The organism is Halomonas litopenaei, from assembly GCF_017303055.1.
GTDB classification, from domain to species: domain Bacteria; phylum Pseudomonadota; class Gammaproteobacteria; order Pseudomonadales; family Halomonadaceae; genus Halomonas; species Halomonas litopenaei_A.
The window spans coordinates 288,357-344,335 of the sequence record NZ_JAEKJT010000006.1; the positions used below are offsets into that span (position 1 = coordinate 288,357).

Consider the following 55,979-nt stretch of genomic DNA (forward strand, 5'->3'; position numbering starts at 1 on the left):
GCCAACCCGGTGGCCCGCCAGATGGCACACTGCCTGCGCCAGGCAGGCCTTGGGGTACTGCTGACCGACTCAAGCTGGGATGCCGTGCAAGCGGCGCGCGCCGAAAAGCTGTCCGCCTATTACGGTGATCCGCTGTCGGAACACGCCTCCCAGCACATGGAGCTGACCGGCATCGGCTACCTCGTGCCGCTGTCTCCCTACCGCGAGCTCAACGACCTGGCGGCACTGCACTTCGAGCACCTGCTCGGCCAGGGCCAGGTGTTTCGCCTGGCTGTCAACCTGGGCCGCCAGGCCAGACGCCAGCATGCCACTGCCATTGAACACGTGCCCTACCTGTTCGGCAGGGAGATGACCTTTGCCCAGCTATCCAGCCTGGTTGAGCGAGGCGCCCGCTTCGAGGTCGAGAAACTGACGGAAACCCCACGCCATCGTCAGGTGCTGAGGCCTTCGGGCGAGAAGGCGGCGCCCCCCATCGGCACACCCGGTACCCGCACAGCGCCTCTCATCTGCATCGGCTCGTCGGGGCGACCGAGGATTGCCAGTGCGGATGCACCGCTCAGCCCGCGCAAGGGCGATCATGTCATCCGGCTGGTCATGCCCGGTGGAGACATCACCTGAGCCAGCCGCCTCTTGCATGAGGCCACCTTCCGCCCGAAGACGTCTCTCGCCTGAAAACGCCCCTTACCTGAAAACGCCCCTCACCTGAAAACAACTTGGGCCGGTCAAACGACCGGCCCAAGTCATATGGGAAGACATGCGGGACACCTGCTGGTGGGGCAAATACCCCAGCAGACCGAGCCTAGTGCGCTCGGGCGAGCGTCAGAAGAATAGCCGCCTCAGCGCCTCCCCAGGCTCCTCCTCACGCATGAAGGCCTCGCCCACGAGGAAGCCGTTGACGTCATGCTCACGCATGCGCAGCACGTCATGGCGATCGTGAATCCCCGACTCGGTGATGACGGTGACATTCGGCGGAATCCGCGGCAGCAGGTCCAGGGTCGTCTCGAGCCGCGTGTTGAAGGTGTGCAGGTCGCGGTTGTTGATCCCCACCAACGCCAGGTTAAGTGCCAGCGCCCGCTCGAGTTCATGGGCGTCATGGACTTCCACCAGCACGTCCATGCCCAGCTCACCGGCCTGCTGGTGAAGGTCCTGCATCTTCACGTCGTCCAGCGCAGCAACGATCAGCAGGATACAGTCGGCTCCGATGGCCCTGGCCTCGCTGACCTGATAGCCATGCACAATGAAATCCTTGCGGATCACCGGCAGGTCGCAAGCAGCCCTGGCCGCCACCAGGTAGTCCTCGTGTCCCTGGAAGAAGTCTGCATCGGTCAGCACGGAGAGACATGCAGCGCCTCCACGAGCGTACTGCTCGGCAATCTCGGCGGGACGAAAGTCCTCGCGGATCAGTCCCTTCGATGGCGATGCCTTCTTGATCTCGGCAATCACCGCGGGATCGCCTTCACGGATGCGCTCTGCCAGCGCGCGCACGAACCCCCGCGGCGCATCCTGCTCGCGAGCCCGCTCGAGCAGCGCCTGCTCACTCACCTGTTGGCGCCTGCTGGCAACTTCTTCATCCTTGCGCTCGAGAATCTTCTCGAGGATCGTCGGGGTGGCATTGGCCATGTTGTGATTCTCCTTGCGGCCCCTGCGGGCATGCCATTACGGCGTCAAAACAGTCGTCACTGACGTCCAAGCCGTCGCGGTCACTGCGCGAAGACTCGCGTGAAGTGCGCCAGCTCCTTCATTTTTTCCAGCGCCAGTCGCGTCCCTTGGGCATCCTGGGCCATCAGTACCCCTTCCTTGAGGGAGTCCGCCACGTCGGCGGCGTACAAGGCAGCACCGGCATTGAGCGCGACAATGTCAGCGGCGGGCCCTTCACCGGTCAGCGCCTTTTCCACCAGGCGCAGGCTATCCTCGGCGCTACTGACCTTCAGCGAATCCAGGGACTGTCGTTCGATGCCCACGTCTTCCGGGGTCAGGGTGTAGCGATGAATCTCACCATCCTTGAGCTCGGCAATCCGGGTCGGCGCGGCCAGAGAGATTTCATCCAGTCCATCCTCGGCGTGGGCCACCAGAACGTGGTGGCTACCCAGCTTCCTCAGTACGTCGACCATCAGCTCGAGCAGATCCGGATGGTATACCCCCAACAACTGATTGGGCGCCCCAGCCGGATTGGTCAGCGGACCCAGGATATTGAACAGCGTGCGCACCCCCATCTCACGACGCGGCCCGATCGCATGACGCATGGCCGGGTGGTGGTTCGGCGCGAACATGAAGCCAACACCCACTTCCTCGATACAGCGGCCCACTTGCTCAGCATCCAGATCAAGGCCAATGCCCGCCACCTGAAACAGGTCTGCGCTGCCGGAGGACGAGGACACGCCGCGATTGCCGTGTTTGGCCACATGGGCCCCGGCAGCGGCCGCCACAAAACTGGACGCGGTGGAGACGTTGAACAGGTTTGCCCCATCCCCGCCGGTACCGACGATGTCCACCACGTTTTCGCAGGACAAGCGGACCGGGGTCATCAGATCGCGCATCACCTGGGCGCAGCCAGTGATCTCTTCAGCGGTCTCCCCTTTCATGGCCATGCCCATCAGAAAGGCGGCGACCTGAGCGTCGGTCGCTTCGCCGGTCATGATGGTATTCATCACTGCGTAAGCCTGCTCGCGGCCGAGATTTTCCCGGCGCATCACCGCCGCGATGGCATTGGTCATCTGCATGCTAGTCTCCTGATCGGTTCAGTGGCGCTCAAGGAAGTTGGCCAGCATTTCGTGGCCTTGTCGGGACAGGATCGACTCTGGGTGGAACTGGACGCCTTCGATGGGCAGCTCCTTGTGACGCAAGCCCATGATCAAGCCTGGCGTCACGTCGTCCGTATCGGTCCAGGCGGTCACTTCCAGGCACTCGGGCAAGCTTTCTCTCTCGACCACCAGGGAGTGATAACGCGTGACCGACAGGGGGTCATCCAGTCCCTTGAACACGCCCTGGCCAGAGTGGCGAATGTCAGAGGTCTTGCCATGCATGACTTGGGGCGCTCGCACCACCTTGCCACCGAACACCTGGCCAATGGCCTGATGTCCCAGGCAGACACCCAGCAGCGGAAGCTTGCCGGCGAAGTGGCGAATCAGGTCCAGCGAGATACCCGCCTCGTTGGGGGTACAGGGTCCCGGCGACACCACAATATGACTCGGTGCCATGGCCTCGATCTCATCCAGGCTGATGGTGTCATTACGCCGCGTCACCACCTCGGCTCCCAGCTCCCCCAGGTACTGCACGATGTTGTAGGTGAAGCTATCGTAGTTATCGAGCATCAAGATCATGTTGGCTCCAGAATCAAAATTTGGCTTCACCCATCGAGACGAACCACACAAAAATGCCGCCTCATGGGCGGCACTTCTGCTGTCACGACATCCCGTTGGCTGGCACGGGGTCTTCCGCCCTCTTCAGTTGAAGGGGCGCCACCACTGCTGGCGATCACGGGATGTTGTCGGATTCATATTCATCATGGGCTTATAGTGTGTGTCGACCTCAGGACTGTCAAGCCTGGCGCGTCTGCCACTCGCCTTCAGCGGCTGCGCCCACCCGGCTTGTCGAGACCCTGCTCGGCCATGGCGACGGCGCGGAACAGGGCACGGCCCTTGTTCAGCGTCTCGTCCCACTCCGACTGGGGGACCGAGTCCGCCACCACGCCTGCGCCGCACTGCACGTGCAGCTGGCCATCCTTGATCACGGCCGTGCGAATGGCGATGGCGGTATCCATGTTGCCGTGCCAGGACAGGTAGCCCACAGCTCCGGAGTAGACGCCGCGCTTCACCGGCTCGACCTCGTCGATGATCTCCATGGCACGAATCTTCGGCGCGCCGGACAAGGTACCCGCTGGGAAGGTGGCACGCAGGACATCCATGGCACTGTAGCCAGGCTTCAACTTGCCGGTCACGTTGGAGACGATGTGCATGACGTGCGAGTAACGCTCGATGGCCATCTGGTCGGTCACTTCGACGCTACCGGTCTCGGAGATGCGGCCCACGTCATTGCGCCCCAGATCGATCAGCATCAGATGCTCGGCGACTTCCTTGGGGTCTGCCAGCAGGTCCTCTTCCAGCGCCTTGTCCTCGGCCTCGGTCTTGCCGCGCACACGGGTCCCGGCGATCGGGCGCACGGTCACCATGCCATCTTCCAGCCGCGTCAGGATCTCCGGCGAGGCGCCCACCACATGGTGATCATCAAGATTGAAGAAGAACATGTAGGGCGACGGATTCAGGCTTCTGAGGGCACGATACAGATCCAGCGGCTCTGCCTCGAAGTCGATGGACATACGCTGGGACGGCACGCACTGCATCACGTCTCCGGCCAGCACATAGTCCTTGATCTTCTCCACGGCGGCCTTGAACCCTTCTTCCGTGAACCCAGAGGTAAAGTGCCCCTCCTCGACCTGCGGTCGAGCCTGGCCGGGCAGCCGGGAAGGCAGCGCCAGCGGGCTGCGCAGTGACTCCTCTAGCGCTTCCAGTCGTGACAGCGCGGCGCTATAGGCGGAAGGCGTCGCCGGGTCAGCGTGGGTCCACAGGGTCAAGCGTCCATAAAGGTTGTCGAACACGACCAGCTCATCGCACACCATCAGCAGAATATCCGGCACGCCGATGGGATCATCCTTCTCGACGCCGGCGAGGCGGGGTTCGATGTAACGGATGGTGTCGTAGCCGAAATAGCCCACCAGACCACCGTCAAAGATCGGCTGGTCATCCAGCACCGGCACCTTGAAGCGGCTCTGGAACTCTTCGATCCAGGCTAGCGGATCTTCGGCCTCGGTGAGCCCGGACGCTTCACCATCGACGATGTGCTTGACCAGATGGCCGCGCACTTCGATGCGCTCACGACAGGGCAGGCCAATGATCGAGTAACGCCCCCACTTTTCGCCGCCAGTGACGGATTCGAGCAGGAAGGTCCAGGGCTGATCGGCCAGTTTCAGGTAGGTGGACAACGGCGTGTCCAGATCGGCCATCAGCTCACGGGTAACGGGAATACGGTTGTAGCCAGCGTCGGCCAGCTCAGCAAAACGCTCGGGGGTCATCATGCCCAGGTCCTCAATGAAAAAGTGGGTGACAGAGGGTCCAGCGTCACCATCGCCAACCGCAACGCGCCGGTGTCGCCGACATCGAGCAGTGCGGGAGGGTCATCAAGGAAGAAAAAGGCTGGGCCATGGGCAATCCATCGCAGCAAGTCAGGGGGTGAAAAGGCAACACGACTACGCCTCGGCGAGGTCGTCCTGGCTATAGCCAGAGCCTATCGGCATAACGCCATGACATAGCGTCATGCCGAAAAACCCTAAACGAGTTGCTCAAGCGATTCAACTATCAGATCGGGCTCGCTGAGGCTGACAGGTTCGCCGTGATTATAGCCATAGGGCACCGCAATGGTCCGATACCCAGCGGCCTTGCCGGCCTGAATATCATGGCGTGAATCGCCCACCATCACACACTGCGAAGGACTGACGTCGAATTGCTGGCACAGGTGCCTGAGCGGCATGGGGTCCGGCTTCTTACGAGGGAGAGTGTCGCCTCCCAGGCACACCGTGAAGTAGCCGTCGATCGACAGGTGCTCGAGAATGGGACCAATGAACGCTTCGGGCTTGTTGGTGACGAGGCACAGGATCAAGCCTCGGCGAAACAGCTGAGACAAGGCGGTCTCGACCCCCGGATAGAGGCGGGTATGCACGCAGGGGTGCCGGTGATAGTGCTCGAGGAAGCGCTCGTGGGCGGTCTTGCACAACACCTCACTGGGGGCCTCGCCCAAGGCATCTGTCAGCGCCCGCTCCAGCAACGACCACGACCCATTGCCCACCCAGTCTCTCACGCGCGCCTCACCCGCCATGGGCAGGTCCACGTCGAGCAACGCGGCATCGACCGCCGCGGCCAGGTCAGGCACTGAGTCGATAAGGGTGCCATCCAGGTCAAAGGCCACCAACTGTGACCCATCCAGGGCCTCGCCCACAGGCATTTTCCAACCGTCGTTCACCATGTCCCTGCACTATCCCCTGCTCTATGCCCTGCACCGTCCCCTGCACGATCCCCTTCACTATGCAGAAAACGGAATGTACATGCGAGGCGCACATTCTGGCGCAACCACCGTGGTCAGCCAAGCACTTATCTGCCTATGATGGCGCTCCCCTCCCCTTTTATGGAGCTCTGCAATGAGCAAACCCACCATTGTTGTTGTCGGCGGTGGCGCCGGCGGCCTGGAACTCGTCACCCGCCTGGGCAGACGCCTGGGCAAGAAAGGCAAGGCGGACGTGGTGCTGGTGGACCGCAATTCCACGCACATCTGGAAGCCTCTGCTGCACGAGGTCGCCACCGGCGTGCTCGACTCCGGCCAGGACGAGATTTCCTACCAGGCCCATTCCGCCAGCAACGGCTACCGTTTCCAGCGCGGTACGTTGTGCGATCTCGACCGAGACACCAGAACCCTGACCCTGGCAGCCATCATTGACGACGATGGACACGAGATCCTGCCTGCCAGGCGCCTGTCCTATGACTACATGGTCATGGCCGTTGGCAGCGTCAGCAATGACTTCGGTACCGAGGGCGTCGCCGACCATTGCCATTTTCTCGACAGCCCGGCCCAGGCAGAAGGCTTCCGTCAGGCACTGCTCAATACCTTCATGCGTTACAGCACCCGGATGACCAACGATGAACCGCCCTGCATCACCGTCGGTATCATCGGTGCCGGGGCCACCGGGGTCGAGCTCGCCGCTGAGCTGCATGATGCATCACGCATGCTCAAGAGCTACGGATTCACCGAGCTCGGCCGTGAGCATCTGCGGGTACATGTGATCGAGGCGGCACCCAAGATCCTGCCGGCCCTGCCGGACCGCATCAGTCAGGCCGTGCACAAGGAGCTGGAAAAACTGGGCGTCAAGGTCCATGTGGATACCCGCGTGACCAAGGTCGACGAACATGCGATCACCACCTCGGATGATGAGCGCATCGACATCGACCTCGGCGTATGGGCCGCCGGCATCAAGGCACCCGCCTTTCTTTCGGAGCTGGGCCTGCAGACAGAGCGCAACCATCGCATCAAGGTGGCCGCGACCATGCAGAGCATTGATGACCCGCACATCTTCGCCTTCGGTGACTGTGCCAGCTGTCCCCAGCCAGACGGCAAGGTGGTACCGCCACGGGCTCAGGCCGCCCACCAGCAAGCCAGCGTCCTGTACAAGAACCTGTGCGCCGTGATCGACGACAAGCCACTGAAGGAATTCGTGTTCCGTGACAGAGGGTCGCTGATCTCCCTGGCACACTTCGATGCCATCGGCAGCCTCATGCGGGCCGCTTCCGCTCGCAGCCTGTTTATCGAAGGCAACCTGGCACGTTTCTTCTATGCGTCGCTGTACCGGATGCACCAGCGCACCATTCATGGCTCCATCAAGACCGCCATGATGGTGGTGGTCGATGGCCTCAACCGGTTCTTGAAACCACGCCTCAAGCTGCACTGATCCTGGGCCTTGGTGTGCCAGGCGCCATGCCTGGCGCACTCCAGAAAAAAGGCTGCCTGGGAAGGCAGCCTTTTTTTGGCAACAGGTCAATAAACGGCGAGTTTAGCCGTTGGCCTGGCTCTCTTCCTTGGCGTGATGATAGAGATGCACATCGCGCTGGGGGAACGGAATACTGATGCCCTCGCGATCAAAGCGGCGCTTGATCTCCTCGGTCATTTCCCAGTAGACGCTCCAGTAATCGGAAGCCTGGACCCAGGGACGCACAATCCAGGTAATGGAGGAATCCCCCATCGCATTCATGCGGATATTGGGCTTGGGCTCACTCAACACGCGGGGATCGTCGGCCACCACGCTTTCCAGCACACGGCGAACGGTATCGATATTGTCGTCGTAGCCGACACCCACCGCCAGGTCTACACGACGTGTGGCATGGGCCGAGTAGTTGACCACGGCACCACTCATCATCTGGCCATTGGGGACGATGATCTTGCGATTGTCAGGGGTGCTGAGCTCGGTGCTGATGATCTGCACATCTTCCACCGTGCCGCTGACGCCGCCTGCCTCCACGTAGTCACCGATGCGGTAGGGGCGGAAGATGATCACCATCACACCCGCGGCGAAGTTGGCCAATGACCCCTGCAATGCCAGGCCGACCGCCAGGCCTGCTGCACCGATCACCGCAATCAGTGACGCCGTCTGAATACCAATGCGGCTGATCGCTGCCAGCACCACAAAGATCAGCAGCAAGGCGTACAGGATGTTGCCAAGGAACTTGATCAGCAGCGGCTCGACGTTCGCCCGCTCCATGCCCTTGATAACAACGCGGTGTACCGCCTTGGCCACCCAACGGCCAATGATAAAGATCGCCGCAGCGGCGACCAGGTTGATCAGAAATTGCAGCCCTGTGGTGGAGGCAAATGCCACCAGAGCATCCACATTGAGCTTATCCAGAACGTCCATATCCCTCTCCTTGCTTGGCATTTTCTTCGTTATGGGGGTGGCTGCTGGGCCTGTTCCGCCGGCAGGACGGGCAAACCGCTGTCCCGCCGGGCCGTCAGCCACTGTCGTTTGCTGCGCACCGTCATGCGCTTTACGGCAGCTTCCAGGCGGCTCGCCTCACTGCGCGAACCCACCACCTCGTGATGGCGAAGGGTCAGGGGGCCCTTGCCTCGCAGCGCCTTGGCTCCCTTGCCGCTGCGATGTTGCTCCAGTCGCCTGGGGACATCCGTGGTGATGCCGGTGTAAAGGGCACCAGCGGCCGTCTCCACCACGTACAGGTACCAGCGTGCGGACGTCTGCGGCAGGTCGGCCTGGTTGCCTGCTTCGTCCCCGCTCGAGTCACGCTGCGTCGGGTCGAGCTGGGCTGGGTCAGTCCCGTCAGGATCAGCCCCGTCAGAGCCAGCCCACCCTGAGCCAGAATAGTCCGCTTCAGCGCTCAACGCGCACCGGCCAGCTGTGCCCGGAAATCGGCGAGGACACTGTCGTAGCCGTGAGGGTCGTCGCTACGCTGGGCGCCAAAGATCGCCGAGCCAGCCACAAAGGTATCGGCACCGGCGCGGGCGATCTCGGCAATATTGTCGACCTTGACGCCGCCATCGACCTCCAGGCGAATGTTACGACCACTGGCATCAATCCGCTGACGCGCTTGGCGCAGCTTGTCGAGTGTCGCGGGAATGAAGGACTGGCCGCCGAAGCCGGGGTTGACGCTCATCAACAGCACCATGTCGACCTTGTCCATCACATAATCAAGGTAGGACAACGGCGTCGCCGGGTTGAACACCAGGCCAGCCTTGCAACCACCGTCACGTATCAGCTGCAGCGACCGATCGATGTGCTCCGAGGCTTCCGGGTGGAAGGTGATGTAGGTGGCACCGGCGTCGATAAAGTCGCCAATCAGGCGATCCACCGGCTTGACCATCAGGTGTGCATCGATCGGGGCAGTGACGCCATGCTTGCGCAGGGCCTCACAGACCATGGGGCCAATGGTCAGATTGGGCACATAGTGATTGTCCATGACATCGAAATGGACAATATCGGCGCCGGAGGCAAGCACATTGTCCACCTCCTCCCCCAGCCGGGCGAAATCGGCGGACAGAATGGAAGGCGCAATCAGAAAATCGTTCATGACATCCCTGCTGGCAAGAGACAAAAAGCGAGCGGCGCCGCACAGCGGTCAAGGGTGCCGCCACCTGACGAAAATCGCATTCTAGCAGCTGGGCCGTGGCAGGGCAGCGTTAACCAATGACATCCTTCGCCGCAACAGCGCCGTCATGGCTTGCAACCTATTCACATCTTATCGCCTTATATAGCCAAACGTTTTAAGCAGAAGGATTGTCATTACCAAAATTTAGGTTTAGCCTGCGTATCGTTCCCGGAGTTCCTGCAACGCTCTTGCATCCCCGGGCACGGCACTGGCGCAACCCTCGCGCACCCTCTCGCAGTCCTCGCCAAGCATTATCGAACGGCTCTCGAAGGACTCGCGACATTCTCTGACGTCAAGGAAGCCTGACATGAAGCTGTCCCCGATCCTTCGCCGTACCGCCCTGTCCCTCGCCCTGGCTACAGGCCTTGGTGGCACCATGGCCTCGCCGGTAATGGCCGAGGACAAGGAGCTGCTCAACTCTTCCTATGACATCGCGCGCGAGCTGTTTGCCGCCATCAACCCAGCCTTCCAGGAACACTGGCAGGCCGAGCACGACGACACCCTGACGATCAAGCAGTCCCACGGCGGCTCATCCGCTCAGGCACGTGCCATCCTGCAGGGTCTCAAGGCCGATGTCGTGACCTACAACCAGGTCACCGACGTTCAGGTCCTGGCGGATGCAGGCCTGGTCGCGGAAGACTGGCAGAGCCAGCTGCCCAACAACGCATCCCCCTACTACTCGACCACCGCCTTCCTGGTCCGCAAGGGCAACCCCAAGGGCATCGAGACCTGGGAAGATCTGGCAGCCGAGGGCGTCGAGCTGGTGTTCCCCAACCCCAAGACCTCCGGCAACGGCCGCTACACCTATCTGGCTGCCTGGGGTTCGGCCGAACGTAACTTCGACGGTGACGAAGAGCAGGTTCGCCAGTTCATGAGCGACTTCCTCGGCAACGTCAAGGTGTTCGATACCGGCGGCCGCGGCGCGACCACCAGCTTTATCGAGCGCGGCATTGGTGACGTGCTGATCAGCTTCGAGTCTGAGGTCAACAACATCCGTGACGAATACGGCAGCGACGAATACGACGTGATCGTCCCGCCTGTCAGCATCCTGGCAGAATTCCCGGTGGCCGTGGTCGAGGAGAACGCCGAGCGCAACGGCAACCTGGACCTGGCCCGTGCCTACCTGGAATACCTCTACACCGAGGAGGCCCAGCGCCAGCTGGCTGGCTTCAACTACCGAGTGCATGACGAGGCGGTGAAGGAAGAGTTCGCAGACCGTTTCCCTGCCACCGAGCTGTTCGAGGTCAAGGACGTGTTTGGCGGCTGGGACAATGCCATGGACACCCACTTCAAGAGCGGCGGCGAGCTGGACCAGCTGCAGCGCCGTTAAACGTCAAGGTTAACCATTGCCCCCATGCTGAAGGCCATTTCCCTGCCCTTAGCCCGCAAAGCCCGGCGCCATGTGCTGCCGGGCTTCGGCCTGTCATTGGGCATCAGCCTGACCTTTGTCTCGCTGGTGCTGCTGCTGCCGTTGACCGGCCTGGTGGGCCAGTTGAAGGGGCTGTCCCTTTCCGAATACTGGTTCATCATCACCGAACCACGGGTCGTGGCCAGCTACGTCACCACCATCGGCGGCGCCTTCGTCGCGGCACTGATCAATGCCGTCTTTGGCCTGCTCATGGCCTGGGTGCTGGTGCGCTATGACTTCCCCGGCAAGCGTCTGTTGGACGCGCTGATGGACCTGCCCTTTGCCCTGCCCACCGCAGTGGCCGGCATCACCCTGGCGACGCTCTACTCCTCCAAGGGCTGGATGGGCCAGTTGCTGGAGCCGCTGGGCTGGCAGGTGTCCTACACCTGGGTCGGCATCGCCCTGGCCATGGCGTTTACCAGTATCCCCTTCGTGGTGCGGACCGTGCAGCCAGTGCTCGAGGATCTGCCCAGCGAAATCGACGAGGCCGCCATGAGCCTGGGAGCAAGAGATGGCGTCGCCTTTCGTCGGGTGATCCTGCCGCACCTGTGGCCCGCCCTGGTGACCGGCACCGGCCTTGCCTTTGTGCGCTCGCTCGGCGAATTCGGCGCCGTTATCTTTATCGCCGGCAACATGCCTTACGAGACGGAAATCACCTCGCTGATGATCTTCGTCAAGCTGCAGGAATATGACTACGTCGGTGCCTCCGCGATTGCCTCCGTGGTGCTGCTGACCTCGCTGCTGCTGCTGCTGGCGATCAACCTGTGGCAAGGCCGCTTTATCCGCCGCCTGCATGGAGGACGTGGCTGATGCAACGTATCGGTGATGCGCCATGGCTCAGACGCAGCCTCATTGCGGTGGCCGTGGGCCTGTCGGCACTGTTCCTGCTGCTGCCCCTGGTCGCCATCTTTGCCCAGGCACTGGCCGAGGGGGTCGGTCCCTTCATCGCCAACCTGACAGACCAGTACACCCTGGCAGCGATCGGCCTGACGCTGTTCGTCACCCTGCTGACGATTCCGATCAACCTCGTCTTCGGGGTGATGCTGGCCTGGCTGGTCACCCGGTTTGCCTTCCCGGGACGCCGTTTGCTGCAGACACTGATCGACATTCCCTTTGCCATCTCCCCCGTGGTGGCTGGCCTGGTCTACTTGCTGCTGTACGGTCGCAACGGCTGGATCGGCGGGTGGCTGGATGCCCACGACATTCAGCTGATGTTTGCCTGGCCTGGCATCCTGATGGTCACCATCTTTGTCACCTGCCCCTTCGTCGCGCGGGAACTGATTCCGCTGATGCAGGCACAGGGTTCCCGTGAGGAGGAAGCCGCCGTCACACTGGGCGCCAGAGGCTTCACCCTGTTCCGCCGGGTGACCCTGCCCAACATTCGCTGGGCGTTGCTCTACGGCGTGATTCTGACCAATGCCAGGGCGGTCGGTGAATTCGGTGCGGTATCGGTGGTGTCTGGCGCCATCCGCGGTGAAACCAACACCCTGCCGCTTCACGTAGAGCTGTTGTACCAGGATTACAACACGGTAGGCGCCTTCGCCAGCGCCGCCCTGCTAGCCCTGATTGCCCTTCTCACCCTGGCCGCCAAGGCCATGCTTGAATGGCGCGCCACGCGCCGGGAGGCCCTGACATGAGCATTCATCTGCGCCACATCCAGAAGCACTTTGGACGCTCCCAGGCGCTGTCTCCTATCGACCTGGAGATCCGCAGCGGTGAGCTGATCGGCCTGCTCGGCCCGTCTGGCTCCGGCAAGACCACGTTGCTTCGGATCATTGCCGGCCTCGAGACCCCCGATGACCATCGAGACTGCCGCATCCTGTTCGGCGAGCGCGATGTCACCCAGGTCCATGTGCGCGATCGCCGCATCGGCTTCGTGTTCCAGCACTACGCGCTGTTCCGCCACATGAGCGTTTTCGACAACGTCGCCTTCGGCCTGACCGTTCTGCCCCGCGCCGAGCGCCCCTCCAGTGCCGAGATTCGCTCCCGGGTGATGCAGCTGCTGGAGATGGTCCAGCTGTCGCACCTGGCAGAGCGGTTTCCCGCGCAGCTGTCCGGTGGCCAGCAGCAGCGTGTCTCTCTGGCTCGCGCCCTGGCGCTCAAGCCGGAAGTCCTGCTGCTGGACGAACCCTTCGGTGCGCTGGATGCCAAAGTTCGTCAGGAGTTGCGCCGCTGGCTGAGGCACCTGCACGATGAGCTCGGCTTTACCAGCGTCTTCGTGACCCATGACCAGGAAGAAGCGCTGGAGTTGTCCGACCGCGTGGTGGTGATGAGCAATGGGCGTATCGAGCAGGTCGACACGCCGGATACGCTCTATCGGGCGCCCCGCAATCGTTTCGTGTTCGAATTCCTCGGCGACGTCAATCATCTGGAGGGAGTCGTCCAGGACGGCGTGCTGACCTGCGGTGATGCCCGCCTGGCGGTCGACCTCGAGGACGGACGCCAGGAATTGCTGCTGCGCCCCCACGAGGTTCAGGTGGCCCTGCAGGCACAGGCGGATGCCCACCTGCCTGCCAGCGTGATGTCGATAGTGCCGGTGGGTGCAGAAGTCCGTGTAGAGCTCAGTGCCGATTGGATGAGCGAGCCGTGGATGGCCACACTAAGCCACCAGGACGCCGAGCGCCTGTCCCTCAAGCGCGGCATGCGCGTGCACGCCCTGCCCAGACGCTGGCATCACTATCCCGACGCCCAGGAGGCCCCTGGCACCCAGGTGCGCCCGCAGCAGGTTAGCGCCTGACGCCATCAGGCGCCTTAAAGGAACTTTTCCCTGCGCTTGCCCTTCTGATAGGCGTATCATCGCGCAGCCCGGACACACGCTGCTGCTGCAGCGGCGTGACCGGCCGACGCGTTTTTGCGACTTTCAGATACCATGACAAGGAGTTCACCCCTATGCTTCGTCGCCTGTTGAAGGGCGCAGCTGGCATGGCCATGCTGCTTGCCCTCGCCGCCTGCTCCAGCCCCCACCAGCTTCAGCCTGATCCCCAGCGCAGCGTGGCCGTTCCCGCGTCCGGCTCTGGCCAGGCAGTCACCGTAATTGCCGCCGATGACCGTCCTTCCGACGTGCTCGGCACGCGAACCGGCAGCGCCAGCTCGACGGCGACCATCACCGTCAGCCCCCATGAGATCGTGCCGCGGCTGCAAGCCGAGGCGGAGCGCGCCGTGCGCGACATGGGCTTCGCCCCTACCGCTGAACCGGCCCCGGGACGTCCCACCCTGACCCTGACGCTGAAGCAGCTCAGCTACCAGCGCGGCCAGAGCCAGCCACTGGTAGACGAAGCTCGCCTGGAGAGCGTGATCGAAGCGGTGGCCACCAACGATGGTCAAACCTACACCGGCACCTACACCTCACGACGCGTGCAGAGCTACGCGGTAAAACCTGACAAGGCGACTAATCAGCGCATGGTCACGGACCTGCTGTCCGACGGACTCAATCGCGCCTTCGCCGACCCCCAACTGGGCCAGCTGCTGGCTCGCTAAGCCCTCCTGTCATTGCCGGTTACCGGTCCAGGCTTGCCGGTCCAGTGGCCGGCAAGCGCCTTCGTTGTGCGCTAGCGTAACGACCTACCGATGCTGCGCTGGCTCGTCGGTGACAGGCCCCCGCCGCACCAGCGCCCACACCGACTCCTGAAACCCGTTATCCTCACGCTCACCATCTTCCAGGTGGGTGACGATGAAATTCGGGTCGAACAGGCGACGAATCTCCTCATCGCTGACGTTGTAGGGCGGCCCGTCCTCGCCATCTCGTCGCAGGCTGACCAGCAACCCTCGTGCTCCAGGCGGAATCAACTGCGCCAGGTGGAAGGCGTAGCGCTGACGCGTCGCCTCGGGTAAGGCGATCAGGGCGGCCCGGTCGTAGAAGGCACCAATCTCCGCCGCCTGGGCGATGTGAAAGTGGAAGAAATCGCCGCACCAGAGCTCGATGCTGCCCTGGCGCTGGATGGAAAATCCGTCCTGCTGATAGCGCGACACCTCACCCGGTCCTTCCTCCACAAACTGGGCCAGGGCGGCTTCGGCCAGCTCGATGCCCAGCACCGGGTGCTGATGCTCGGCTAACCAGCGCATGTCGAGGCTCTTTCCGCACAAAGGCACCAGTACCTTGGTACCCGGTGTCGCGCCGAGAAGCGGCCAGTGCCGTACCAGCGCCGGGTGCACGCTATCGCGATGAAAGCCGATCCGGCCTTCCTCCCAGCGCTTCAGCCAGTGTTGTTGCATGGGCGGTCTCGCTTAGAACCAACGATCGCGCTTGCGGCGACGACGGGGCAGGTGCGGAACGATCAAACCGACGATCAGGCCAGCACCGGCGACACCGCCACCGTACATAAAGTAGCGCATCAGCAGGTCTTCCTTGCGGGTCTCCAGACGCGCTTCTAGATCCCGATTGACTTCGCTGATCTCGTCAAAGGAGCTCTCCAGCTCGTGATTGCGCGCCTCCAGCTCAGTAATGCGCTGCTCACGCACCTTAAGCGTCTCTGTCATGGTACTGGTGCGTTCTTCCCAGCTTTCATTAATGCCGTCGAGCTCTGCCGTCAGCTCTTCCACTCGCGATTCGAGTTGAGGCAGCTGGTCGCTGGCACTGGGCGTTTCCTGCAGCTCGCTGCTGGGCACCCACACCACATCGCCACTGGAACTGCGCACCTGTGAATAGTCACCGGAGGTGTCGAGCAGACTGACTGGCTGGCCCGCCGTCAGCGTGCCAACGATGCGGTAGCCATCGGTGGGGCCGCTGCGCACATAGGTGGTCAGTTCATCCGTGACCCACCTGGCGTTGCCATCGTCCTGGGCCATCACCGGCAAGGCACTGCTGGCGAGCGCAAGGCCAAGGGTCACTGTCTTGAGAAATTGCGTTTTCATGCCGTCTTTCCTGACTAATCTGGGCTCGGTTACGACGCTTGTGGCGCTGCACTGGCATCCTGCCAGCTCACCAGCGCGCAATGAGAATAGGGTCGCTCGCTGTGCGGCGCGGCCGGCGTGCCGGCGCGTGCCATGCTTGCCAAGGAGGCTCTCAAGGGCTTTCTTGGCAACTCGACACAGGACAGCGACGAGGTGAAAAACGTTCCACAACAGCTGTGGACAACTGTCGGGAAAACCGCTGGACATCGCCGCGCCCGGGGCGCGTCGCCTGGGTTTGACTCAAAACGGTCACAAAATAATCACCCGCCTGTCTGGCTCGCAGGCAAGACTACCACATCGCAGGGCTCTCGCCTCCCGTGAGCAGCCCCTGCCACAGCGCGGCCCAAGCCGTGCCGGCAGACAGGGGCCCACTGGCCCCATCCCCGGTCGGTGCGTATAATATGCCCCCATGCGCCACGGCCGTTCGGCCGCCAGTCTCGCGCCCGATTACCCACATTCACGTAACCAGGCCTGCCTGATGCACTTCGGGCCGGGAGCCCGACCACCGTTATGACGAAGAAGCTCTTCATCAAGACCCACGGCTGCCAGATGAACGAGTATGACTCCGCCCGCATGGCGGACCTGCTCGGCGAATCTCATCAGATGGAGCTGACCGACAACGAGCAAGACGCAGACGTGATCCTGCTCAACACCTGCTCGATTCGCGAGAAGGCCCAGGAAAAGGTCTTCCACCAGCTCGGCCGCTGGAAAAAACTCAAGCAGTCGAACCCCGACCTGGTCATCGGCGTCGGCGGCTGTGTGGCGAGCCAGGAAGGCGATGCCATCCGCAAGCGTGCTCCCCACGTGGATATGGTGTTTGGTCCGCAGACCCTGCACCGCGTGCCGGGCATGCTGGATGCCAGCCGCGCCAATCAGATCTCGGTGGTGGACGTCACCTTCCCCGAGATCGAGAAGTTCGATCACCTGCCCAAGCCAAGCTCCGATGGTGCCAGTGCCTTCGTCTCGGTGATGGAGGGATGCTCCAAGTACTGCACCTTCTGCGTGGTGCCCTACACCCGCGGCGAAGAGGTCTCGCGGCCCTTCGAGGCCGTCATGGATGAGGTCTTCCACCTGGCCGACCAGGGCGTTCGCGAAATCAACCTGCTGGGGCAGAACGTCAATGCCTACCGTGGCATCAACGACGATGGCGACGAGATTGACCTGGCCGAGCTGATTGCCTGCGTGGCGGCAGTGGATGGCATCGACCGCATCCGCTTCACCACCTCCCACCCGGTGGAGTTCAGTGACAGCCTGATCGAGGCATACGCCGACATCCCGGAACTAGTCAGCCACCTGCACCTGCCGGTGCAAGCAGGCTCCGACCGTGTGTTGGCGGCCATGAAGCGCGGTCACACGGTCGAGGAGTACGTCGACAAGATGGAGCGCATTCGCGCGCTGCGTCCCGACATCAGCTTCTCCTCCGACTTCATCATCGGCTTCCCCGGTGAAACCGAAGAAGACTTCGAAGCGACCATGGACCTGATTCACCGGATCGGCTTCGACGTCTCATTCAGCTTCGTCTATTCCGCGCGACCGGGCACTCCGGCAGCGGCGCTGGAGGACGACACGCCAGAAGAGGTCAAGAAGCAGCGCCTGGCCATCCTGCAGGAGCGTATCAACCAGCAGGCCATGCAGATCAGTCGTCGCATGGTAGGCACTACCCAGCGCGTGCTGGTATCCGGTTTCTCGCCGCGTGACCCGGGACAGCTGTCCGGCCGCACCGAGAACAACCGTGTCGTCAACTTCCGCGCGGCCAATCCGACCGAGTTGATTGGCTACTTTGTCGACGTGGAAATCACCGAAGCGCTGCCCAATTCACTGCGCGGCGAACTCGCCTCTGGCGAGCGCTACTGATACGCAGCCGACCCGAGGTGGCTGTCCAACACGCATCGACACCGCCTCGGATCATTGCCCTGGCCTACGCCGGGGCAGTAAGCTGACGGAACTGTTAACACCCTCTAGTCATCAACCACGGATTTTTCTCGCCTTGAGCCAGCCATCGACCCAGGCCAATCGCATCATCACGCTCAACCTTGAACCCAACGAGCCGCGCCGTCTCGCCAATCTGTGCGGCCAGCGCGACGAGCACCTGAAGCTGATCGAAAGCCGGCTCGGCGTCACCCTGCGCAACCGCGGCAACATGTTCCAGCTGGCGGGCCCCGGCCCCCGGGTCAAGGCAGCCTCCAACCTAGTGGAGCATCTCTACCGCGAGACCGCGTCTACCGAACTGACCCCTGACAGCGTTCACCTGTTCCTGCAGGAATCCGGTATCGAAGCCCTTGAGGAAGAGACCGAAGAGGAGATCGGCGACGGCGAAGTGCTGATCCGTACGCCGCGTACGCTGATCAAGCCTCGCGGCTTGAACCAGCAGGGCTACGTCACCAGCATCCGCCAGCACGACATCAACTTCGGCATCGGCCCGGCGGGCACCGGCAAGACGTATCTTGCCGTGGCGGCCGCGGTAGAGGCCCTCAATCAGCAGCAGGTGCGCCGCATCCTGCTGGTACGCCCAGCCGTGGAAGCCGGCGAGAAACTCGGCTTCCTGCCTGGCGACCTGGCCCAGAAGATCGATCCTTACCTGCGTCCGCTGTACGACGCCCTGTATGAAATGATCGGCTTTGAGCAGGTTGCCAAGCTGATCGAGCGCCAGGTGATCGAGATCGCCCCGCTGGCCTACATGCGTGGACGAACCCTCAACAACGCCTTCATCATCCTCGACGAGAGCCAGAACACCACTCGCGAACAGATGAAGATGTTCCTCACCCGTATCGGCTTTGGCTCGACCGCGGTGATCACCGGTGACGTGACCCAGGTCGACCTGCCGCGCGGGCAGAGCTCAGGCCTGATTCAGGTGCTCGACGTGCTGAAGGACACCGCCGGCATTGGCGTGACACACTTCGCCGCCAAGGATGTGGTCCGCCACCCGATGGTCCAGCGCATCATCGAGGCCTATGACCTGTTCGAAGCCAACCAGGAAGCCGAGGAGCGCGCGCGCCGCGAGGCCCGCGCCGAAGAACGCCGCCAGGAACGTGCCGATCGCCTCCAGTTCAGCAATGGCAGCAACGGAGACGCCAACTGATGAGCGCCTGCGTCGATCGCCAGATCGCCAGCCACGCCGAAGCGCTGCCCGACTCGGCCCAGCTTCAACGCTGGGTCGATGCCGTGCTGGAACACTTTCCCGGCCGTGAAGATGCCGAACTGACGATACGCCTGGTCGATAGCGACGAAAGCCAGGCCCTCAATCGCGACTATCGTGGCAAGGATGCCCCGACCAACGTTCTGTCCTTTCCTTTCGAGGCCCCGCCCGGCCTCGACCTGCCGCTGCTGGGAGACCTGGTGGTCTGTCACCCGGTGGTCGAGCGCGAAGCGATGGAGCAGGACAAGCGGCTGATCGATCACTACGCTCATATGGTCGTCCATGGCACCTTGCATTTGCTCGGCCACGACCATATCGAGGACGATGAAGCCGAGGTCATGGAAAACCTCGAGCGCAGTATCCTTGCCGGCCTGGGTATTTCTGATCCCTACGCCCCGCCGGCCCCATCTCCAGATCCCGATAGCGAGGACGAGAGAGCCGACGCATGAGCGAAGACCGATCGAGTAGCCAGGCCAACAAGTCCTGGTTCGACAAACTCTTCAGCGCGCTGTCCAACGACAGCGACGAGCCCAGTTCGCGGGAAGAACTCCGTGAATTCCTGCGCCAGGCAGGCAGCCGTCTACGGCTGGAACAGGACGCCATGACCATCATCGAGGGCGCCCTGAACATCAGCGATCAGCAGGTCAGGGAGGTGCTGATTCCGCGCTCTCAGGTCACTGCGCTTGAGCTCGAACAACCGCTGGAAGACTACCTGCCCATCATTCTGGAAACCGGCCACTCGCGCTATCCGGTCATCGGCGAGAACCTCGATGAGGTCAAGGGCATCCTGCTGGTCAAGGATCTGCTGCCCCTGCTGCAGAACAACAGCGAGGAACGCCCCTTTCAGCTTGAGGAAGTGCTGCGTCCGGCCATGTTCGTCCCGGAGTCGAAGCGGCTCAACAGCCTGCTCAAGGAATTCCGCGATACCCACAATCACATGGCCATCGTGGTGGATGAATACGGCGGCACCGCGGGTATCGTCACCATCGAGGACATCCTCGAGGAAATCGTCGGCGACATCGAAGACGAACACGATACCGACGAGGAAGAGGACATTCGTCAGCTGGGTGAGGATCGCTACGCCGTCAGAGCCCTGACCCCCATCGAAGACTTCAACGAGCGCTTCGATACCCGCTTTTCCGATGACGAATTCGACACCCTTGGCGGCCTGGTCATGCAACGCTTCGGCCACCTTCCGGCTCGCGGTGAACATACCCAGATCGGCGGTTGGCGCTTCACCGTGCTCAACGCCGACAACCGACGCATTCGCTTGCTGGAAGTCGAGCCCGCCAACGCCGAAAGCGAATGATCCCCGATGCCCCGCAAGGGGCATCGCCCCTCTCCTATCTTTCGTGACCCAAGGATGGACGTTCCATGCTCGAGCGACTGTTCGGTGGCCGACTCGGTTACCTTGCTGCCCTGCTTGCCGGTGGCCTGACCACCCTGGCGGCTGCCCCCTTTGGTTGGTGGTGGCTGGCCCTCCTTTCCCCCGCGCTGGTCTACGCCGGCCTTTACCTCACGTCGCCGCGTCAGGCGCTGCTGCGCGGCTGGAGCTATGGCCTGGGGCTATTTGGCAGCGGCGCCTCCTGGGTCTATGTGTCCATCCACGACTATGGCTACACCAGCGCTCCACTGGCCTTCTTTCTGACCGCGCTGTTCGTTGCCAGCATGGCCCTGTTCGTCGCCATACCTCTGGGCCTGTTCCGGCGCCTGATGCCAGCACGCCCTACCGTCGTCGCGGGGCTTGCGGGCTTTATCGGCTTCTGGGTGCTGATGGAGTGGATTCGCACTTGGCTATTCACCGGCTTTCCCTGGCTGCTGCTGGGCAGTACCCAGGTCGACTCGCCGCTGTCGACGCTGGCTCCCCTGGGCGGCGTCTATCTGCTGTCGCTAGCCGTTGCCGCCAGTGGTGCCCTGTTGGTAGAGCTGCTGCAAAGGCGTTATCTGGCAGCACTGTCACTGGTCCTGATCTGGGCCGTGGCCGTCGTCCTGCCAAGCCACTGGACCACACCTGCTGGCGAGCCGCTCAAGGTCAGCCTGTTGCAGGGTAACCTGCCCCAGGAGATCAAGTGGCTGCCTGAAGGTCAGCGTCAAGCCGTCAACACCTATCTCGGCATGACGGGAGAACTGGAGGCCAGCCGTCCAGCCGAGCCGGATATCGTCATCTGGCCGGAGGCTGCCCTGCCGATGTTCGAAGACCAGGCAGAACCCATCATGGCCCGCGCACAGGCTGCCCTGGCACCCGACACGGCACTGCTGACGGGCATCCTGCAGCGGGATGAAGACGGCCGCTTCTACAACGCCGTATCTGCCTACGGCAACGCCAGCGGCGGCTATCGCAAGGCGCATCTTGTGCCCTTCGGTGAATATCTGCCGTTGGAGAGTGTGCTGCGCGGCGCCATCGCCTTCTTCGACCTGCCGATGCCGGCCATGACACCGGGTCCCGATCGCCAGGACCCGATGGTGGCCGCGGGGCATACCATCGGCAACGCGATCTGCTACGAAATCATCTATGCCGACCTGGTAGCCCAGCGAGCTCGCCACGCCGAACTGCTGCTGACCGTGTCCAACGATAGCTGGTTTGGCAACTCCATCGGCCCGCACCAGCATCTGGAGATGGCCCGCCTGCGAGCCCTGGAGAACGGCCGCTACGTGATCCGTGCCACCAGCAACGGGATTACGGCGATCATCGACGACCAGGGCGAGATCCTCGACCAGCTGCCACAATTCACCACCGCCAGGCTGGACGGCGAGGTGCAACCGATGCAAGGCCTGACGCCTTTCACGCGCACCGGCAGCTGGCCCACCTGGGCCCTGGCCGCCCTGCTGCTGCTGGTCGGGATCGGCTGGCGCCGCCGCACCGCCTAACGAAAGGGTGATGCGCAGCTGACCGGTGGCATCAGCCGCTAAAGGCCTATCGCCCCAACAAGCGCCAATCGCTACCAAAGACCGGCAGACAAAGCACCCGCAAACAAAACGCCGCAAGGGCCAAGGCCCTTGCGGCGTTGTCGTGACAGCCCTCGTCAGAGCGCGTCTCAGGAGGACGGTTCGTCTTCGGGAGACTCGCCCAGTACCTCCGGAATCGAGATCTTCACGAAACGTCCTGGCGCAGGTTCCAGCAAGGCCAGCTCTCCCCCTCCGGGCTGACGGGCCTCGACCATCTTGTCTGCATCCACATAGCCACCGTCCAACATCCACTGCTGCCAATGCGGCCACCAGGATCCTTCGTGGGCCTCGGCGCCAGCCAGCCAGTCGTCATGGTTGTCGGGCAGTTCGCTGTTGGTCCAGTAACCGTACTTGTTCTTGTGGGGCGGGTTGACGATCCCGGCAATATGCCCGGAGCCACCAAGCACGAAGGTGACGGGCCCCTTGGGCAGCAAGGCCCCGTAGTAGCTGCTGTTCCACTTGGCGATGTGGTCTTCACGGGTGGCGACGAAGTAGCTGGGGGTCGATACCTTGCGCAGATCAATCTTGACGTCGTCCAGCTCGATCCCGCCCGGCTCAACCAGCAGGTTTTCCTGGTACAGGTGGCGCAGATACCAGCCGTGAGTGCCCGCCGGAAGATTGGTACCGTCCGTGTTCCAGTACAGCAGATCAAAGGCGGCAGGGTCCTCGCCCTTGAGGTAGTTGTTGACGTAGAACGACCAGAACAGGTCATTCTCGCGCAGCAGGTTGAAGGAATACGCCATCACCCGGCCATCAAGATAACCGTCCTGCTCGAGCTTGGCTTCAATCCCTTGCAGCACCGGCTCGCTGAGGAACACGCCGATTTCCCCAGGATCACGAAAGTCCTGCAGCGTCGCCATGTAGGTGACCGACTTGGCCTTGCGCCCGCGCCGGGTGCTGGTCAGGTACGCCATGGTCGACGCGGTCAGGGTGCCGCCAATGCAGTAGGAGAGGAAATTGGCCGACTTCTCTCCGGTAGCCTGCTCGATGCCATCCAGCGCCGCGATGGGCCCCAGCTGCATGTAGTCCGCCCAGGTCAGGTCGCGCTGCTCGGGGCCTGGGTTGCGCCAGGAAATCAGGAAGACGGTATGCCCTTGGTCCACCAGCCACTTGACCAGCGAGTTTTCCGGGCGCAGGTCCAGCACGTAATACTTGTTGATCCAGGGAGGAACGATCAGCAGCGGTGTCTTGAACACCTTTTCCGTGGTGGGCGCATACTGAATCAGCTGGATCAGCTCGTTTTCCATGACCACGGCGCCTTCGGACACCGCGATGTTGCGGCCGACCTCAAAGGCACTGCGATCGGTCATGGTCACGTTCAGACCTTCGGCAGAGTTGGCCAGGTCTTCGCGCAGTCGCGCCAGACCATCCACCAGATTCTGACCGCGGGTTTCCAGGGTCTTGCGCATGACCTCCGGGTTGGTCGAGACGAAGTTGGTCGGTGACATGGCATTGACCATCTGGCGAGCGTAGAACGACAGATTGCGCTTCTCGCCAGGGGTCAGATCGTCCAGCCGGTCCACCAGGTTCTCCACAGTGCTGGAGAACAGCAGATACTGCTGCATGATGGCGTTATAGGCCGGGTCGCTGGTCCAGGCCTCATCCTTGAACCGGCGATCCCCCCGCGAGGGAGTCACCAAGGGCTCCAGGGCGCCGCCGCTGGCGGCAGACATGGCTTGCTGCCACAGCGCCAGCTGATCCTGCATCAACTTCGTCTGGGTCTCCCATAGCAAGGTGGGATTACGCATCAGCGACTCCGCACCCGCCTGGAAGCTGTTGCGAATATCTTCCATCACCGAGTCGGCTGCATCACTCGGTACCATGCGTGAAAGAAAGTCCTCCATCAGTGCCTGGTACTCTGCGCTCAGCACTGACAACTGGCTGCCCCACTCTTCAGGGTTGTCCATTACCTGCTCACCTGCCGCCATGGCGACCTCCTCTCCACTGCCCCGCACACAGGATGGCTCACCGTTCGCCGGCCGGCATCGCGGTATCCACCCTCATCTTGTCATGGTTGTTTGATGCGTAAGGGCAAGGGCCCACCGGACCCCTGCCCTTTGCTGGCTGTCGCTTGACCGACCGCCAGGGTGACACCGCGATCAGGACGTGCGCTTGCGACTCGAGGTCGCCCTGGCGGTGCCTGTCGACTTGGTAGATGCAGTAGCACTGGAGGCTGCCTGCGACGCTTGCTGGGCGGTCTTTTCCGCCGCTTCGGTAACCTGCTGGGTGGCCTTTTCCACGGCAGACGTCGCCTGGTCCCGTGCCTGGGTGGCCTGTTCGGCAAGCTGCTGGCCGGACTCGGCGAACAACGTCTCCAGTTCTGTCTTGAATTCAAGGCTGAGCTGGCTCATGGCGCGGGCATCTTCCAGCATCTGCGCCGACAGCTCGTTGAGCATCTCGGCCTGACGGGTGGAGAAGTCGCGCAGCCCCTCGGCATCGTTGATCTCGGTGGCATCACGCATGCGCTCGGTGCCCATCTGGCTATAGCGCTTCATCGATTCCATCTGGTACTGGGACATCTTTTCCATGTTGTCCAGCATCAGGGAATTAAGCTTGCGCATCGGCTCGAAGAACTGACGAGTCTGCTCGCTGAAGTTGTCGAACATCTTGTCTTGCATGACCAAACCTCCTGGAAGTCCTGTCGATGAACCCTGTCCAAACAGCCTGTTCATTCAGCATTTCGTGTCAATGACGCCGTCGCGTCAGCGCACCGGATGTTCTTCATGCAGGCTCTTCATGCGGACTCCTCATGGGGGCATTGCGCCCCTTTGAAGTCACATGACGCCTGTCGTTCCAGGCGACCGCCATGGCTCTGCATGGCAACTGCAGGCCAGCCTGACGTTGCTCCTGGCGCGCGCCATCAGCATCATTGTTGCAACGCAACAAAGGTCAGTCTGGCACACACAGGATGACAGTGCCATGACATCCCCTCGAGCTGCGCGAATATGCATGGGACACTCGTCACCGGCATCGCCGCGCCTGTTGCCATGGCCAAGCCGTCAGCCCTTGTCCTTGCTGCCGGACCTGGCACTGGCACTGCCTGTCCGACGAGACGCACTGCTCGACCGAGCGGTGCTGCTGGATCGCGACGCCGATCCCGACTCCTGCTCCGAGTCGCTCGAGGAGCTCGATGTACTGCGCGCACTCTGAGCCGCCTGAGTCAGCATATCCATCATCATTTTCTGATAGTTGCCAAAGCTGGCCAGACCCTGGGACAAGCCCTGTTGCAGAGCAGGTTGCTGCAGGAAGGGCTGCATCAGACTCATGGGGTCATAGCCCTCGACACCGGATTCCATCTGCCGCTGAATGCGATCAAGCAGGTCCTGCTGGAAGGCCTCGATATTGGGAAGCCCCAGTGCCTGACGGAATTCTTCTGGCGTCAGATCGAACTCGACGTTGATTTTCATGCTGGCCTCTTACTCCCTGGTCGATATGTCGACGTTGCGTCGGCGCTAGGGGAATATCACATCAGCGATATCGACGGCGACTGTCCTGACCAGCGCCACCCTGCGCAGCAAGCACAAGACGCAATAAGCAAAAGATGCCTTGCTTCGTCATCTTCCTTTCACGCCATCTTGAGTGTAGCAGTCCTGTCACGCTCCGCGATTCAGCGTAACCGTGGGGTGCTGACGGAAACCTCGCTATTCTGTGCGCGATGGCGCAACAGGTGGTCCACCAGCGTCAACGCCATCATCGCTTCGGCAATCGGCGTCGCACGAATGCCGACGCAGGGGTCATGACGTCCCTTGGTCACCACCTCTACCGGATTGCCGTCCACATCGATGGAGCGTCCTGGAATGGTGATGCTCGAGGTCGGCTTGAGCGCGAGATGAGCGATCAAGGTCTGACCACTGGAAATCCCCCCCAGCACACCGCCCGCATGATTGGACAGGAAGCCTTCCGGGGTCATCTCGTCGCGATGCTCACTGCCACGCTGTGACACGCTGGCAAAGCCATCACCGATTTCTACGCCCTTCACCGCATTGATGCTCATCAAGCCGTGGGCCAGGTCAGCATCGAGACGGTCGAACACCGGCTCGCCCAAGCCAGGCGGCAGGCCTTCCGCGGTCACGGTGATCTTGGCACCGACCGAGTCCTGATCACGACGCAGCTGGTCCATGTAGGCCTCGAGCTCCGGCACGCGCTCTGGGTCAGGGCAGAAGAACGGATTATCGTTTACCGAGGCCCAGTCGCGAAATTCGATGGCCAGCTCACCCAGCTGACTCATGTAGCCCCTCACCACAATGCCCTGACTGGCCAGGTACTTCTTGGCAATCGCGCCAGCAGCGACGCGCATCGCGGTCTCGCGGGCGCTGGAGCGACCGCCACCGCGATAGTCGCGCACGCCGTACTTGTGGTGATAGGTGTAGTCCGCGTGGGCGGGCCGGAACTGGTCCTTGATCTTGGAGTAGTCCTTCGAGCGCTGATCGGTATTCTCGATCAACAGACCGATCGATGTGCCGGTGGTCTTGCCCTCGAACACGCCGGACAGGATCTTGACCTGGTCCGGCTCGCGCCGCTGGGTGGTATGACGGGACGTGCCGGGACGCCGGCGGTCGAGGTCCGCCTGCAGGTCGGCTTCACTCAGCTCGATGCCAGGAGGACAACCATCGACGATGGCGCCCAGCGCGATCCCGTGGCTCTCGCCGAAAGTGGTGACGGTAAACAGTTTGCCGAAGGTATTGCCGGACATGGGCGCTCCTCTGTGTGTATCGCGAAAGTGTTAGGCGAACTCAGGCAAAGGACGCCGCATGGGCGTCGAGTTCATCGGCGGTCAAGGCAAACACGCCCTGACCGCCGCGCTCGAAGTCGAGCCACAGGAACGGCACCTCGGGGAAGGCCGCTTCAAGGTGATGGTCAGAATTGCCCACCTCGACAATCAGCACGCCCTGGTCCGTCAGGTGTGCTCTCGCCTCGCGCAGGATGCGCCGGACGATATCCAGCCCGTCGCTGCCGGCACCCAGTGCCAGCGCGGGTTCATGGCGAAACTCTTCAGGCATGGTGGTCAGGTCCCGCAGATCCACATAGGGCGGATTCGATACGATCAGGTCGTAGCGCTGCCCCTCCAGGCCATCGAAGACATCGCTTTGCACCGCGCGCACCCGACGCCCTACATCATGGCGATTGATGTTCGCCCGCGCCACGGCCAAGGCATCCTGGCTGATATCCGACAGATCGACCTCTGCAGTGGGCAGATATTCGGCACTGGCGATACCGATGCAGCCAGAGCCGGTACACAGGTCCAGAATGCGTCGCGGCGGCTCTTCCGGGAACCACGCCTGGTAGCCGCTCTCGATCAGTTCAGCGATGGGCGAGCGCGGAATCAGCACGCGTTCATCCACGGCAAAGGTCAGCCCGGCGAAAAATGCCTCGCCCAGCAGATAGGGCAGCGGCCGGCGATCGGTAATACGCGCGCGGACCAATGCCACGATGCGCTCGCGCTCCATCGGCAGCAAGCGGGCCTCCTGCACGCTGGGATCAACGTCCCAGGGTAGATGCAGCGCGCCCAGCACCAGCGCTACTGCCTCATCCCAGGCGCTATCGGTGCCGTGGCTGTAGGTCAATCCGGCCAGATGAAACTCACTGGTGGCCCAGCGCAGGCAGTCGCGCAGGGTGATCAGACCATCGGCAAGTTCGCCGTCGGCGAGCACCAGCGTGGAGGAAGCGTCGCGCCCTTGGGCAGGAAGGCGCGTGGATGAGGGGGCAGAAGAAGAATCAGCCAAGGGGGAATCCTGTCGAGCGGGTTCGCGATGGGGCTATCCGGCCTTGCAGCACGCGCTGCAACAGGCAATCGGCGTAGCGAAATGGACTGTCCGGCATTGTATCCGCGCCAGCGGTTCACTGCCACGACGAGCGCGGTATACTGACCGCCCCATTCACGCACTTGAGGCCCCGATGAGCCACCGCCAGCCACCGCCCGACGACGACATCAACGCGTTTCGCCAGGCCCTGGAACAGGCGGGAGTCCGTCGCATCCGGCACAATCGCGCTGATACCGGCAAGCCGCGCACCACATCGCATCCACAGCGGGACCAGGCCGCCGCCGCGAGACGCGCGGCCGCGGTCAGTGCCGGGGATGACGTGGCGACGGGGCGCACCTCCGACGGTCGGGTAGAGCCGGTACGTCCTTCCGAGTATCTCGATTTCGCATTGCCTGACCTGCCCTACCGGACGCGCAGCCAGCTGAAGCGCGGATTGATCCAGTGGGAGGGTGGGCTCGACCTGCACGGCTACAGCCTGGAAGAAGCCCGGGCTGAACTTGAGAGCTTTCTGCGCGATTCCGTCGCCAGCGGCCATCGCTGCGTGATTGTCGTCCATGGCAAGGCCTGGGGCGCCACCGCGGATTACCCGGTGATCAAGAGCCACGTCAATGCCTGGCTCAGGGAGTGGCCAAGCGTGCTGGCGTTCTGCTCCGCCACCGATGCCGAGGGCGGCACCGGCGCGGTGTACGTGCTCCTGCGCAGACGTGGCCACACCCCGTAGGAAAACGCCGCATAAATTGCTGCGCTCGACATCTCGACGGCTGGCGTTACTCAAGATCCTCATTTAACCGCTCGTAAACTCCGGACTTTCCGTTCCGGCAGTAGCCGACCTGCCATCGCTCGCTACATTTCTGCGGCGCTTCCTTGGGGCACACCGCATCACTGCCTGCGCTGGCGATCCGCCGCCACGTAATCGCCAGTGATGCGCTTAGCGACGCACCTCGGCATGCTCCACCAGGCCACAGGTCTCGATACGATCCAGCGCCTGGCAGGTCAGGTGACGTCCCAGCCGAATCAGGTCTCTGGCCCGGTGGAACTCAAACGACCCACACACCGTCTTGGGCACCTCCACCAGAATATCGGGCGGGTATCCCGCTTCCTTGTAGCGCGCCAGGGCCGCCTGGGTGATATCGAATGAGGTGAGGATGGTGGCCAGGCGTCCCCAGTCCTTGGGACCCAGCGCCGCCGTGCCCCGCTCGGCGCGATCCGCCTCGGCCTCGGTATTGGCGCTGTCCAGCAGCCGACGTACCAGCGGCGTCCCTTTCGCCTCGTGTCTTCGATCCCCCTTGCGTCGTTCGTCCTTCGAGGGGGAAGACGCAGGGGACGCCGACCCAGCACGTGACTCGTCACAGCTGGGACAATGGGTCGGCAACAGTTCTTCCAGGGTGACCAGCTGCGGACTGTTGGCCGTGACGTTGACGGCCATTACCAGGTCCGCGTGTACCGAGACATTGGAAATGATCGGCAAGGGATTCAGCAGGCCGCCATCCACCAGCAGGCGTGGCCCGTCCTCCACCGGGGTAAACACCCCCGGGATGGCAATGGAGGCGCGGATAGCCTTCAGCAACGAACCGCGCTGAAACCATACCTCGCGCTGGCGCACCAGGTCGGTGGCCACCGCAGTGAACGGTATCGGCAGATCTTCAATGGCCACATCACCGATGAAGGACTCGATCTTGCTCATGACCTTCTTGCCCTGCATGGCGCCCATGGAAGTGAAAGACATGTCGAGCAGTCGCAGCACCCCGAACGAGCCCAGCTCCTCCACCCACTGCCGATAGTCCTCCAGCTTGCCCGCGGCAAAGATCCCCCCGACCAGAGCGCCCATGGAACACCCCGAGATAGCGACGATCTCGTACTCGCGCGCGGCCAGCTCCTGCAGAACACCGATGTGGGCGTAGCCTCTGGCTCCGCCGCTGCCCAGGGTCAGAGCGATGCGCTTGCCGGGCAAGCCCGGCGGACAGTCGTGGCGATAGGTCGTCATGGCGTGGCCCTCCTGCCGCTTGATGTCGGCGGGTCGTCCCCGAGTCCACGGCAAGGTCGAGGGCTGGGCAATGACCGTCCTGCCGACGCACGATGATCTGACAGGCTCTGGCGAATACGGCTGCCTCGAACCTGTCTATCAGATTAGTCCACCCCTGCGTGGAAACACTTACACCGCTGATCACGGCGCAGCCGCTTCGAGGCCGGCATCTGGTACGAGCGGCTGACGCCCCACGCCATGCCCATGCCGGAGCTTGCCGGGCCAGCTAGGATGAAGCGGCGGGACCCCCGGGGTCGCCTAAGGCACTGACGATGGTGTCTGCCACCGCCTGCACATGGCTGGGCGAAGCATGCAGATGATGCCCGCCCTCAAGCACGTGCCGTGTCAGCTGGCGAACCCGTGCCCGCGCCGCAATGCCGCGGGGGCTGTCGCCGAGGATACCGTCGCGTCCCTCGATCAGCAGTACCTCGCAGGCAATAGCCTCAAGCAGGTGGGCGACCTGCTCGTCGGTCAGCCTGACGGGAGAGGGTCGCAGCAAGCGTGGATCAGTGCGCAGCTGCAGCTGCCCATCGTCCGCTGGTGCCAGATTGCGCGCCACAATGTCACGAACCGTCTCGGCATCCACGGGCGTCGCACCACCGACGACACGTGCCTCCACCGCGCTGTCGAGATCCGCATAGCGGGGGGAGCGGGACCGCCGGCGACGGTGCGCCTTGAGCGACCGTCCGAGTTGCTGGGCGGTCTCTTGCGGTGCGGTCGTGAGAGCTCCCAGGCCGTCGATCAATACCAGGCGTTCGACCCGCTCGGGCAACGCAGCGGCCAGCAGACAGGCGACCCCTGCCCCCAGCGAATGCGCCAGCAGCGGTGCGCGCTCCAGCCCCAGATCGTCCATGGCGTCCAGCAGGTCATGGCAGTAGTCCCAGATGGCGTAATCGAGACTCCCGGCCAGTGGCCGTGACAACCCGTGGCCCGCCATATCGATGGCCACGATGCGTATGCCAAGGCGACGTGCCAGCAGCGGCGCGAGACGACTGAAGCTGGCCGCGTTGTCGAGCCACCCGTGCAGCGCCAGCCAGGTGGGCGCCCCCTCTTCCCCCCAGACCAGCGCAGCCAAACGCCCTTCAGCCAGGCGCCCTTCAGCCAAACCCAGAGCAGCGCCTGTCGAGGTCATGGCGGTTGCCGTCGTCGGAATCCGGGTCATTTACGCGCCCCCTCTGGTGCCAGCAGGCGATCGATCATGGACAGCAAGGCCTCTCGCGTCGCATCCGGCTGCTCCATGGGGAACATATGCGTCCCCGGCACCGTCTCCAGCACGATACCGCGGCGACTAAGCCGCCTGCAGCGCGACGGCGTCAGCAGATCCGACGACGCTCCCGCCAACACTCCGATAGGCACCGACACCTCGCGGGGCAGACGATCCAGGTGGTGAGGAAGGTGACGAAATATCTCGACCTCGATATCCGGGTCATAGCTCAGTACGGCACTACCGTCTTCCAATACCGTCGTGCCTGCCTCGATATAGTCGTCCAGGGCTTCCGGCGTAAAGGCCCGAAACAGCCCCTTGCGCCGCAGTTGGGCACGCATGGCATCGCGGCTTTCCCAGCGCGCGCGCCGCCCTTTGCTCTTGCCCGCCGGGGTCACCCGATCCACCATGCCTAGCCATTTGCTGAGGCGCATGGCCATTGCGTCCAACCCCAGCATCAGCGGCGGGTCGAGCATCACCACTGCCTGGAACCGCTCAGGAGCCTGACGCGCTGCCATGGCGGTGATGACGCCGCCCATGGAATGCCCCACGCCGATAAAGGGGCCCGGCAGATCACGCGTGCTGTCCAGATATTCGTCGCGCAAGGCCAGCCAGTTGTGACCAACAGGAAAGTCAGGATGATGCCCCAGCCGGTCCAGTGGCTGGATGACAAAACGCTCCTTCAGTGGAGCCAACAGACTGCGATAGCTGCCCCCGGGAAACCCGTTGGCGTGGGCAAACAGCAAGGTCGGGCGGTGTGACTCGGTCATTGTCCTTCGCTCATCATCATAGGGGCAGCGGCAATCCGGCCGCCGGTAGCGTCAGCAGGCTAACGAGTTTACCCTATGGCGAGTCAGCGCCGTGCTCAAGTGGCTTGCCGGCAGTGGGACGTAGGCCTTCGGTCGCCACCGTGGAGTCTTGTCCTCTTAGCACCTGTCTCATGGCAACCACCGGCGCTTCTGAAGCCTCGTCATTCGCTTTCATCAGCCAGGTATTTCACGTGTCCTCCAAGCCCCGTCGTGATACGCGTCAGCGCAACCGCATTTTCTTCCTCACCGTCGCCATCGCAGTGATCATTGGGCTTTGGTTGGCCCGGTAACTCATCGGTGACGACACCAGAAGCCCGCATGCCAGTCTCATTGCAATGGGCTGCAATCGTCAGACTATCCGCAGGGCGGCTGCGGCCACGCTCACTCCAGCATGTCTGCCAAACGAGCACGCAGGCGATCGCGGGCAAAATCCACAAAGCTACGCACCTTCGCTGGCGCACGCCGGCCCTCGACATGCACCAGATGAATCGGCCAAGGAGCGGGCTCGTGATCCTGCAGCACCACGCGCAGACGGCCCGAGGCCAGCTCATCCGCGATCTGATACGACAGCACACGCGTCAGCCCCCAGCCGTGACACGCTGCCTCGATCCCCGCAGCCACGCTACTCAGACGTAGCCGAGGACTTATCCTCACGGTGTCCTTTTCGTCACGTCCAAAGCGCCATTCGACGATTGGACTCAAGGCAGAGACCGCGGCAATGCGATGATCCTTTAGCTCTTGAGGCTTTTGAGGCTCGCCCCAGCGCTCTAGATAATCAGGTGCTGCACAGATCACTCGTCGCACGTCCCCCAACCTGACTGCGACCAGTTCTGATGACGGAAGAGGACCGATACGTAGTGCCACATCAAAGCCCTCTTCCACCATGTTGACCACTCGGTCGAGCATCACGACATCCACTGACACATCCGGATAGGCGTCGAGAAAGTCCACCAGCATGGGCGTCATATATCGCCGGCCGAACTCATTGGGACAGGTGAGTCGCAACTCGCCGAGCGGACGAATGGCCGCGCCGGAAGCGGCATCGTCAGCGGCCTGCAGCTGCGCCAGCACGTGACGGGCATCCTCCAGATAGGCGCGACCTACTTCTGTCAATCGCACTCGACGGGTGGTGCGGATCAGTAACCGCGTACCTAGACGAGCCTCAAGGGCATTCACCCCTCGCGTCACCGAGGGCGCACTCATGCCAAGTCGGCGAGCGGCTTCCGCGAAGCTCTCGGCTTCTGCCACCGCAATGAAGACCTTTAGGCTTTGCAGCCGATCCATTCGCCGATTACCTCCATTTCATAAAATAGTGCCTTTCTTTTTTGCCATATTAATTCATAAAACGAAGGGAGATAAGCTCATCAAGCAGTGAGGCCCGCCACAGTGGCCGTCCAATGCTCGTCATTACCGAGGCTTAAGCTCACACTTCCACAGCAGGCACCCATCATGTCGCACCCCATCACCCTATACCGCACGCCAAAGTCTGGTCACTGCCACCGGGTAGAGCTAATGCTCTCTTTGCTCGGGTTGCCCTATCGGACAGTCGATCTTGATATGGCCAATCGCGCGCACAAAGCACCCGAATTCCTGGCGATCAGCCCCTTCGGTCTCGTCCCGGCCATCGACGACAACGGCTATACACTCTCGGACAGCAACGCCATTCTCGTTTATCTGGTCAAGAACTATGCAGCGGACAGCGACTGGCTTCCCGCCTCACCCAAGGACGCGGCCGAAGTGCAGCGTTGGCTGACCATTGCTGCCGACAACCTGTTTGCAGGCCCCTGCGCCGCTCGCCTCGTCAAGGTATTCGATGTCCCGCTGGATCACTCGGCAGCAGTAGAAAAGGCTCACGACCTGCTAGGTATCCTGGACACTCACCTATCCACTCGAGCATGGCTCGCCACTGGGCGACCGACGCTCGCAGACGTAGCGCTCTTCAGCTATATCGCCCATGCCCCAGAAGGCGGCGTCGACTTGAGGCCTTATCCGAGCGTGCATACGTGGCTGCAGCGCGTGCGCGCACTGCCTGGCTTCGTGGCCATGGCATCGTCACCGGTGGTGGCGCCAGAGCTGCGCCCGGCCTAACCGTCATATTTCAGAGCTCATCGACGACCCTAAATACAGTTCCATCAATCAGTTCCCCTCCAAGATCCTGCGAGGATATCCATGACGCAAGTGCCCACCACTCCCTTTCATCAGGGCGAACGCGAGGCCCAGCATCGTGCGGGTGTCGGCGACGTTGCCAGTTGGGCAGGCGGTTTTATTCGAGACTTTCTGCCCGACCAGCATCGAGATTTCCACACTGCTCTGCCCTTTCTGGTCATGGCAGGTAGCGACCTGAACGGTCGTACCTGGGTCACTGTGCTGGAGGGGGCCGACGGATTTCTGCACTCTCCCACGCCCTATCAGCTGAGCCTCCGTACCGAGCCAGAGCCGAGTGATCCGCTAGCCGAGCGCTTATTCTCAGGCGGTGATGTGGGAGTGCTGGGCATCGATCTCGCCAGCCGACGCAGGAATCGCTTCAACGGGCGAATTTCACGGTCCTCCGATGGCTACGTCATCGACGTTCAGCAGTCCTTTGGCAACTGCCCCCAGTACATTCAACAGCGCACACTATCGCGTACCCAAGCCGACGCGCCGGGCACGCTCAAGCGCTTCAGCCAGCTGACACGCGACCACATTCACTGGATTGAACGCGCCGACACGATGTTTATGGGGTCTGGCCATCACCATCACTCCGAAGCACATCACAACGGCTTCGACGCTTCGCATCGTGGGGGCGCGCCGGGCTTCGTCAAGGTAGAGAGCGAGCAAGAGCTGGTCATTCCGGACTATGCGGGTAACAACTTCTTCAACACCATCGGCAATCTGCTCAAGGATCCACGGGTGGGTCTGGTCTTCGTGGACTTCAACCAAGGCAGCCTGCTGCACATCAGTGGCACCGCACGAATCGACTGGAGCCCGGGGGCGTCCTCCGACCCACAAGCCAGACGATTTATACACGTCACTATCGAACGCATACTGGAACGCCGCCATGTGCTGTCACTTCGCTGGCAGCGAGATCTTCAACACACACGAGACCTCACGATCAAGCGCAAGGTACGCGAGAGCAAGGACGTCACCTCCTTCTACCTCGCACCTGTCGACGAACATCCCCTAGTACCGGCCACCGCAGGCCAGCACCTCAACGTGGACATGCAGGTTCCAGGACAGCTTGGCACCACCTCGCGTAGCTACTCGCTGTCAGGTGATCCTGCCGATAGCCAACACTACCGTCTCAGTATCAAGCGCGAGGCCTACGGCCTGGTATCACGCTACCTGCACGACGTCATTGGCGAAGGAGCAATCATCAAGGCAGGCAGGCCCTCCGGCGACTTCGTGTTGCCTGACAAAGAGACACCGGTGGCATTGATCAGTGCGGGTATTGGTCTCACCCCTATGGTCGCCATGCTTCACGCGGCGGCCAGACAAGGACGCCCCGCCTGGTACCTTCACGGAGCTCGCCGAGGCAATCAACATCCCCTGCGCCAGGAAGTCAACGAACTGGTGGCTCGTCATGCCCACTTACACCAGCGCATCTTCTACAGTCAGCCGGCCCCGGAAGATCGCCTCGGACATGACTTCCACGTTGCTGGACGCCTCAGCGCCACTGCCGTGCTCGAGACCGCTGGTCATCCCGAAACACACTATCTTGTGTGCGGCCCCTCTGCTTTCGTAGCGAACTTGACCGATGATCTCATCAGCTACGGCGTCCCCGCCGCTCGCCTCCATAGCGAGTCCTTTTAACCTCTCAGGGTGCCTGGTGTAGCGGGGGGCTCGCCTCCCTCTCGCTTCCCTCTCGCTTCCCTCTCGCCCCCCTCTCGCCTCCCCCTCTCCTCCATCTCGCGCTAAACACCACACCAAGCATCGCGCTATCCGTCTTTGCCCCTCATGTGTACTTCGACCGTCTCGGCCCTGCTTCGCAACCTCTTTTTGTTATGTTATAACTTTGCACCCACGACTTGGGCGCGACGAGCTGTGGTAGCTCGAATCCACACCGTGGCGTCAACGCCTGGCGGTCGGTACAGATGATCAGCCAGTGATCACGACGCAAGCCAAGCCAACGCGTGCTGCCAACACACCGTGATTCACCCCTATCGCTGGAGAACACCGCGATGTCGTCTCCTGAAGAGACCCGTCTTCTGGCCATGTCGGACGACGACTACATGAATGAAGAGCAGCTCGCATTTTTCCGCCAGCGGCTGCTGTCGGAGAGGGCCCAGATCGAGGCCCACCTGAGGGAAATACGGACCAATATGGCGTCCCACGAGCGGGATAGCGACGAACTTGACCAGGCCGCCTTTGAAGAGGAGCTGAGGCTGCAGCTGCGTCAGGCCGATCGCGAAACCCGCCTGATCGCCAATATCGACTCAGCCATTCGTCGGATCGATGCCGGAGACTACGGCTACTGCATCGAAACCGGCGAACCCATCGGCATCCCCAGGCTGCTGCTGCGCCCTACCGCCAAGCTGACCCTTGAGGCCAAGGAACGCCAGGAGCAACGGGAACACCACTATCGCAAGATGCGAGGAGAAAGCGCATGACCCCCTCAGCCGCCCCCCTTCCGGTGACCGTTCTGTCCGGCTTTCTCGGCGCCGGCAAGACCACCCTGCTCAACCATATCCTGGCCAATCGCGAAGGTCGCCGAGTGGCGGTCATCGTCAATGACATGAGTGAGGTCAATATCGACGCGGCCCTGGTCAGGGGTGCACCAGACCAGGCAGGCGAGGTCACTCTCAACCGGGCCGAAGAACAGCTGGTAGAGATGAGCAACGGCTGCATCTGCTGCACGCTGCGCGAGGATCTGCTGATCGAAGTACGACGACTGGCCGAGGAAGGGCGCTTCGACACGCTGGTGATCGAGTCCACCGGCATTTCCGAACCACTCCCCGTCGCCGAAACGTTCACCTTCGCCGACGAGCAAGGTCGTAGCCTGTCCGAGGTCGCCCGCCTGGATACTCTGGTGACCGTGGTCGATGGCGCCAACTTCCTCAGCCAGTATCGCGAGGCCCAATCCCTGGCAGAGGCCGGGGAAAGCCTGGGAGAAGACGACGAGCGCAATGTGGCCGACCTGCTGGTCGACCAGATCGAATTCTGCGATGTGCTGCTGATCAGCAAGACTGACCTTCTTAGCCAGGCCGAACTTGAAGAGCTGACGAGCGTGCTGCGCGCCCTCAACCCCGAGGCCGAATTGCTGCCCATCGCCCATGGCAAGGTATCCCTGGACAAGGTGCTGGATACCGGGCGCTTCAGCTTCGAGCGGGCCCAGCAAGCGCCGGGATGGCTCAAGGAACTGCGCGGCGAGCACGTGCCAGAGACCGAGGAATACGGCATCTCCAGCTTTGCCTACCACGCACGACGTCCTTTCCATCCACAGCGCTTCTTCGAGCTGCTGCACAGCAACTGGTTTGGCGGCAAGCTATTGCGCTCCAAGGGGTTCTTCTGGCTGGCCACGCGGCCGACCTTTGCCGGCCAGTGGAGCCAGGCTGGGGGTATCGCCCACTACGGCTTTGCCGGCATGTTCTGGAAGGCGATCCCTGAGATCAACTGGCCCGAAGACCCCGACTATCGCGCCTCCATCATGGAACGCTGGGAAGAGCCCTTCGGCGACATGCGACAGGAGCTGGTCTTCATCGGCCAGAACCTCGACGAAGCGCGTATCCGCCAAGCGCTGGATGACTGCCTGATCAGCGAGTCATTGCTGCTGGAGGGCAAGGACGCCTGGGCAACGCTGCCCGACCCCTTCCCCGCCTGGAAGTAAACCATGCAGAATGCCGAACCTATCCCGGTGACCGTGCTGACCGGCTTTCTTGGCAGCGGCAAGACGACACTGCTCAATCATCTGGTGCGCCAGCCGGCCATGAGCGATGCGCTGGTGGTGATCAACGAGTTCGGTGACATCGGCCTGGATCACCGGCTGGTGGCAGAGGGCGATGAGCACACCATCGTCGAAATGAGCAGTGGCTGTCTGTGCTGCACGATTCGCGGCGACCTCAGTCGCAGCGTGCAGCAAGCCGTGGAGCAGCTGAACCAACGCGAGGCGCGCCCGGTGTCCCGAATGATCATCGAGACTACCGGGCTTGCCGATCCTGCGCCGATTCTCCAGACCTTGATGACCGATCACTGGCTGGCCCAGCGCTTCCGTCTGGACGGCGTTGTTTGCCTGGTCGATGCAGCCAATGGTCTCTCTACCCTTCATGCCCATGGCGAGTCACAGCGCCAGGCTGCGGTCGCTGACTGCCTGCTGCTGACCAAGACCGATCTGGTGGGTGGGACACGCCTGAACGATCTATCGAGGCAGCTGGCCGAGATCAACCCTGCCGCCGAGCAGATCGAGGTCCTTAATGGCGAAATCGATGCTGCACGCCTCACCGCCCGGCGTCTGCCAGCGTCGGCCAAGGATGCGCCGCAGGCTCAGGGCTGGCTCGGGGCCGGCGCCTATCTACAGGTCAGCTCGTTCTCCAGCGTCTCTGTCGGGACTGGCGCCAGCGTCTCTATCGGGACTGGCGCCTGCGGCGCGCCGACGCCCATGCTCAGCGTCTCCAACGACGCTCCCGTAAGCCGCCACGGCGAGCAGATTCGCTCGTTCTGCTTCACTGTCGAGACGCCGATTGCAGCCGAAGTGCTGGAGGACTGGCTGGACCTTCTGCTGAGCCTGCTGGGCGACAGAATGCTGCGGATCAAGGCCATCGTTAACGTGGCCAACCGAGACCAGCCGCTGGCGCTGCATGGCGTCCAGCATATCTTTCACCCTCCCGTCCCGTTGCCGCCAGACGCCTGTCCGGACGGCGTGTCTCGCTTTGTATTCATCACCAGTGGTGTGGCCGCCGATACGGTGACGCAGCTGTTCACCTACTTCGATAGCTAGCCCAGCTGCACCACCCGCAGATGCACGAGGCCATGGCCCACGCCACCTAGTCACACATTGAGTTTTCTATGACATCGCACCCTCTGGAAGATATCGCCGCCGCCCCTGCAACTCACTCAGTTCCCCTGGACTGGGTCGGCATGGAGGGCATCGCCCTGCCACTGCAGGTCGCCGGCAAGACCATTGCGGGCCGCGCATCGGCCGGTGTCAGCCTTGACGATCCCGCGGTTCGCGGCATCCACATGTCACGCCTGTACCTGGCACTGGCTGAGCTTGAGGACGTGCCGCTGACGTTGCCCCGCGTCAACGACGTCCTCAACAACTTTCTGGACAGCCACCAGCAGCTCTCGCAGCAGGCCTATCTGGACCTGGAGGGCGAGGCCTTGCTGCGACGCCCCGCCTTGATCAGCCCGCTGTCAGGGTGGAAGACCTATCCCTTCGCGCTGCGCATGCGACGTAGCGCCAGTGACCAGATCAGCGCCGTGCTCGACGTCAGCATCGGTTATTCATCGACCTGCCCCTGCTCGGCGGCGCTGGCACGCCAGTTGATTCAGCAGGCGTTCGATGAAGACTTCACCGATACCCCCGTCACCCGAGAGGCGGTACACGCCTGGCTCGGCAGTGAGCAAGGCATCCTGGCCACCCCTCATAGCCAGCGCAGTCAGGCGCACCTGTCGCTGCGCCTGTCGACAGAGCTTACGGAACTGCCGCTGGAGACCATCGTCGATCGGGTGGAAAAGGCCCTCGGCACTGCCCTGCAGACCGCCGTCAAACGGGTTGACGAGCAGGCCTTTGCCCTCGCTAACGGACAGAACCTGATGTTCTGCGAGGATGCCGCTCGTCGCGTGCACCAGGTCCTGCGGGACCAGCCCGGTATCGACGGTTTTTATCTGAAGGTGGTGCACGCAGAAAGCCTGCATGCCCATGACGCCGTGGCTCGTAGCCAGTGGAATTGGCGAGAGCAAGCGTGATGTCCTCTGGGGCCAGTCCTATGCCACCCACAGGCCACCCCCATGCCTTCTCAGCCTCCTCCTGGGTCACCGCGCTGGCGCGATCTGAACCCGGGCTTCTCTACCGCCACGACGTTTCATCGTGAGAACCGACATGAATGACAGCGCCCCCGCGGCCGCCCCGCACGTCACCATCACACTGCCGGATGAGCGCGAGCTCACACTGCCTTCGCCTACCACCGTCGCAGATATCGCCGCCGCTATCGGTCCGGGGCTTGCTCGGCAAACCCTGGCCGGGCGCGTCAACGACGTGCTAGTGGATGCCTGCGACCCCATCGACCGGGATGCCCGGGTCCAGGTGATCACCCCCAGCGATCCCGAAGGGCTCGATATCCTGCGCCACTCCTGCGCGCACCTGCTGGGGCACGCGGTCAAACAGCTCTACCCAGACGCCCAGATGGTGATCGGGCCAGTCATCGAAGACGGCTTCTACTATGACATCGCCCACGAACGGCCCTTCACCCCTGATGACCTGCAAGCCATCGCTGAACGCATGACGTCACTGATCGCGCAGAACTACGACGTCATCAAGCGCCGCCTGCCCCGCGACCAGGCCATAGAGATCTTTCGCGAGCGCGGCGAAAGCTACAAGCTTCACCTAATCGAGGAGATGCCGCAGGAAGCCACCCTGGGCCTCTACTTCCACCAGGAATACGTGGACATGTGCCGTGGCCCCCATGTTCCCAATACCCGGTTTCTCAAGCACTTCGCGCTGACCAAGCTGTCGGGTGCCTACTGGCGCGGTGACGCTCGCAACGCCCAACTACAGCGGATTTACGGCACCGCCTGGGCGGACCGCAAGGCACTCAAGGCCTATGTCCAGCGTCTTGAGGAAGCCGATCGTCGTGATCATCGGCGCCTGGGACGCCAGCTCGGGCTTTTCCACTTCCAGGAAGAAGCGCCCGGTGCGGTGTTCTGGCACCCAGGCGGATGGCAGGTGCTGCAGACATTGATCGCCTACATGCGTCGCCGCCAGGCCAGTAGCGGCTATGTCGAGGTCAACACACCCGACATGATGGACCGCAGTCTGTGGGAAACCTCCGGGCACTGGCAGAACTATCAGGACCACATGTTCACCACCCAGACCGAGGACGGACGAGATCTTGCGCTGAAGCCGATGAACTGCCCCGGCAGCGTGCTGCTCTATCGCCACGGACTGAAGAGCTACCGTGACCTGCCCATTCGCATGGGTGAATTCGGCAAGGTACACCGGTACGAGCCATCCGGTGCCTTGCATGGCCTGCTGCGGGTGCGCCACTTCACCCAGGACGACGCCCACATTTACTGCACGCCGGAGCAGATAAACGAGGAGTGTCAGCAGGTGGTCGCGCTGGTGCTGGATATCTATCGGGAGTTCGGCTTCGATGACGTCCACATCAAGCTGTCGACCCGCCCCGACAACCGCATGGGCAGCGATGCTGTCTGGGATCGCCTTGAACAAGCATTGACGACAGCACTCGACGCCATGGCGCTGGACTACACCCTCAACCCGGGCGAAGGAGCCTTCTACGGACCGAAGCTGGAGTTCGTGCTGCGCGATGCCATCGGCCGCGACTGGCAGTGCGGAACCCTGCAGGTCGACATGAACCTGCCCGAGCGATTTGGCATCGACTACGTGGATGAGCAGGGCCAACGACAGCGGCCCGTCATGCTCCATCGAGCCCTGTTTGGCTCGCTCGAGCGCTTCATCGGCATCCTGATCGAACATCACGCGGGCAAGCTTCCCGCCTGGCTGATGCCACAGCAGGCCGTGGTCATGTCGATTACCGAGGCCCAGCGGGACTACGCTGAGCTGCTGGCAGATGCCTTGAAGGGAGCAGGGATACGGGCGAATGCCGACGTGCGCAACGAGAAGATCGGCTACAAGATCCGGGAGCAGACCTTGAGCCGGATCCCGTACCTGCTGATTGTCGGCAATCGCGAAGCCGCCGAGGGCAAGGTCACGGTGCGCCTGCGTGACGGCAGCGACCTTGGCAGCATGCCGGTGCAAGAAGCCATTGCCCTGCTCGAAGAACAATGTCAGGCTCCCGACCACAACGCTCAGCGCCGCGAACAGGCACTGCGCCTCGAGCGCCTGGCTTGCGCCACGCTCCCCCAGGAGGCCTGAGCATCATGCTTGCAATGGGCGCGACGCGCGACGTCGTGCCCTTGCGTTATATATGCAGGAGCCAACATGCCACTTCTCGACAGCTTTACCGTTGACCACACCATCATGAATGCCCCGGCAGTGCGCGTGGCCAAGACCATGCGCTCGCCCTCGGGCGACACCATCACGGTGTTCGACCTGCGCTTCAACCGGCCGAACGAGAGCATGATGGGGGAAAAGGGCATTCATACCCTGGAGCACCTGTTTGCCGGCTTCATGCGCCAGCACCTGAACGGCGACAGCGTCGAGATCATCGATATTTCGCCGATGGGCTGCCGCACCGGTTTCTACATGAGCCTGCTGGGCAGCCCCAGCGAGCAAGCCGTCGCCGATGCCTGGCAGGCGGCCATGAAGGACGTGCTCAACGTGAAGCGCATGGAAGATATTCCTGAGCTCAACGAGCACCAGTGCGGCACCTACCTGATGCATTCCCTCGAAGAGGCTCAGGAGATCGCGCGCACCATCATCGACCAGGGCATCGGCGTCAACCGCAATGACGACCTGGCCTTGAGCCCCGAGCAACTCAAGACCCTGGGCAACGACGTTTAAGCACCCAGCGCACATGCTGCAGCGCACGCTTGGTCAACCACCAAGCGTGCGCTGCAGTGTGAGAGCCGCCGTCTGAAAGCCGTCGTCACTCGGGACCCACGGCCCTAGACCGGGAATAGCAAAGACGCCCCACCACGCTGGTCACAACGAATATCAGCGCAGCAAGACTGACAATGGTGGGCCCTGTCGGCGTATCCAGCCAATAGGCGGCCTGGAGCCCGCCAGTGGTCGAACAGGCGCCAATGCTCGCCGCCGCCAGCGCCATGGCTTCCGGGGTACGACACAGCGGGCGCGCGGCCGCAGCCGGAATGATCAGCAGCGCCGCAATCAGCAGCACTCCCACCACCTTCAGTGCCACCGCGACCACCACCGCCAGCGACAGCGTCAGCACCAGCTGCTCCCGCCGCGGGTCGATACCACTGGCCCTGGCGAGGTCTTCATCCAGCGTGGCGGTCAACAGCGCCGACCAGCGCCATCCCACCAGGCTAACCACCAGAATCGCGCCAGCGGCGATGATCATCAGGTCGCTCTTGCCCACCGCAAGGATATCGCCGAACAGATACGCCATCAGGTCGATGCGCACACCCGACACAAAGGACACCGCGACCAGTCCAAAGGCCAACGCCGAATGCGCCATGACGCCGAGCAGGGTGTCCATGGCGTAGCCCCGTCCACTCAGCTGAGAGACCACCACCGCCATCAGCAGCGAGACGGCCAGTACGCCCGCCAACATGGAGGTGGACAGCAGCAACGACAGAGCCACCCCAAGAATCGCAGCATGCGCCGTCGCGTCGCCGAAATACGCCATCCGTCGCCAGACAACAAAGCACCCGAGCGGCGCAGCCGCCAGGGCGACTCCCAGACCGGCCAACACGGCTCGCACAAGAAAATCGTCAAACATCAGCGAGACGCCTCCATCAGCCTGTCATTTGCCGCCTTCGCTGGAGTGGTCGGCGGCGCCTCGGCCCCCGCGTCCTCTGGGGCCGGGCACTGGGAAGACGACGGCTGTGGATGCGAATGCCGATAAAACGCCAACGCATCACTGGTGTCAGGGCCAAACAGCTGGCGGTAAACCGGTGATGCGAGCACGCGTTCAGGGGTGCCCTGGCAGCACACGTGGCCATTGAGACACACCACTCTGTCCGACGCCCGCATGACTACATGCAGTTCATGGCTGACCATCATTACCGCACATTCAAGCTCGCTGCGAACCTTGGCGATCTGCCGATAAAAGTCCGCGGTGCCGCGGTGGTCGAGGCCACGAGTCGCTTCATCAAGCAACAGCAGGTCAGGCTTTTCCAGCAGGGCTCGCGCCAGCAAGATTCGCTGAAACTGGCCTCCTGACAGGTCCGCAACCTGCTGTTGCCCGAGCTCCGGCACTCCCGCCTGCACCAGCGCCTGAGCCAGCGCCTGACGCGAATGCCGGCGCGGCAGATTAAGAAAGCGAAACACGGTCAACGGCAGCGTCGGGTCGATGGCCAACCGCTGTGGTACATAGCCGATGACCAGCCCAGCTTCCCGGGTCACACGCCCCCGCGATGGCCTTACTGCACCGATGATGGCGCGCAACAGAGTCGACTTTCCGGAGCCATTAGGGCCCACCAGGGTCACGATTTCGCCGCGATCGACACTCAGGTCGATACCCTCCAATACGCTATGGCCCCCTAGGGCGACAGACAAATTGTCGATGGACAGCAAGGGCATGGAGGCTCTCCAACTGGCTATTGCTGCGCCGCTCACGCGCAGAGACATGATGTTCACAGCCACCGTGCGCGGCGCGCGCGGCATGACGGCTCTTCTGGCCACTCGCACGGACGCGCTGTCTGGGACGCGCCGTCGCGGGAGAAGGATGAGCTGTCGCGGACCCCGTGCACGCGACCCCGTACCAGGGCGGGCGCTATTGACGAGGCTCTCATTGACCAAGCAGTAAATGTTATAATATAACGTTTTATTCCACAAGCGTGGCGTCACCACGTCAGCTGTCCACGTCGATACCTTCCGGGAGAACACGATGAAAAAACCGCTACTGCGTCCGCTCTGCTTGCCATGGCTGCTGACACCGGCCATTGCCGTCGCTGACGTGCCCAACGTGGCGGTGGATATCCCACCGGTGCATGCGGTGGTGGCCCAGGTCATGGGAGAGTTGGGATCGCCAGAGCTGGTAATCCAGCCCGGTGCGTCGCCCCACGGCTATTCCATGCGCCCTTCCGAAGCGCAGGCACTGGCCAGCGCCGACGCCGTGTTCTGGGTCAGTGACAGCCTGACGCCGTGGCTTGAGCGAGCCAGGACTTCCCTGGCGGATGGCGCTCGCGAAGTGGAGCTGATGGAAGCTCCCGGCACGGTGACACTGGCATATCGCCAAGGCGCCACCTTTGAAGCCCATGATCATGGCGATCACGAAGATCACGATCATGTTGGTCACAAACATGGCGATCACGATCAGCACGCAGATCATGACCATGCCGACCACGATCACGAACAGCATACCGCTCATGATCACGAACATGGCCATGCACACGACGGCATGGACCCCCATGGCTGGCTTGATCCTGTCAATGCCAAGGCATGGCTCGATACGATTGCGACCACCCTGGCAGAACTGGACCCAGAGCACGCCGCTACGTATCGCCAGAACGCAGCGAACGGCCAGGCTGACCTGGACGAGCTGATTCAGCGGCTGGATAACCAACTGGATGACGCACGTGGGGTTCGCTTCATCGTGTTCCACGACGCCTACCAGTACTTCGAGAACCGCTTCGCTGTCCCCGCCTCCGGGGCCATCTCCCTTGGCGATGCATCAGACCCGAGCCCGGCGCGAATTCGCGAGATCCAGACCCGTGTCAGCGACGACAACATCCAATGCGTCTTCCGCGAACCCCAGTTCAACCCTGCCCTGATTGACAGCGTGTTCGAGGGAACAGAGGTCAACACCTCCATCGTGATGGACCCCCTCGGTGTCGACCTGGACCTGGGACCCGGTCTCTATTCACAGCTGCTGCAGCGACTGGCAGACGGCATGACCGACTGCACCAAGGGCTAGGGCTAGGGCTCGAGGAGTGAGCGTCAAACGAGCCACTCCTCTGCCCTGACGTCGCCGACACCCGCCCTGTCGGCGGCGTCTGTTCATTCCCACACTGTTATGGAGAGCCATTCACCATGCCCCACCCGACCTCCCCGCCATTGACTGAACGGGATGCGCAGTTCTGCCTTGACGCGGCCACCCGAACGCTGGAGCGATGGGCGATTGCCGTCAGTCGTGGAGAGAAGGAGACCCTGCTGGCGCTTTACGCCGAAGACGCCATTCTTGTGCCGACTGTCGCCAACGACGTGAGAGAAGACCGACTTGCCAGGCAGGCCTACTTCGATGCCTTTCTCGCCAACGAAGACCTTAGCTGCGAGCTCGGCGAATTCTCTCGCCGTGTCAGTCGCAAGTTGGGCACCGTCGTCATCGGTGGCCACTACGTCTTCAGCTATCTCATAAAGGGTGATATGGCCACCATTCCCGCGCGCTTCCTGTTCACCTTTGAAGAAATCGCAGGAGAATGGAAGATCACTGGCCACCATTCCTCGCAGCTTGTCTGAAGCGGTCTTGAGCCGCACGGTGATGTCGGCGCGACCCAGGCTGACGTCGCGAGCGACGACGTCGGCCTGGGTCTCTAGCCACGGCATGCAGGGTGGTGGCCGTCCAAGGCCAGGTCTGGCCAGGTCAGGTCAGGTCAGGTCAGGTCAGGCAAGGTCAAACAGCAGCACCTCAGCCGCCGCGATGCCGACGACCCTGACCTCTTCTCCCGGTTCAAACGCCGCCGCATCGCCTGCGGACATAAGCTGCCCGTTGACCGCAACCTCGCCCTTGGCCACATGCAGCCATGCGTGGCGTGTTGCCGGCGTCTCGGCGCTTTCGCCCGCATCGAACAGCCCCGCATACAGGTTGACGTCCTGATTCACGCTGACGGAATCGTCCAGCCCCTGCGGTGAGACCACCAGGCGCCAGCGGCCCTGTCTATCCTCCGGCGGGAACGAGCGCTGCTCATAGCTGGGAGCGATGCCTCGCTCTCGAGGTTCTATCCAGATCTGCAGGAAGTGCAGCTCTTCACTGGGTGAAGCGTTGAATTCGCTATGCAACACTCCCGTGCCTGCCGACATCCGCTGCACGTCTCCAGGCCGCATGGTAGAGCCATTATCCATGCTGTCCTGGTGCGCCATCGTCCCCGACAGCACGTATGAAATAATTTCCATGTCCTCGTGGGGATGGGTGCCAAACCCTGCACCACCGGTCACACGATCTTCGTTGATGACTCGCAGCGATCTGAACCCCATGTGTCGTGGATCCACGTAGCTGGCAAACGAAAAAGTATGGTGAGAGCGTAACCAGCCGTGGTTGGCACGTCCGCGTTCATGGGCATGTCGAAGTCTCATATTGCCTCCTACAGGCAGCACCTGGTGAAGCGCAGCCGCCGCAAAAGGATCACGCGTGGCGACGCATCAAGGTCATGATCAAGTCGTGGATAGGTCGGGTATGGGGCGTCGAAAAGTCGGACAACGGTAATCAGGACACCTTACGAGCCATGACCGCATCCAGTGAGGCTCGTCCACCGCCGCTGATCGCGAGAGAGGTAGCAATCGCCAACAACGACAGGGCGAATTCATAGCCGTTATTGCTCATGAACAGTCCGTTTGCAGCGTGGACGCTGAAGATCGCCATCAGCATGGTGAACGCGAGCACCACCGCTGCCGGGCGCACCAGCAGCCCTATCAACAGCGCCAGACCGCCAAAGAACTCTGCGCTGCCAGCCGCCAGCGCCATCAAGTACCCCGGCTCAAGTCCGATGGAGGCCATCCACTGTCCTGTGCCTTCCAGACCATAGCCGCCAAACCAACCAAAGAGCTTCTGGGCACCATGTGCCATGAAAATGATGCCGGCGGGCACACGCAGGGCCAGGGGGGCCAGGCTGTCTGAACTGCTAATGACGCGGCTAACGACTGATGTGTTCATGATATCTCCAAGAGTGTTCGTGCGGTTGCCACAGCACGGGGGTCCGGGCGGCTGCCATAGAGAGTCGAACGCGATCCCGGCGATTCCACTCTCGGTGAGTCAGCGGATGGATGTGGCACTGACGGTGTTCGTATTGTCACGACCGAGGGAAGCACTCGGTCGATCTTGCGCAAGCCTCCAGGCCGACGCCTTTCCGGATTACTTGGTCGCGTCAAGGCTCAGCTGCAGCCCATTGCTGTCTGCAGTCGCCGAGGTGTGGCGCAGGTGGCGTGCCTGCAGGTTGGCTCGGGCCTGCACCATGGCAGTGCTACCTTCCATGCTGACCTTAGTGGCATTCGCCTCGATGGCAGTACCGCTAAGCGGCTGCGCCTGAGAGGAGAGCGGCTCATGCAATCTCGCGGTGAGGGCAGAAGCCTGACCTGCCTGAGCGATTGCAGGGGCAGTGAGGGCTGCTGTGACAGGGGCAGTGGCGAAAAGCAGAGTGAACAGTGCGGGCTTGAGTTTCATGGTGTGTCTCTCTTCATGACCGTGTAGTGGGTGTCGCGATCAGCGTCTCTGTCGCGTTGAAGAAAGATTAAAACAACAACAATATCGAAAAAAAGCGACATAAATCCGATAGACCATTCGGTTTTATCGAACATAAAGACACTCTTGCACGCTGCTGCATCGATCTCACCTACATGAATAAATTTGAAGTTAACAATGAGAAACTTCAGTTTGCCTCATCTTAGAAGTGTCTTGATAATCGTCATCACTATTTCGTCACGGTCAGCTCGTCACGACCAGCTCGTCACGACCAGCGCGCAAGCTACCGGTGAGCTAGCAAACCTTGACGAGATCAACCGTTTGACCCGAAAGGCACCGTCGAAGGACGACTGGATCTCCAGACGCCTTGGATTCACCTCTCAGGAACCAGGATGGCACCCACGATGAACAACGACTTTGCATTCACCGTTAAGAGCCTTCGTTTCGACGAACACTACCAACCGTCGGACAGCACTCGTATCACCACCAACTTTGCCAACCTGGCCAGAGGGGAAAAGCGCGAGGACAACCTGCGCAACACCCTGCGCATGATCGACAACCGCTTTAATGCCTTGGCTGACTGGGACAACCCCAAGGGTGACCGTTACAGGCTGGAACTGGAGATCATTTCGGTAGAAATGGCCGTGGATGCGTCCACCCGTGACGGTGCCCTGCCGCTGATTGAAATCCTCAAGACCCGCATCATCGATGCGCACACCAACGAGCGCATCGAAGGGATCGCGGGCAACAACTTCTCGTCCTATGTCCGGGACTACGACTTCAGCCTGGTGCTGAAGGAACACAACAAGGGGCAGGACACCTTCAGCGTTCCCGATGACTTCGGTGTCTTGCACGGCAACCTGTTCAAGGCCTTCGTGAACTCGGACACCTACAGGGAGCATTTCAACAAGCCCCCCGTCATCTGCATCAGCGTGTCGAGCACCAAGACCTATCACCGCACGGAAAATCATCATCCCGTGCTGGGTGTCGAGTATCTGCAGGAGGAGCATTCGCTGACGGATGCGTACTTCAACAAGATGGGCATGAAGGTTCGCTACTTCATGCCCCCGGGCAGCGTCGCACCGTTGGCGTTCTACTTCATGGGCGACCTGCTGGGCGACTACACCAACCTGGAGCTCATCAGCACGATCAGCACCATGGATACGTTCCAGAAGATCTATCGCCCGGAGATCTACAACGCCAACTCAGCTGCTGGGAAGTCCTACCAGCCGAGCCTGCAGCAGCAGGACTATTCATTGACGCAGATCGTCTACGACAGAGAAGAACGCAGCCAGCTCGCGACCGAGCAAGGGAAGTTTGTTGAAGAGTGCTTCATCAAACCCTACCGCGCGATTCTTGAACAATGGTCCGCCAATTACGCTCACTGATTCACTTCTGACAAGGCTATCCATCATGACAACACTGCTCCCGACATCGACGGCCGGCAGCCTTCCAAAACCCTCCTGGCTCGCACAACCTGAAGTGCTGTGGTCCCCCTGGAAACTTCAGGAAGCCGAGCTTGTGGAAGGCAAGCAGGACGCGCTGCGCCTGGCCCTGCACGAACAGCGCCATGCCGGCATCGATATCGTCAGCGATGGTGAACAGTCTCGCCAGCATTTCGTCACGACCTTCATTGAACACCTCAATGGCGTCGACTTCGAACAGCGCGAGACCGTGCGCATCCGCGATCGCTACGACGCCAGCGTGCCCTCTGTCATCGGAGACGTCTCCCGCCAGAAGCCCGTCTTCGTGGACGATGCCGCCTTCCTGCGGGCCCAGACCGATCAACCCATCAAGTGGGCACTGCCCGGCCCCATGACCATGATCGATACCCTCTACGATGGTCACTACAAGAGCCGGGAAAAACTAGCCTGGGAATTTGCCAAGATTCTGAATCAGGAAGCCAAGGAACTGGAGGCTGCCGGGGTCGATATCATTCAGTTCGATGAACCGGCCTTCAATGTCTTCTTCGATGAAGTGAATGACTGGGGCATCGCCACGCTGGAAAGAGCGATCGAGGGCCTGAAGTGCGAGACGGCCGTTCACATCTGCTACGGCTACGGCATCAAGGCCAACACCGACTGGAAGAGCAGTCTGGGCTCCGAGTGGCGCCAGTACGAAGAGGTCTTCCCCAAGCTCAGGCAGTCCAACATCGATATTGTCTCTCTGGAATGCCACAACTCGCGGGTTCCGATGGAGCTGATCGAGCTGATTCGTGGCAAGAAGGTCATGGTCGGTGCCATCGACGTTGCGACCAATACCATCGAGACCCCGGAAGAGGTGGCCAACACCCTGCGCAAGGCACTTCAGTTCGTCGACGCCGACAAGCTCTATCCCTGCACCAACTGCGGCATGGCGCCGCTGTCCCGCCAGGTCGCCAGGGCCAAGATGGATGCCCTCAGTCAGGGGGCAGCGATTGTCCGCCAGGAGCTGACACGCTAAACCAGGCGCGCACCCTCCGTTCTTTCCCATGGCCGCCGTGATCGCCTCGCGGCGGCCATGCCGTCTGACGTTTCCGGAGTCACCATGTCGTTCCCTGCCCCATCTTCTGACGTTGTTTCAGGCGTTGTTTCAGACCCCGCTGCACCCGCTGTTTCTGGCTCATCCTCTGTTTCTGGCTCACCCGCTGTTTCTGGCTCACCCGCTACGGCAAGGACCGGCCAAGTTCACATGCCGAGGGATGTGATCGAGCCGGCCCGCTTACGCGAGGCCCTTGGGCACTATGCGTCCGGAATCACCGTGATCTCTTCTCTTGCTGAGGGTGAGCCGATCGGTTTTACCTGTCAGTCCTTTTACAGCGTATCGATGGATCCGCCGCTGGTCTCCTTCAGCGTCAAATCGACCTCTTACAGCTATCCCAAGATCCGCCAGGCCGGTCGCTTCGCGGTCAACATGCTGTCCGCTGAACAGGCGCCGATCTCGAATCAGTTCGCCCGCCAGGGGGCCGACAAGTGGCAAGGTATCGAGTGGCAAGCATCACCGCTAGGCAACCCGTTGATTCCGGATACCCTGCACTGGCTCGATTGCGACATTCACGCAGAGCACGTCGCCGGGGATCACCTTATCGTGATTGGCGAGGTAAAGGCGCTCCGACTCAACCAGGGCGAGGCTTCCCCACGTGACCCCCTGATGTACTTCAAGGGCCAGTATCGCCAGCTGGCGTGAGGCGCTAGCGCGAAGGATGGAAAGCCGGGCTGATGCATACGCATTTACATTAGCTCGCCCTGATCAGGCAGCGTACGACAGCACGCGATGATCTGTTCGCGCAGCCAGCGGTGTGCCGGGTCCTTCTGATAGCGGCGATGCCAGCTGAGATGAAAGGGAAAGGCGTCAAAGGCCACCGGCGGCGCCACCGGGGTCACCGCAAACTGTCGCTGGAAATGCTGGCAAAGCCCCGTGGGCAGGCTGGCGATCAGCGAAGACCGCTCCAATAGCGCGGGCACCGCCATGAAGTAGGTCACGGCCAACGCCACCTCACGCCTCAAGCCCTGGCCTTCGAGCTGCTTGAAGATACCGCTTTTCAAGCGCGTATGGGGCTGCACCAGGACATGGGCATAGCGCTCGAAATCGTCCCTGGCCATCTGCCCACTTCCTTCCAGCCGCTCCAGCAGCGGGTGCCCATTTCCGACCAGACACTCGATCCCTTCGCGGATGACCTCGCGCACGACCAGGTTATCGGGAGGATCGACCTGGCGCCCAAACGCCAGATCGGTCGTGCCGCTCATGACCCCAGCCTCGCTCATGTCCTGTGACAGGCGACGCACCTGCAAGGTGATGCCTGGCGCCTGTTCGCGCAGGACCCCGGCCAGCGCGGGCAGAATCAACACCTCGAAATAGTCGTTGGCCGCGATCTCGAAATGGCGCTGCTCGGTGGCCGGTGAAAAGTCCCGCTCGCTGGTAATCAGGCCATCCAGATCGGTCAACGCTGCCTCGATGACGGGAAAGAGGTGGTCCGCCTTCTCTGTCGGACGCATGCGCTGGCGATCACGTATGAACAGCGGATCATTGAACAGCTCCCGCAGGCGTCCCAAGGCAGCGCTCACCGACGGCTGGCTGAGATGTAGACGTTCTCCCGCACGGGTGACGTTCTGCTCCAGGTACAACGCATGGAAGGTCCGCAGCAGGTTGAGGTCGTAGTTGAGTTTCATCCAGGGCACCCACAGCAGCGTCTGACGTGGCGGCGAGCCACCAACTATTTGTCTCGATAATAGCAGCTATCCGCACTATCGATTATGACGATGGTCGAGCAGACGTTACCGTGACACCACACGTGAACTCAGCACTCGACTCACAGGAGCCCATCATGACAGGTGGACAGATGACAGACACTGCCAGCGAAAAGATCGTACTGATTACCGGTGCATCCAGCGGCATTGGCGAGGCCACAGCGCGCACGCTGGTGGAAGCTGGCCACAAGGTGGTCGTCACGGCGCGCCGCGAAGAGCGACTTGCTGCCCTGGCCGAGGAGCTGGGTCACGACAAGGTGCTGGCGATTGCCGCCGATGCCACCGACTACGATCAGATGGCTGACGTCGTGGCGCGTGCGGTGGCCCACTACGGCCACCTGGACGTTGCCTTTGCCAACGCTGGCACCGGCATCAGCCAAGCGGGTACGGAGCAGGGAGACCCGGAAGAGTGGAAGCGCGTCATCGATATCAACATCAACGCACTGCTGTGGACCGCCCACACCACTCTGCCCCACCTGAGAGCGCGTCAGGGGCATTTCATCCTCACCAGCTCGGTGGCGGGGCGTGACACCCATGCGGGGTCGATCTACAGCTCAAGCAAGTGGTTCGCCTACGGCTTTGGCCAGAACCTGGCGCTGGAAATGGCCGAGTGGCAGGGCCGTTGCACCACGATTACCCCAGGCATGGTCAACACGCCCTTCTTTGACCAGCCCAAGCCGGACAAGCTGCACCCGCAGGATGTTGCCGACGCCGTGCTGTACGCCATCCAAGCAGCGCCGCGAGCCAATATCCGTGAAGTGCACCTGATGCCAACGCGCTAAACGACGTCTAGGCGTCAACCCCATCATCACGTCCTGCGGATACATCCGCACGATCAAGGAGAGCCCCATGAGCAAGGTACTGGTTGTTGTCACATCCCACGATACCCTTGGAGACACTGGCAAGAAGACAGGCTTCTGGCTCGAAGAGCTGGCCGCCCCCTACTACGTGCTGAAAGACGCCGGTGTCGAGGTCACGCTGGCGTCTCCCAAGGGTGGTCAGCCACCGCTCGACCCGGCCAGTGAAGGCGAAGATTTCCAGACAGACGCCACTCGCCGTTTCGACCAGGACGCGCAAGCCCAGCGTGACCTGGCCAACACCGCGGTGCTGTCCGAGATGAAGGTCGAGGATTTCGATGCCATCTTCTACCCGGGCGGCCATGGCCCGCTGTGGGACCTGACCAATGATGCAGACTCCATTCGCCTGATCGAGCAGTTCCACGCCGCAGGCAAGCCCGTCAGCGCGGTCTGCCACGCCCCTGCGGTGCTGCTGAAGGCGAAGAAGTCAGACGGCACCCCCTTCGTCGATGGCGTGCGCGTCACCGGCTTTACCAATGGCGAAGAAGCCGCCGTGGGCCTCACCGAGATCGTGCCGTTCCTGGTGGAAGACAGCCTACAGCAGCAAGGTGGTCTGTACGAAAAGAAGGCCGACTTCACCGCCTTCGCGATTCAGGACGGGTTGATCATCACCGGCCAGAACCCGATGTCCTCTGAGGGCGTCGCCGAGCTGTTGCTCGACAGCCTGAAGGCATAAGGTCTGATAGCTGACGAACCGGAGGCCTCCCCTGGCGACGACCTGTTGTTGCCGGGGGAGGCGCTTCAATTATCAGCCAGCGAGCTGGCCTAACAGGCGCTCACGCCACGCACCCCTCGAAGGCCGCTTCCAGCTGAGGAAGGCTCAGCTGTCCGCGCTCACCGATGACCACAACGCGCGACATGGGCTGGTCTTCCGCCCAGGGAGCACCGGGCTCAAGCTCACTGCGACTGCCCACCAGATGCAGCACTGCACGGCGATCCGGCAGCTCTGCCAGGCAACAGATACCCTTGGCGCGATAGACACTCGACGGCAGCGATTCGAGCACCCTCCGCAGCGCCGCCAATGACAGCGGCCGATCACTGCTCCAGCTCCAGCTTTCAAACTGGTGAGCGTGATCTGCGTGCGTGCAGTGCGCACCGCACTCATGCGAGGACTCCAGGCGCACAGGATCGAAGGCCCCAACGCCCAGCACCAGCTCCAGCGGCACTTCACCAAAGCGCGCTTCCAGCAGTCGCACTCCGGGATATAGCCAGCGCTGCTTCATCGCCCTCACCTGCGCAGGGCTCGCCAGGTCACACTTGTTGAGTACCACGATGTCGGCAATATCGAGCTGTTCCATCGCCAGGGCCGCCAGTTCACCCTCGAGCTGATCAAACTGCTCTGCGTCTATCACCGTGAGGACACTGTCGATCACCAGTTGGTCCTGAAACTGTGGATAACGCAATGTCCCGGCTATCTTGCTTGGGTTGGAGACGCCGCTGGCCTCAATAAGGATGTACTCCGGACGCTGCTCCCTGAGAGCCAGCAAGCGGGACACCTGCTCCATCAAGTCGCTCTCTACGGTGCAGCAGATACAGCCATTGGCAAGGCTGACCATGGTCTGCGTCTCACTGACGATCAAGTCACGGCCGATATTGATCGCACCGAAGTCGTTGACCATCACCGCCATCCTCAACCCAATGTCACTGTTGAGAATCTTGTTGAGCAAGGTCGTCTTGCCGGCGCCCAGAAAGCCCGACACGATGGTGACCGGAACAGGGGGGAAATGCTGATGCTTCATGCGGACTCATCCCTTCAGACTGGGCGGTTCAAAATTCAGGAATATCGCGCTGCCATACGGCTTCGCGCACCGTGCCGGAAAACTCTCCCTGTGCGTCCCAGACAAACTCACCTTCCAGCATGGTGAGGTCTACCTGGGTAGCGTGAATATTGCCTCGTGGGGCAACCTCGAAGAGGTTGCGGTCCAGCACGATCAAGTCAGCCGACTTGCCGACCGAGATCGAGCCGGCTTGATGCTCGATTCCCATCGCCCAGGCGCCATTGATGGTCATTACGCGAATAGCCTGCTCCAGGCTGATCGGCTCGCCATAGAAGCTGGCGTCCGTCTCCTCCCAGGGATTCTCTCGGGTCACCATTGCCTCGAAGCCGATCCAGGGGTCCAGACTCGATACCGGCCAGTCGGTGCCCATGACCGCCACGCCGCCGGCATCCAACACGCCCTTGAAGTTGTAGGCACGCTGCATGCGCTCCTCGCCAAACACAGCACGAGCATAGGCAAACGAAGAGGGGAACCACCCCACCGGGGAAAACTCGGCAATGACATCCAGTTCGCTGAAGCGCTGCAAGTTGGCATCCAGCAAGGTGGTGCTGTGGGCACACTGATGGCGCATGCCCTGGCCACCGTTGCGACGCCGAGCCTCGGCCACCGCATCAAGAAACAGATCAGAAGCGCCATCGCCGGTGCAATGCGCAATCACGCGAATGCCCTTGCGATCCATATCCGCGACCATGTCGTTGATATGCTCAGGCGTCAGGTTGAGGTGACCGCGCCAGGCGCTGCCCTCGGCCCAGGGGGTCGACAAGTACGACGACCGCGACTCATGCGTCCCGTCAAAGTGAAATTTGACAGCGTTGGCATTAAGCCGAGCACTGCGATAGAAGTGCCGCTCCCCTGCTATCAGCTCCCAGCGGCGCTTCACGGGGAAGATGTCATCCTGCCAGCTGATCGCCGCCTCGACCCTCACTGTCAGCTGTCCTTGCTGGTCGATGGTGCGCAACGCATCGAGACGGTGTTCGCACACATGGACAAACTTGGTGCCGACCACCCCACGCCCACTTTGGAACTGCACGCCCTCACGATAGGCTCGCTGCAGGGCATGTGCCGGTGTGGGCGGCATGGCGGCATGAATCATCGCGTAGGCACCATCGACCAGG

General features: G+C 62.0%; 56 protein-coding genes (2 of these 56 cut by a window edge). 28 read left to right on the forward strand and 28 right to left on the reverse strand.

From position 1 onward, the window contains the following. Positions 1–618, forward strand: the 3' portion of a protein-coding gene (locus tag JF545_RS13820) for a cation:proton antiporter (RefSeq protein WP_206942998.1). 1,215 nt of this gene lie to the left of the window's left edge; the window shows 618 of its 1,833 coding nt (coding positions 1,216–1,833); the start codon falls outside the window, past its left edge; it ends in the stop codon at positions 616–618. A 201-nt stretch (positions 619–819) separates the two neighbouring features. Here JF545_RS13820 and trpC read toward each other — a convergent pair whose 3' ends face one another. From trpC to JF545_RS13845, 5 genes are all read right to left on the reverse strand, one after another. After that, positions 820–1,620 carry an indole-3-glycerol phosphate synthase TrpC gene (trpC, locus tag JF545_RS13825; RefSeq protein ID WP_206943000.1) on the reverse strand — a complete coding sequence of 267 codons (801 nt, stop codon included), beginning with the start codon at positions 1,618–1,620 and terminating at the stop codon, positions 820–822. Between the two features lie 80 nt (positions 1,621–1,700). Then, the gene (gene trpD / locus JF545_RS13830; protein ID WP_206943002.1) at positions 1,701–2,720 is read right to left on the reverse strand and encodes an anthranilate phosphoribosyltransferase; all 1,020 of its coding nucleotides are present in this window, start codon (positions 2,718–2,720) and stop codon (positions 1,701–1,703) included. A gap of 18 nt (positions 2,721–2,738) precedes the next feature. Continuing rightward, on the reverse strand, positions 2,739–3,320 hold the full coding sequence (locus JF545_RS13835; protein ID WP_206943004.1) for an anthranilate synthase component II: 582 nt from the start codon (positions 3,318–3,320) through the stop codon (positions 2,739–2,741). Between the two features lie 245 nt (positions 3,321–3,565). Further along, on the reverse strand, positions 3,566–5,068 hold the full coding sequence (gene trpE / locus JF545_RS13840) for an anthranilate synthase component I (RefSeq protein ID WP_206943185.1): 1,503 nt from the start codon (positions 5,066–5,068) through the stop codon (positions 3,566–3,568). A gap of 254 nt (positions 5,069–5,322) precedes the next feature. Then, entirely contained in the window at positions 5,323–6,015 is a 693-nt protein-coding gene (locus JF545_RS13845) for a phosphoglycolate phosphatase (RefSeq protein ID WP_242520867.1), read from the reverse strand. A gap of 172 nt (positions 6,016–6,187) precedes the next feature. Between JF545_RS13845 and JF545_RS13850 the strand changes: the two genes are divergently transcribed. Further along, positions 6,188–7,489, forward strand: a complete 1,302-nt coding sequence (locus JF545_RS13850) for an NAD(P)/FAD-dependent oxidoreductase (RefSeq protein WP_206943006.1) — start codon at positions 6,188–6,190, stop codon at positions 7,487–7,489. Between the two features lie 102 nt (positions 7,490–7,591). Here JF545_RS13850 and JF545_RS13855 read toward each other — a convergent pair whose 3' ends face one another. From JF545_RS13855 to rpe, 3 genes are read right to left on the reverse strand one after another with little or no spacing between them, the layout of a single operon-like run. Then, positions 7,592–8,449, reverse strand: a complete 858-nt coding sequence (locus JF545_RS13855; protein WP_206943008.1) for a mechanosensitive ion channel family protein — start codon at positions 8,447–8,449, stop codon at positions 7,592–7,594. Between the two features lie 29 nt (positions 8,450–8,478). Beyond that, the gene (locus JF545_RS13860) at positions 8,479–8,928 is read right to left on the reverse strand and encodes a GIY-YIG nuclease family protein (protein WP_347401336.1); all 450 of its coding nucleotides are present in this window, start codon (positions 8,926–8,928) and stop codon (positions 8,479–8,481) included. Beyond that, positions 8,925–9,614 (reverse strand): ribulose-phosphate 3-epimerase, encoded by a 690-nt coding sequence (gene rpe, locus JF545_RS13865; protein ID WP_206943009.1) that lies wholly within the window; start codon positions 9,612–9,614, stop codon positions 8,925–8,927. Before rpe ends, JF545_RS13860 begins: the two co-directional genes overlap by 4 nt. A 385-nt stretch (positions 9,615–9,999) precedes the next feature. Here rpe and cysP point away from each other — a divergent pair, with 385 nt between their 5' ends. The 5 genes from cysP to JF545_RS13890 all read left to right on the forward strand — a co-directional run bounded on the left by cysP (position 10,000) and on the right by JF545_RS13890 (position 14,577). Beyond that, complete coding sequence (gene cysP / locus JF545_RS13870) at positions 10,000–11,022, forward strand: thiosulfate ABC transporter substrate-binding protein CysP (protein ID WP_206943011.1); 1,023 nt, start codon at positions 10,000–10,002, stop codon at positions 11,020–11,022. Between the two features lie 24 nt (positions 11,023–11,046). Beyond that, complete coding sequence (gene cysT / locus JF545_RS13875) at positions 11,047–11,910, forward strand: sulfate ABC transporter permease subunit CysT (protein WP_206943013.1); 864 nt, start codon at positions 11,047–11,049, stop codon at positions 11,908–11,910. Beyond that, the gene (gene cysW / locus JF545_RS13880; protein ID WP_206943014.1) at positions 11,910–12,737 is read left to right on the forward strand and encodes a sulfate ABC transporter permease subunit CysW; all 828 of its coding nucleotides are present in this window, start codon (positions 11,910–11,912) and stop codon (positions 12,735–12,737) included. The genes cysT and cysW overlap by 1 nt, the downstream gene beginning before the upstream one ends. Next, positions 12,734–13,837 carry a sulfate/molybdate ABC transporter ATP-binding protein gene (locus tag JF545_RS13885; RefSeq protein ID WP_206943015.1) on the forward strand — a complete coding sequence of 368 codons (1,104 nt, stop codon included), beginning with the start codon at positions 12,734–12,736 and terminating at the stop codon, positions 13,835–13,837. The genes cysW and JF545_RS13885 overlap by 4 nt, the downstream gene beginning before the upstream one ends. Before the next feature lie 152 nt (positions 13,838–13,989). Then, positions 13,990–14,577, forward strand: coding sequence for a YajG family lipoprotein (locus tag JF545_RS13890; protein ID WP_206943016.1), 588 nt, complete (start codon positions 13,990–13,992; stop codon positions 14,575–14,577). A gap of 84 nt (positions 14,578–14,661) precedes the next feature. On the opposite strand, the gene JF545_RS13895 is transcribed toward JF545_RS13890, so the two are convergent. Further along, the gene (locus JF545_RS13895) at positions 14,662–15,312 is read right to left on the reverse strand and encodes a thiopurine S-methyltransferase (protein ID WP_206943017.1); all 651 of its coding nucleotides are present in this window, start codon (positions 15,310–15,312) and stop codon (positions 14,662–14,664) included. A 12-nt stretch (positions 15,313–15,324) separates the two neighbouring features. Further along, positions 15,325–15,951, reverse strand: a complete 627-nt coding sequence (locus JF545_RS13900; RefSeq protein WP_206943018.1) for a TIGR04211 family SH3 domain-containing protein — start codon at positions 15,949–15,951, stop codon at positions 15,325–15,327. Between the two features lie 549 nt (positions 15,952–16,500). On the opposite strand from JF545_RS13900, the gene miaB reads away from it, so the two are divergent. The 5 genes from miaB to lnt all read left to right on the forward strand — a co-directional run bounded on the left by miaB (position 16,501) and on the right by lnt (position 21,994). Continuing rightward, positions 16,501–17,844: a tRNA (N6-isopentenyl adenosine(37)-C2)-methylthiotransferase MiaB gene (miaB, locus tag JF545_RS13905; RefSeq protein ID WP_206943020.1), complete on the forward strand. Its 1,344-nt coding sequence runs from the start codon at positions 16,501–16,503 to the stop codon at positions 17,842–17,844. Positions 17,845–17,977: 133 nt separating this feature from the next. Then, a complete protein-coding gene (locus JF545_RS13910; RefSeq protein WP_206943022.1) occupies positions 17,978–19,069 on the forward strand; it encodes a PhoH family protein in 1,092 nt (363 codons plus the stop codon). Continuing rightward, positions 19,069–19,575 carry an rRNA maturation RNase YbeY gene (gene ybeY, locus JF545_RS13915; protein ID WP_206943023.1) on the forward strand — a complete coding sequence of 169 codons (507 nt, stop codon included), beginning with the start codon at positions 19,069–19,071 and terminating at the stop codon, positions 19,573–19,575. The genes JF545_RS13910 and ybeY overlap by 1 nt, the downstream gene beginning before the upstream one ends. Beyond that, positions 19,572–20,435, forward strand: a complete 864-nt coding sequence (locus tag JF545_RS13920) for an HlyC/CorC family transporter (protein WP_206943026.1) — start codon at positions 19,572–19,574, stop codon at positions 20,433–20,435. The genes ybeY and JF545_RS13920 overlap by 4 nt, the downstream gene beginning before the upstream one ends. A gap of 65 nt (positions 20,436–20,500) precedes the next feature. Continuing rightward, the gene (gene lnt, locus JF545_RS13925; RefSeq protein ID WP_206943027.1) at positions 20,501–21,994 is read left to right on the forward strand and encodes an apolipoprotein N-acyltransferase; all 1,494 of its coding nucleotides are present in this window, start codon (positions 20,501–20,503) and stop codon (positions 21,992–21,994) included. 167 nt (positions 21,995–22,161) lie between these two features. On the opposite strand, the gene phaC is transcribed toward lnt, so the two are convergent. From phaC to prmB, 5 genes are all read right to left on the reverse strand, one after another. Continuing rightward, positions 22,162–23,979, reverse strand: coding sequence for a class I poly(R)-hydroxyalkanoic acid synthase (gene phaC / locus JF545_RS13930; protein ID WP_412098099.1), 1,818 nt, complete (start codon positions 23,977–23,979; stop codon positions 22,162–22,164). A gap of 192 nt (positions 23,980–24,171) precedes the next feature. After that, positions 24,172–24,690 (reverse strand): phasin family protein, encoded by a 519-nt coding sequence (locus tag JF545_RS13935; protein WP_206943031.1) that lies wholly within the window; start codon positions 24,688–24,690, stop codon positions 24,172–24,174. A 381-nt stretch (positions 24,691–25,071) separates the two neighbouring features. Beyond that, positions 25,072–25,479 carry a hypothetical protein gene (locus tag JF545_RS13940; protein ID WP_206943032.1) on the reverse strand — a complete coding sequence of 136 codons (408 nt, stop codon included), beginning with the start codon at positions 25,477–25,479 and terminating at the stop codon, positions 25,072–25,074. 200 nt (positions 25,480–25,679) lie between these two features. Next, positions 25,680–26,765 carry a chorismate synthase gene (gene aroC / locus JF545_RS13945; protein ID WP_206943033.1) on the reverse strand — a complete coding sequence of 362 codons (1,086 nt, stop codon included), beginning with the start codon at positions 26,763–26,765 and terminating at the stop codon, positions 25,680–25,682. Positions 26,766–26,805: 40 nt separating this feature from the next. Beyond that, entirely contained in the window at positions 26,806–27,795 is a 990-nt protein-coding gene (prmB, locus tag JF545_RS13950; protein WP_206943034.1) for a 50S ribosomal protein L3 N(5)-glutamine methyltransferase, read from the reverse strand. Positions 27,796–27,967: 172 nt separating this feature from the next. On the opposite strand from prmB, the gene JF545_RS13955 reads away from it, so the two are divergent. Further along, positions 27,968–28,555: a Smr/MutS family protein gene (locus JF545_RS13955; protein ID WP_206943035.1), complete on the forward strand. Its 588-nt coding sequence runs from the start codon at positions 27,968–27,970 to the stop codon at positions 28,553–28,555. A 207-nt stretch (positions 28,556–28,762) separates the two neighbouring features. Here JF545_RS13955 and JF545_RS13960 read toward each other — a convergent pair whose 3' ends face one another. The 5 genes from JF545_RS13960 to JF545_RS13980 form a co-directional block, all read right to left on the reverse strand. Beyond that, complete coding sequence (locus tag JF545_RS13960; protein ID WP_206943036.1) at positions 28,763–29,818, reverse strand: patatin-like phospholipase family protein; 1,056 nt, start codon at positions 29,816–29,818, stop codon at positions 28,763–28,765. 265 nt (positions 29,819–30,083) lie between these two features. After that, positions 30,084–30,989: an alpha/beta fold hydrolase gene (locus JF545_RS13965; RefSeq protein WP_206943188.1), complete on the reverse strand. Its 906-nt coding sequence runs from the start codon at positions 30,987–30,989 to the stop codon at positions 30,084–30,086. A gap of 26 nt (positions 30,990–31,015) precedes the next feature. Further along, positions 31,016–31,831 carry an alpha/beta fold hydrolase gene (locus tag JF545_RS13970; RefSeq protein ID WP_206943037.1) on the reverse strand — a complete coding sequence of 272 codons (816 nt, stop codon included), beginning with the start codon at positions 31,829–31,831 and terminating at the stop codon, positions 31,016–31,018. Positions 31,832–32,031: 200 nt separating this feature from the next. Next, positions 32,032–32,190: a hypothetical protein gene (locus JF545_RS13975; RefSeq protein WP_206943038.1), complete on the reverse strand. Its 159-nt coding sequence runs from the start codon at positions 32,188–32,190 to the stop codon at positions 32,032–32,034. Between the two features lie 61 nt (positions 32,191–32,251). Then, positions 32,252–33,154, reverse strand: coding sequence for a LysR family transcriptional regulator (locus tag JF545_RS13980; RefSeq protein ID WP_206943039.1), 903 nt, complete (start codon positions 33,152–33,154; stop codon positions 32,252–32,254). A gap of 165 nt (positions 33,155–33,319) precedes the next feature. Between JF545_RS13980 and JF545_RS13985 the strand changes: the two genes are divergently transcribed. The 8 genes from JF545_RS13985 (at position 33,320) to luxS (ending at position 42,485) form a co-directional block, all read left to right on the forward strand. Continuing rightward, entirely contained in the window at positions 33,320–33,958 is a 639-nt protein-coding gene (locus JF545_RS13985) for a glutathione S-transferase family protein (protein ID WP_206943041.1), read from the forward strand. An 81-nt stretch (positions 33,959–34,039) separates the two neighbouring features. After that, positions 34,040–35,659, forward strand: coding sequence for a pyridoxamine 5'-phosphate oxidase family protein (locus JF545_RS13990; RefSeq protein ID WP_206943043.1), 1,620 nt, complete (start codon positions 34,040–34,042; stop codon positions 35,657–35,659). A 368-nt stretch (positions 35,660–36,027) separates the two neighbouring features. Then, positions 36,028–36,456: a TraR/DksA family transcriptional regulator gene (locus JF545_RS13995; protein ID WP_206943045.1), complete on the forward strand. Its 429-nt coding sequence runs from the start codon at positions 36,028–36,030 to the stop codon at positions 36,454–36,456. Further along, complete coding sequence (gene zigA, locus JF545_RS14000; RefSeq protein ID WP_206943047.1) at positions 36,453–37,673, forward strand: zinc metallochaperone GTPase ZigA; 1,221 nt, start codon at positions 36,453–36,455, stop codon at positions 37,671–37,673. The genes JF545_RS13995 and zigA overlap by 4 nt, the downstream gene beginning before the upstream one ends. A 3-nt stretch (positions 37,674–37,676) precedes the next feature. Beyond that, a complete protein-coding gene (locus tag JF545_RS14005; RefSeq protein WP_206943049.1) occupies positions 37,677–38,780 on the forward strand; it encodes a CobW family GTP-binding protein in 1,104 nt (367 codons plus the stop codon). A gap of 68 nt (positions 38,781–38,848) precedes the next feature. Next, on the forward strand, positions 38,849–39,751 hold the full coding sequence (gene folE2 / locus JF545_RS14010; RefSeq protein ID WP_206943051.1) for a GTP cyclohydrolase FolE2: 903 nt from the start codon (positions 38,849–38,851) through the stop codon (positions 39,749–39,751). Between the two features lie 133 nt (positions 39,752–39,884). Beyond that, complete coding sequence (thrS, locus tag JF545_RS14015) at positions 39,885–41,897, forward strand: threonine--tRNA ligase (RefSeq protein WP_206943053.1); 2,013 nt, start codon at positions 39,885–39,887, stop codon at positions 41,895–41,897. A 66-nt stretch (positions 41,898–41,963) separates the two neighbouring features. Then, positions 41,964–42,485, forward strand: a complete 522-nt coding sequence (gene luxS / locus JF545_RS14020; RefSeq protein WP_206943055.1) for an S-ribosylhomocysteine lyase — start codon at positions 41,964–41,966, stop codon at positions 42,483–42,485. Between the two features lie 85 nt (positions 42,486–42,570). Here the strand turns inward: luxS and JF545_RS14025 are convergent, their stop codons facing one another. Both JF545_RS14025 and JF545_RS14030 read right to left on the reverse strand, forming a co-directional pair. Continuing rightward, positions 42,571–43,386, reverse strand: coding sequence for a metal ABC transporter permease (locus tag JF545_RS14025; RefSeq protein WP_206943056.1), 816 nt, complete (start codon positions 43,384–43,386; stop codon positions 42,571–42,573). Beyond that, positions 43,386–44,189 carry a metal ABC transporter ATP-binding protein gene (locus JF545_RS14030; RefSeq protein WP_206943057.1) on the reverse strand — a complete coding sequence of 268 codons (804 nt, stop codon included), beginning with the start codon at positions 44,187–44,189 and terminating at the stop codon, positions 43,386–43,388. The genes JF545_RS14025 and JF545_RS14030 overlap by 1 nt, the downstream gene beginning before the upstream one ends. A 307-nt stretch (positions 44,190–44,496) precedes the next feature. Between JF545_RS14030 and JF545_RS14035 the strand changes: the two genes are divergently transcribed. Both JF545_RS14035 and JF545_RS14040 read left to right on the forward strand, forming a co-directional pair. Next, positions 44,497–45,525, forward strand: coding sequence for a zinc ABC transporter substrate-binding protein (locus tag JF545_RS14035; protein ID WP_206943058.1), 1,029 nt, complete (start codon positions 44,497–44,499; stop codon positions 45,523–45,525). A 116-nt stretch (positions 45,526–45,641) separates the two neighbouring features. Continuing rightward, complete coding sequence (locus JF545_RS14040) at positions 45,642–46,067, forward strand: nuclear transport factor 2 family protein (RefSeq protein WP_206943059.1); 426 nt, start codon at positions 45,642–45,644, stop codon at positions 46,065–46,067. A 144-nt stretch (positions 46,068–46,211) separates the two neighbouring features. Here the strand turns inward: JF545_RS14040 and JF545_RS14045 are convergent, their stop codons facing one another. The 3 genes from JF545_RS14045 to JF545_RS14055 all read right to left on the reverse strand — a co-directional run bounded on the left by JF545_RS14045 (position 46,212) and on the right by JF545_RS14055 (position 47,985). Then, positions 46,212–46,901 carry a pirin family protein gene (locus JF545_RS14045; RefSeq protein WP_206943060.1) on the reverse strand — a complete coding sequence of 230 codons (690 nt, stop codon included), beginning with the start codon at positions 46,899–46,901 and terminating at the stop codon, positions 46,212–46,214. Between the two features lie 130 nt (positions 46,902–47,031). Further along, positions 47,032–47,478, reverse strand: a complete 447-nt coding sequence (locus tag JF545_RS14050) for a DoxX family protein (protein ID WP_206943061.1) — start codon at positions 47,476–47,478, stop codon at positions 47,032–47,034. Positions 47,479–47,676: 198 nt separating this feature from the next. Then, positions 47,677–47,985, reverse strand: a complete 309-nt coding sequence (locus JF545_RS14055; RefSeq protein WP_206943062.1) for a hypothetical protein — start codon at positions 47,983–47,985, stop codon at positions 47,677–47,679. A gap of 422 nt (positions 47,986–48,407) precedes the next feature. On the opposite strand from JF545_RS14055, the gene JF545_RS14060 reads away from it, so the two are divergent. The 3 genes from JF545_RS14060 to JF545_RS14070 all read left to right on the forward strand — a co-directional run bounded on the left by JF545_RS14060 (position 48,408) and on the right by JF545_RS14070 (position 51,168). After that, on the forward strand, positions 48,408–49,391 hold the full coding sequence (locus tag JF545_RS14060; protein WP_206943189.1) for a DUF1852 domain-containing protein: 984 nt from the start codon (positions 48,408–48,410) through the stop codon (positions 49,389–49,391). 25 nt (positions 49,392–49,416) lie between these two features. Then, positions 49,417–50,445, forward strand: a complete 1,029-nt coding sequence (locus JF545_RS14065; RefSeq protein WP_206943064.1) for a methionine synthase — start codon at positions 49,417–49,419, stop codon at positions 50,443–50,445. Positions 50,446–50,673: 228 nt separating this feature from the next. Then, a complete protein-coding gene (locus tag JF545_RS14070; RefSeq protein ID WP_206943066.1) occupies positions 50,674–51,168 on the forward strand; it encodes a flavin reductase family protein in 495 nt (164 codons plus the stop codon). A 44-nt stretch (positions 51,169–51,212) separates the two neighbouring features. On the opposite strand, the gene JF545_RS14075 is transcribed toward JF545_RS14070, so the two are convergent. Continuing rightward, entirely contained in the window at positions 51,213–52,151 is a 939-nt protein-coding gene (locus tag JF545_RS14075; protein WP_206943068.1) for a LysR substrate-binding domain-containing protein, read from the reverse strand. Between the two features lie 155 nt (positions 52,152–52,306). Here JF545_RS14075 and JF545_RS14080 point away from each other — a divergent pair, with 155 nt between their 5' ends. Next, on the forward strand, positions 52,307–53,011 hold the full coding sequence (locus tag JF545_RS14080; protein ID WP_224908177.1) for an SDR family oxidoreductase: 705 nt from the start codon (positions 52,307–52,309) through the stop codon (positions 53,009–53,011). A gap of 67 nt (positions 53,012–53,078) precedes the next feature. Beyond that, the gene (locus JF545_RS14085; RefSeq protein ID WP_206943069.1) at positions 53,079–53,762 is read left to right on the forward strand and encodes a type 1 glutamine amidotransferase domain-containing protein; all 684 of its coding nucleotides are present in this window, start codon (positions 53,079–53,081) and stop codon (positions 53,760–53,762) included. A gap of 100 nt (positions 53,763–53,862) precedes the next feature. On the opposite strand, the gene JF545_RS14090 is transcribed toward JF545_RS14085, so the two are convergent. Together JF545_RS14090 and JF545_RS14095 are read right to left on the reverse strand one after the other, a co-directional pair. Next, positions 53,863–54,825 carry a CobW family GTP-binding protein gene (locus tag JF545_RS14090; RefSeq protein ID WP_206943071.1) on the reverse strand — a complete coding sequence of 321 codons (963 nt, stop codon included), beginning with the start codon at positions 54,823–54,825 and terminating at the stop codon, positions 53,863–53,865. A gap of 28 nt (positions 54,826–54,853) precedes the next feature. Further along, on the reverse strand, positions 54,854–55,979 hold the 3' portion of the coding sequence (locus JF545_RS14095) for an amidohydrolase (RefSeq protein WP_206943073.1). 611 nt of this gene lie beyond the right edge of the window; the window shows 1,126 of its 1,737 coding nt (coding positions 612–1,737); the start codon falls outside the window, past its right edge; it ends in the stop codon at positions 54,854–54,856.

Excerpts from the sequence above, each read along its gene's own strand:
- JF545_RS14005 (WP_206943049.1), top strand. The coding sequence starts at position 37,677 with ATGCAGAATGCCGAACCTATCCCGGTGACCGTGCTGACCGGCTTTCTT.
- JF545_RS14060 (WP_206943189.1), top strand. The coding sequence starts at position 48,408 with ATGAACAACGACTTTGCATTCACCGTTAAGAGCCTTCGTTTCGACGAA.
- JF545_RS13960 (WP_206943036.1), bottom strand. The coding sequence starts at position 29,818 with ATGACGACCTATCGCCACGACTGTCCGCCGGGCTTGCCCGGCAAGCGC.
- JF545_RS13935 (WP_206943031.1), bottom strand. The coding sequence starts at position 24,690 with ATGCAAGACAAGATGTTCGACAACTTCAGCGAGCAGACTCGTCAGTTC.
- JF545_RS14040 (WP_206943059.1), top strand. The coding sequence starts at position 45,642 with ATGCCCCACCCGACCTCCCCGCCATTGACTGAACGGGATGCGCAGTTC.
- JF545_RS13850 (WP_206943006.1), top strand. The coding sequence starts at position 6,188 with ATGAGCAAACCCACCATTGTTGTTGTCGGCGGTGGCGCCGGCGGCCTG.
- trpC (WP_206943000.1), bottom strand. The coding sequence starts at position 1,620 with ATGGCCAATGCCACCCCGACGATCCTCGAGAAGATTCTCGAGCGCAAG.
- JF545_RS13855 (WP_206943008.1), bottom strand. The coding sequence starts at position 8,449 with ATGGACGTTCTGGATAAGCTCAATGTGGATGCTCTGGTGGCATTTGCC.
- lnt (WP_206943027.1), top strand. The coding sequence starts at position 20,501 with ATGCTCGAGCGACTGTTCGGTGGCCGACTCGGTTACCTTGCTGCCCTG.
- JF545_RS13970 (WP_206943037.1), bottom strand. The coding sequence starts at position 31,831 with ATGACCGAGTCACACCGCCCGACCTTGCTGTTTGCCCACGCCAACGGG.
- cysW (WP_206943014.1), top strand. The coding sequence starts at position 11,910 with ATGCAACGTATCGGTGATGCGCCATGGCTCAGACGCAGCCTCATTGCG.
- JF545_RS14070 (WP_206943066.1), top strand. The coding sequence starts at position 50,674 with ATGCCGAGGGATGTGATCGAGCCGGCCCGCTTACGCGAGGCCCTTGGG.
- JF545_RS14075 (WP_206943068.1), bottom strand. The coding sequence starts at position 52,151 with ATGAAACTCAACTACGACCTCAACCTGCTGCGGACCTTCCATGCGTTG.
- JF545_RS14025 (WP_206943056.1), bottom strand. The coding sequence starts at position 43,386 with ATGTTTGACGATTTTCTTGTGCGAGCCGTGTTGGCCGGTCTGGGAGTC.
- JF545_RS13890 (WP_206943016.1), top strand. The coding sequence starts at position 13,990 with ATGCTTCGTCGCCTGTTGAAGGGCGCAGCTGGCATGGCCATGCTGCTT.
- trpD (WP_206943002.1), bottom strand. The coding sequence starts at position 2,720 with ATGCAGATGACCAATGCCATCGCGGCGGTGATGCGCCGGGAAAATCTC.
- ybeY (WP_206943023.1), top strand. The coding sequence starts at position 19,069 with ATGAGCGCCTGCGTCGATCGCCAGATCGCCAGCCACGCCGAAGCGCTG.
- JF545_RS14030 (WP_206943057.1), bottom strand. The coding sequence starts at position 44,189 with ATGCCCTTGCTGTCCATCGACAATTTGTCTGTCGCCCTAGGGGGCCAT.
- JF545_RS14050 (WP_206943061.1), bottom strand. The coding sequence starts at position 47,478 with ATGAACACATCAGTCGTTAGCCGCGTCATTAGCAGTTCAGACAGCCTG.
- JF545_RS13920 (WP_206943026.1), top strand. The coding sequence starts at position 19,572 with ATGAGCGAAGACCGATCGAGTAGCCAGGCCAACAAGTCCTGGTTCGAC.
- luxS (WP_206943055.1), top strand. The coding sequence starts at position 41,964 with ATGCCACTTCTCGACAGCTTTACCGTTGACCACACCATCATGAATGCC.
- JF545_RS14090 (WP_206943071.1), bottom strand. The coding sequence starts at position 54,825 with ATGAAGCATCAGCATTTCCCCCCTGTTCCGGTCACCATCGTGTCGGGC.
- JF545_RS13955 (WP_206943035.1), top strand. The coding sequence starts at position 27,968 with ATGAGCCACCGCCAGCCACCGCCCGACGACGACATCAACGCGTTTCGC.
- JF545_RS13835 (WP_206943004.1), bottom strand. The coding sequence starts at position 3,320 with ATGATCTTGATGCTCGATAACTACGATAGCTTCACCTACAACATCGTG.
- JF545_RS14035 (WP_206943058.1), top strand. The coding sequence starts at position 44,497 with ATGAAAAAACCGCTACTGCGTCCGCTCTGCTTGCCATGGCTGCTGACA.
- JF545_RS14085 (WP_206943069.1), top strand. The coding sequence starts at position 53,079 with ATGAGCAAGGTACTGGTTGTTGTCACATCCCACGATACCCTTGGAGAC.
- JF545_RS14055 (WP_206943062.1), bottom strand. The coding sequence starts at position 47,985 with ATGAAACTCAAGCCCGCACTGTTCACTCTGCTTTTCGCCACTGCCCCT.
- aroC (WP_206943033.1), bottom strand. The coding sequence starts at position 26,765 with ATGTCCGGCAATACCTTCGGCAAACTGTTTACCGTCACCACTTTCGGC.
- JF545_RS14045 (WP_206943060.1), bottom strand. The coding sequence starts at position 46,901 with ATGAGACTTCGACATGCCCATGAACGCGGACGTGCCAACCACGGCTGG.
- trpE (WP_206943185.1), bottom strand. The coding sequence starts at position 5,068 with ATGACCCCCGAGCGTTTTGCTGAGCTGGCCGACGCTGGCTACAACCGT.
- JF545_RS13975 (WP_206943038.1), bottom strand. The coding sequence starts at position 32,190 with ATGCGGGCTTCTGGTGTCGTCACCGATGAGTTACCGGGCCAACCAAAG.
- JF545_RS14080 (WP_224908177.1), top strand. The coding sequence starts at position 52,307 with ATGACAGGTGGACAGATGACAGACACTGCCAGCGAAAAGATCGTACTG.
- thrS (WP_206943053.1), top strand. The coding sequence starts at position 39,885 with ATGAATGACAGCGCCCCCGCGGCCGCCCCGCACGTCACCATCACACTG.
- phaC (WP_412098099.1), bottom strand. The coding sequence starts at position 23,979 with ATGGACAACCCTGAAGAGTGGGGCAGCCAGTTGTCAGTGCTGAGCGCA.
- JF545_RS13885 (WP_206943015.1), top strand. The coding sequence starts at position 12,734 with ATGAGCATTCATCTGCGCCACATCCAGAAGCACTTTGGACGCTCCCAG.
- JF545_RS14065 (WP_206943064.1), top strand. The coding sequence starts at position 49,417 with ATGACAACACTGCTCCCGACATCGACGGCCGGCAGCCTTCCAAAACCC.
- JF545_RS13845 (WP_242520867.1), bottom strand. The coding sequence starts at position 6,015 with ATGGTGAACGACGGTTGGAAAATGCCTGTGGGCGAGGCCCTGGATGGG.
- cysT (WP_206943013.1), top strand. The coding sequence starts at position 11,047 with ATGCTGAAGGCCATTTCCCTGCCCTTAGCCCGCAAAGCCCGGCGCCAT.
- JF545_RS13965 (WP_206943188.1), bottom strand. The coding sequence starts at position 30,989 with ATGACCTCGACAGGCGCTGCTCTGGGTTTGGCTGAAGGGCGCCTGGCT.
- folE2 (WP_206943051.1), top strand. The coding sequence starts at position 38,849 with ATGACATCGCACCCTCTGGAAGATATCGCCGCCGCCCCTGCAACTCAC.
- JF545_RS13900 (WP_206943018.1), bottom strand. The coding sequence starts at position 15,951 with ATGAAAACGCAATTTCTCAAGACAGTGACCCTTGGCCTTGCGCTCGCC.
- JF545_RS13985 (WP_206943041.1), top strand. The coding sequence starts at position 33,320 with ATGTCGCACCCCATCACCCTATACCGCACGCCAAAGTCTGGTCACTGC.
- JF545_RS13940 (WP_206943032.1), bottom strand. The coding sequence starts at position 25,479 with ATGAAAATCAACGTCGAGTTCGATCTGACGCCAGAAGAATTCCGTCAG.
- JF545_RS13895 (WP_206943017.1), bottom strand. The coding sequence starts at position 15,312 with ATGCAACAACACTGGCTGAAGCGCTGGGAGGAAGGCCGGATCGGCTTT.
- cysP (WP_206943011.1), top strand. The coding sequence starts at position 10,000 with ATGAAGCTGTCCCCGATCCTTCGCCGTACCGCCCTGTCCCTCGCCCTG.
- JF545_RS13990 (WP_206943043.1), top strand. The coding sequence starts at position 34,040 with ATGACGCAAGTGCCCACCACTCCCTTTCATCAGGGCGAACGCGAGGCC.
- rpe (WP_206943009.1), bottom strand. The coding sequence starts at position 9,614 with ATGAACGATTTTCTGATTGCGCCTTCCATTCTGTCCGCCGATTTCGCC.
- JF545_RS13980 (WP_206943039.1), bottom strand. The coding sequence starts at position 33,154 with ATGGATCGGCTGCAAAGCCTAAAGGTCTTCATTGCGGTGGCAGAAGCC.
- zigA (WP_206943047.1), top strand. The coding sequence starts at position 36,453 with ATGACCCCCTCAGCCGCCCCCCTTCCGGTGACCGTTCTGTCCGGCTTT.
- miaB (WP_206943020.1), top strand. The coding sequence starts at position 16,501 with ATGACGAAGAAGCTCTTCATCAAGACCCACGGCTGCCAGATGAACGAG.
- JF545_RS13995 (WP_206943045.1), top strand. The coding sequence starts at position 36,028 with ATGTCGTCTCCTGAAGAGACCCGTCTTCTGGCCATGTCGGACGACGAC.